The sequence below is a fragment of the Cryobacterium shii genome (assembly GCF_004402595.1).
Lineage (GTDB): Bacteria > Actinomycetota > Actinomycetes > Actinomycetales > Microbacteriaceae > Cryobacterium > Cryobacterium shii.
Genome location: NZ_SOFY01000021.1, coordinates 57,672 through 115,342, shown reverse-complemented (window position 1 = coordinate 115,342; position 57,671 = coordinate 57,672). Strand labels below are relative to the sequence as shown.

Here is a 57,671-nt window from a genome sequence, read left to right as displayed (position 1 = left end):
AAACCGTCCCGCACGACGACCACAGAGGGGGAGGTCGGCGCTGCCCCCGGTTGGCCGCCGGGGCCTGTGCCGGGGCCTGTGCCGGGGCCTGTGCCGGATTCGGCGTCAGATCCGCTGTCTGATCCGGCGTCGCCGCCGGCTCCGTTCGCGCTGCCGGATTGATCTCCCCCGCCGCCGCTGTCATAACCGGCAGACAGGTCGACCCCGCCGTCGTTGATGGCGCCCGTTGCATCAGGTACCGAGCAAAGCCCCGCTCTGAGTTCGCCTTGGGAACACTGCGCGCTCTCCGCAATCGCAGAACCGTTAGGGCCGACGGAGAACGCCATGACCAGAAGGAGCACCAGGCCGAGACGCACCCCTAGCAGAAGTCTGTTCCGGCCCATATCTCACTCGATGCAACTAGCAATTGACTCGAATGTGCTCGAGAATTCCGAAAGGTGATCTCCAGTGGGAATCTGGCGCCTCGATCAACAGGGACGACCGATACGCCAGCCTCGTCCACCACATCCACTGCTGAAATGTCAGAGCATAGGTACGCAGTGACGGTCGCAGAACCTTGACCGTCGTCATCCAAGGATTGAATCTGAACAGAATCGAATTGCGAAGAGCCAATCGATCTGTACTTTCGCTCGGCGTACATGCCGGCAGTATTTATCTCGGCCGTCAAAGCATCGCCGACTGCAACAGCAGCAAGCTGAGCGGCATCACCGCCCCCCGCCGAAAGTACAGCGTCCGTTACGCCGAGATAGGCCGCATAGGCCTCCGTTGCCGCGGCGAGAGCGTCGGCGTCGGAGGCGAAGACGGGGGCATCCGTTGTGGCGGTTGCGGATGGTTTCGGGGTGGGCGTCGGCGCGCAACCGGCGAGCGCCGGGCCTCCGAGGAGCACCAGGGCGCTGAGGGTGAGCAGTGCGCGCGTCACGGTCCGCATGCGGCCACGTTAGGGCACCGAGCGCGTTCCCGCTCGAACTGTCCACAGGGAGCGCGGGGCATGTCGTAGCTTGTAGGGATGCAGGTGACACGATGACGATTACCGGCGCCTGGCGGCGAACCGCCGACGGAGCGGGGCTGCTCGGCGCGGACGGTACCGTCGCGGCCAGTATCTTCGCGGAGATGAGCGCGCTCGCGATGCGCACGGGTGCGATCAACCTGGGCCAGGGGTTCCCCGACGAGGATGGCCCGCCCGAGGTACTCGAGGCGGCACGCCAGGCGATTTCCGACGGCGTCAACCAGTACCCGCCGGGAAGGGGACTGCCCGTGCTCCGCGAGGCCATCTCGCGCCACCAACAGCGCTTCTACGGCCTGTCGGCCGATCCGGAGACCGAGGTCCTCGTGACCGCGGGCGCCACCGAAGCCCTCGCCGCCACGATCCTCGCCCTGATCGAGCCCGGCGACGAGGTCGTCACCCTGGAGCCTTTCTATGACGCATACGGTGGCCTGATCGCCCTGGGCGGCGGCGTCCATCGCACCGTGCGGCTGCGCTCCCCCGAGTTCCAGCCCGACCTGGACGAGCTCCGCGCCGCGATCACCGACAAGACGCGACTGATCATCGTCAACAACCCGCACAACCCCACCGGAACCGTACTTCCTATCGAAACGCTGGCGCTCATCGTCGAGCTGGCGCACCGGCACGACGCGCTCATCGTGACCGACGAGGTCTACGAGCACCTCACGTTCGGGGTCGCGCACGTTCCGATCGCGACACTGCCCGGAGCGAGCGAACGCACCATCACGATATCCTCCGGGGGTAAGACGTTCAACACGACCGGCTGGAAGATCGGCTGGCTGAGCGCACCGGCGCCTCTGGTGACCGCGATCCTCGCCGTGAAACAGTTCCTCACCTACGTCAACGGGGCGCCGTTCCAGCCGGCGATCGCGCGGGGCCTGGACCTGCCCGACAGCTTCTTCACCGGCATCGCCGCCGACCTCGAAGCCAAGCGGGACGTGCTCGAGGTCGGGCTGACGACCGCCGGCTTCACCGTCAGCCGCCCGCAGGGCTCGTATTTCATCGTGGCGGATGCCGCACCGCTCGGCTACCCGGACGGCGCCGAGTTCTGCCGGATCCTGCCGGCGCTCGCCGGCGTCGTCGCGGTGCCGATCGCCGCCTTCTGTTCACCCGCGAACCGGGCAGATTACGCCTCCCTGGTGCGGTTCGCTTACTGCAAGAAGGTGGACGTGCTCGAGCGCGCGGCCGGCCGGCTGGCGGGCATCAGCAGCCGGTAGCGAACGGGTCGCGGGCAGATGCCTCGCCCGGCCCTTGCATAACTCCTGCAGATCGTGAGGGCGCAGCATCCGCCGCCCCGGGAATCCGGGGCTGGACGGCGAGCGTCTCAGAAATTGCAGGAGTTATGCGCGACTGGGCCGCGACAGTGGACCCGAATGTTGTGGCCGCGGGGACACCCCCCGGCCCATTGCCCGCCACCCCTCGTGGCCAACTCAGGAAAAACCCGAGCTCCGGGCACCCGTCGCCCCGCGTTTCCGGGGGCGTGCCCGGCATCCGACCCGAATCTCCTGAGTTAACCACCGCGGCGGCACGATTCACAACCGGGGAGGCCGGTGCCGGGAGGGGCAGGTGGCATAACTCCTGCAGATCGTGGGGGCGCAGCATCCGCCGCCCCGGGAATCCGGGGCTGGACGGCGAGCGTCTCAGAAATTGCAGGAGTTATGCACGATCAGACCCGGGGTGGGGGAAGCACCGGGCAGCACCGGGCAGCACCGGGCGGGGAAGCACCGGGCAGCACCGGGCGGGGAAGCACCGGGCGGGGAAGGCTAGTGCTGGAGGGCTAGTGATGGAGGGCCGGGTAGTCCGTGTAGCCGGCGGCGCCCGCACCGTAGAAGGTGAGCGGGTCCGGGGCGTTCAGGGGCAGGTCGTTCAGCCAACGCCGCACCAGATCCGGGTTGGCGATGACGGCGCGGCCGACGACGACGGCATCCGCCTGGTCATCCGCGATGACCGCCATGGCCTCCTCGCGGGTGGTGATTCCGCCGAAGCCGCTGTTGACGAGGAGCGGTCCGCCGAAGCGGGTGCGAAGTTCCCGCACCAGCTGGCCGGCCGGCTCCTTGTGCAGCACGCTCAGGTAGGCGAGGTTCAGCGGCGCGAGGCCGTCGACCAGTGCGCCGTAGGTGGCCAGGACATCCGCCGGGTCGGTTTCGAGGGCATCCTGGATGTTGTGCTCCGGGGACACGCGGATGCCCACCCGACCCGCTCCGATCGCTTCGGCAACCGCGGTGACGACCTCGATCACGAAGCGGACCCGGTTGGCCGGGGAGCCGCCGTAGACGTCGTCGCGCTGGTTCGAGGCCGTCGACAGGAATTCGTGCAGCAGGTAGCCGTTGGCGGAGTGGATCTCGACGCCGTCGAGGCCGGCGGCGATCGCGTTCCGGGAGGCCTGGACGAAGTCGGCGACCACGCCGGCGAGCTCGTCGGCGGTCAGGGCGTGCGGCACGGGATACGGGTGCTTGCCGTCGTAGGTGCGCGTCTCCCCCTCGATCGCGATCGCGCTGGGGGCGACGACCTCGCGGCCGCCGTTGGTGCCCTCATGGGTGACCCGCCCGGCGTGCATGACCTGGGCGACCAGGCGGCCGCCGGCGGAATGCACCGCGTCGGCCACGTTCTTCCAGCCCTCGATCTGCTCCGGGGTGACCAGGCCGGGCTGACCGGGGAAACCCTGGCCGGCATGGCTGGGGTAGGTGCCCTCGGTCACGATCAGGCCGAGGGTCGCGCGCTGCCGGTAGTGCTCCACGACGAGCGGGCCGGGCACGCCCTCGATGCCCGAACGCACCCGGGTCAGGGGCGCCATGACGAGGCGGTTGGGCAGTTCCAGGTCACCGAGGGTGAGCGGGGAGAAAAGATTCACGTGAATAGCTCTTTCTGTCGGACAAGTGCCGTCGGGCGGCGCGTGCGCGGCCGTGGACATCGGGAAGCAGGTTCCCTCTTCGCGCAACGGCACGCACCGACGGGGTATTCCGGCGAGGACGGATGGTCTGTCAATACACAGCCTCGGATCGGGCCAGCCCACGGCGGGAGAGCGCCCAATCCGCCGGCCCGGTCCGCACCGAACCACCGTCATGAGCCTCCTGGAGCGGTCCGCGCCGACATCCACCGCACCTGCCCGGCACAGCCCGGACGGATACTTCCCGTTCCCCCTCAGCCGGGACGCACGCGCATTCGGGCTGACGACGAGCGCGATGCGGCTGGGATCGGGAACGGTGTCGGTCAGGCACGGACGCCGCACCGACAGCGACACGGCCACCATCCTGCTGCACGGCGCGGCGGGTTCCTGGACCACCTGGACGCCGCTCCTGGCCGCAGCGGATTCGGCGAATCCGGCACATCCGGCGAGCGCCGCTCTGACGGACCTGATCATCCCCGACCTGCCCGGCTGGGGCGACTCAGCACTGCCGGCCGGCGTGTCCGCCACCGGTGAGTCCGCCACCATCGAGTCGACCGCGGCCGCGGTCGCCGAGGTCGCCCGGGCGCTCGGCTACCGGTCCTGGACCGTGATCGGCCACTCCCTGGGTGGATTCGTCGCCCTCGAACTCGCGGCGAGCGAGCCGCGCTCGACGAGTTTTGTCGGCCTGGTCTCCCCGGCGTCCTTCTCCGTCATCGACACCGTTCGGCATCCGGTGAGCTCGGCCGCGGTGCTGCCCGGATTCGGAGCGCTGCTCCCGGTCATGCGCGGGCTCGCCCGGCTCGGCCGGGCCGGGTCAGATCCGGTCGGCGCTCTGCACCGCCGGGGCCTGCTCCGCCCGCTCGCGGCGCCCCTGTTCCGTCACCCGGGGCGTGTGCCCGAGAGCGTCATCGACGCCCTCGCGACGGAACTGCGCCCGAACGCCTTCGCGGCGGCATCCGCTCGGGCCGGCCGCTACGACGCCTCGATCTGGTCCCGGATCGAGTGCCCCGTGCGCGCCAGCCAGGGTGACGCCGATGTGTTCGTGGGTGAGACGGATGCCGACCGGCTGCGGGCCGTCATCCGTGACTTCAGCCTCTGCACGGAGCCCGACACCGGCCATTTCGGGCACATGGAGCGTCCGTTCCAGACCCTTGCCCACGTGTTCCCCTCGCACCGCGACTGATGGGAGCGCGACTGAACCGAGCGCGACTGAACCGTTCTCGTTCAGGCGTGTTCTCGAAGAGACTTCTCGACCGCCGCCAGCCGGGCGTCGATGGAGTCCAGCCGGTCCAGGACCTGCCGGTTGAGGGCCGCGTTCTCGAGCCCGGCCGTGCCCTCCTCACCACCATGCTTGTTCTTGAGATAAATCGCGTACATGGCCACGGTGATCCCGCCGATTATCGCAATCAGCGGGATGGAGTAGACCCAGTTGAACGTGTCCATTGCGTTTTCCGCCTTCCCTGACTCGGTGCAGATCACTGCCGGTCAGGACGGTACGACGGACCAGCGCGCCTGTCCCTGGCATTGTGCGGCGAAACGGGCAGAAGGAACATGTCCCACCGGAGTCGAGGACGGCCCCCGTTTCGACCCCACCGGCAATTCTCTTGTCAAGAGGAGGCAAAGCGGCCAAACTGAAGTCACTACCCGGGGCTGCGAAACGGATCCTTCACGCTCCAGGGTCCGGGGCAAGCGCAACCGATTGAGAGCGAAATCCATGGGCTCCTTGACGTATGACAGAGTCACGGTCGAATTCGACGACCGGATTTTGGCGCATCTCCAAATCGTGATCGTGCAGAAGCTCCGCCGCGGTGAGAGCTTCCTGCTCTCCTGGCGGAACGCCGCCGAGGCGGGAGACGGGCGAAGCTCCGCGTGGCTGCACCCCGCCATCCCCCTGTATTTCAAGTTCTCGGGTGGCCAGCCGCCCAGCATCAACCCGCTCTGGCTCGCCCAGCTCACCCGGTCAGCGAACAGCTCGCAGGGACTCGTCGCCACCGGCGAGGAGAGGGCCATGGCCGACCCGGAGCGACCAGACCGCCCCGAACGCACCCACCGCCCGGATCAGAAATTCACCGTGCGGGCCGCTCCGGCCTCCCAGGACACGATCGCCACCGAAAGCTAACGCGGCACCACCGCGAAGCGGCGCAGCTCGACCGCGGGGTTGAGGGCGCGAACGGCCCGAACCCGCCCCGGCGCCGCCCAGGCGACCGCGACATCCGTCGTCTCGCCGATCGTGACCAGTTCCACTCCCATGGGATCCACGACCATGCTGTTGCCGGCCCCCACCGGCGGCGCGTGGTCGGCCGCAGCCACGTAGACCGTGTTTTCCAGGGCGCGCGCGGTGACCAGGGTGCGCCAGTGCGCCTCCTTGAGCGGCCCCCGCACCCACTCGGCCGGCACCAGCACCAGGTCGGCCCCGGCGTCCACCAGGCGCCGGGTGACCTCAGGGAAACGGATGTCGTAACACGTCTGCAGTCCCGCGCGGAGCCCGCCCACGTCGAAGGTTTCGGGCTCCTCCACCGTGCCGGGCAGCACCCAGCGCGATTCCTGGTCGCCGAACGCATCGTAGAGGTGGAGCTTGCGGTACTTAGCGACCAGGGCACCGGCCGGATCCAGGGCCACGATGGTGTTGGAGAAACGACTGGTGTCGGTGGTCGATTCCAGCATCCCGGCCACGACATGAATGCCGAGCTCCCGGGCGATCCCGGCCAGTTGCATCACGAACGGCCCGTCCAGCGGCTGGGCTGCCGCCACGAACGAGGGCCCCATGACGGGTTCGAAGAACGCGGAGTATTCGGGGAACACGATCAGGCGGGCACCGCGGGCGACCGCCGTCCTCGCCAGCTCACGCATCGCGGCGACGTTGATGCCCGAGTCGGGGCCGGGGGCGAACTGGGCGACGGCCACACCGAAAGCGGCACCGCTCGACACGTCAGGATCGATCATGGCGCCAGCCTAGCGGTCAGGCTCCGCCGCATCACGTCTGTCCGGGGGTCTGCACAGTCGGGGAGTCGGCACAGTCTGGGAGTCAGCACAGACCGGCGTGCCCCGACTGGTGAGGTCGAAAAAGCTGGCCTAACGTGAACGCGTGTCCTTCCTGTCTGTTGTCCCCCGGCTGCTTCGCCCAAACCAATCAGCCCTGGCACTGCGGCGAACCCGGAGTCCTTGGCTGAGATACGGCTTGCCCGCGCTGCTCGGGACGCTCGGTTTCCTCGTGCCCTTCGCCGGATCCTGGCGACCTTCGTACTGGGGTGACGAAGCGGCCAGCGTGATGTCGGCCGAGCGATCGATCCCGAAACTGGTGGCGATGCTGGGCAACGTCGACGCCGTGCACGGCGCCTACTACCTGGGCCTGCATTTCTGGATCGAGCTGTTCGGGGCATCCGAGCTGTCCACCCGGCTACCCAGCGCCATCGCCGTCGGCGTTGCGACCGCCGGAACCTTCGTTCTGGCGCGTCGCCTCGTCTCCACCTCGGTCGCGACGGTTTCGGCTCTGGTCTTCCTGATGCTCCCCCGCGTGACGAACATGGGTGCCGAGGCCCGATCCGCGGCCATCGCCACGGCCGTTGTGGTCTGGCTGGCGGTCCTGCTGCTGCACATCCTGCGCACGAGCAGAACCAGCACCACGGCCACGCGCATCGGGCTGTGGGCCGGCTACTCCGCGCTGCTCGCCCTGGGGATCTACCTGTTCCTCTACGTCCTGCTCCTGATCCCGGTGTTCGCCCTCTTCGTCTGGCTGTGGACGCCCTGGCGGCCGGACCGCCGGGCGCGCATCAGGTCCTGGGCGCTGGCCAGCACCGCCGGCGTCGCCCTGGCCACCCCCGTGATCATCGAGGCGCTGAACCAGCGGGAGCAGATCGCCTTCATCGGCCGCCGGCCGCCGACCTCGGTGCTGACGGCGGCGGTGAACCAGTGGTTCGGCAATCCGTCGCTGGCGATCGCCGCGTGGGCTCTGGTCCTGCTGGCGGTCGTTCTGGTGTACGCCGGTCGCGGGCGGCTGGCCGCCACTGCGCAAGACCGCGCCGCCCTCTCGGTGGCCCTGGCCTGGATGCTCGTTCCGAGCGCCACCCTGCTCATCGGCACGCAACTGATCTCCCCGATGTACTCGATGCGCTACCTGTCGATCTGCACGCCGGCCGTCGCGATCGCCGTGGGTCTCGGCATCGCACGGCTCCGGCCCTTCTGGGCTCAGACCGGGGTGCTGATGCTGATCGCACTGCTCATGGCGCCGACCTATGTCGCCCAGCGCGGCCCGTTCGGCAAGAACGAGGGCAGCGACTGGCGCCAGGCCGCCGCCGTCGTGCAGGCGGGCGCCCTGCCCGGAGACGCGGTCGTGTTCGACGAGAGCGTGCGGCCCTCCCGCAAGCCCCGCCTGGCCCTGCACCTCTACCCCGCAGCCTTCCAGGGCCTGCGCGACATCACCCTGTCCCGCCCGTTCGACGCGACTCCGGGGCTCTGGGACCTGACGGTGCCGCTGGACTGGGTCACCGAAAGACTCACCGGCACCGACCGGGTCTGGGTGCTGCAGTACCTGGGCAGCGGCCAGAACACGTCGGGGACCGACATCCGCACCCTGCAGAGTCTTGGCTTCACGGTCATGGCGACCACGACCGTCAACCGCACCCTCATCATCGAACTGGCAAGGTAGCAACATGCCCCACACCCTGGTCGTCATCCCGACCTACAACGAACGCGACAACATCCTCTCGATCGTCGGCCGCGTTCGAGCGAGCGTTCCCGACGCGGACGTGCTCGTCGTCGACGATGCGTCGCCGGACGGGACCGGACAGCTGGCCGATTCCCTGGCCGTCGGCGACATCCAGGTGCACGTGTTGCACCGATCCAGCAAGGACGGTCTGGGCGCCGCGTATCTGGAGGCTTTCACCTGGGGGCTGTCCCGCGGCTATGACCAGCTGGTGCAGCTCGACGCGGACGGATCGCACCTGCCCGAACAACTGCCCGCACTGCTTGAGGCCGCGAAGTCGGCCGACGTGGTGATGGGCTCCCGCTGGATTCCCGGCGGGAAGGTTCAGAACTGGCCCTGGCACCGGCGGCTGCTGTCCCGCGGAGGGTCCGTCTATTCGCGGATCCTGCTGCGGCTGAAGCAGAGTGACGTGACCGGCGGATATCGCGTCTACAGCGCCCGCGCACTCGAACGGATGAAGCTCTCGAGCGTGGAGAGCCTGGGGTACTGCTTCCAGATCGACATGCTGTTGCACGCCGTCCGGGCCCGGTTGAAGGTGACGGAGGTTCCCATCACTTTTGTCGAACGCACTCTCGGCGCATCGAAAATGAGCGGCCCTATCGTGATCGAAGCGATGTTCCGGGTCACCATCTGGGGTTTCACCGGCAAGAGCGCCGGGCACCTTACGGCTCCGGCGACGTCCGCCCCGCACCTCGGCGGCGGCCCCACTGGGTAAAGGTTGTGAGTTCTGGTCAGGATGACTATAAGATGGTCCCACCAGTTAGAGTCAGATTGACTTTTACTGAGGGGAAGACGCGATGACCGGACAGCTTCAGGCGGCACTTGCCGTGTCAACGGTCATCTTCACGCTCAGGCCGGATCCCGCGTCCGACCTTTCGACGCTGTGGCTTCCTCTGGTGCGTCGCACCCGCGAGCCGCACCTCGGCCAGTGGGCACTGCCCGGCGGGGACCTTCCGGCCGACGAGGAACTGGCCGCCGCCGCCGCCCGAACCCTGCGCGAGACCACGGGACTGACTCCCAAGTACCTGGAGCAGCTGTACACCTTCGGCGACCCGGGTCGCTCCCCCGGAGGCCGGGTCGTCTCGGTCGTCTATTGGGCGCTGGTGGAGACCGGCGAGGCCGCCCTTGCGGTCGTGGACGAGAACGTGCAGTGGTTCCCGGCCGACCGGCTCCCGCCCCTCGCGTTCGACCACAACCGCATCGTGGAATATGCCCTCTGGCGCCTCCGCACCAAAGTCGAGTACTCCCGGATCGCGCACGCCTTCCTCGGCGAGACCTTCACCCTGGCGCAGCTGCGCGATGTGCACGAAGCCGTGCTGCAGAAGGCCCTCGACCCGGCCAACTTCCGCCGCACCATCGAGTCGTCCGGCACCGTCGTCGACACCGGCCAGCGTGTGGCGGGAGTGCCGCACCGCCCGCCGCGGCTCTACCGCTACAACGATTCCGTCAACGCGACCGACCTGGGGCCGTTCGGGCCCGCGATCGGCTGAACCGTGACCCCTGCCGAGTTTTGTTTTTCCGAGTACCGCTTTTCTGAACACCGAGGAGTAACAGCATGACCATTGCATCGGTTGACCGCACCATCCGGCTCATCAAAACGGGGGCGGCCGCCGGCAGCACCTGCAGCCCCGACCTCGCCGCCGGCCCGTGGGAGTTCGATTCCGGAACGCCGGGCTACGGTCCGGGGTCATCCATGGGTGACGTGCTTCCGACCGGGTCACCGCGCCAGGGTGCCCTGCCGGAGCGGTACCGACTCGCGACGACCGAGGAACTGGGCGAGCGCATCCGTGCCGCCAAGGAGACGCTCGGCGACCGGGTCGTCGTGCTCGGGCACTTCTATCAGCGGGACGAGGTGCTCCAGCACGCCGACTTCGTGGGCGACTCCTTCCAGCTGGCCCAGGCCACGAAGAGCCGGCCGGACGCCGAGGCGATCATCTTCTGCGGCGTTCACTTCATGGCGGAGACCGCCGACCTGCTCTCCACGCCCGATCAGGCCGTCATCCTGCCCAACCTCGCCGCCGGCTGCTCGATGGCCGACATGGCTGACATCGACTCCGTCACGGACTGCTGGGAACAGCTCGAGGACCTGTACGGCACCGAGCCGGATGCCGACGGCCGGGTGCCGGTGATCCCGGTCACCTACATGAATTCCTCCGCCGCGCTCAAGGCCTTCTGCGGTGAGCACGGCGGCATCGTCTGCACCTCCTCCAACGCGGAGACCGTGCTGGAGTGGGCGTTCGCGCGAGGCCGCCGCGTCTTGTTCTTCCCCGACCAGCACCTCGGCCGGAACACCGCCAAAGCGATGGGCATCCCTCTCGAGCACATGCCGATGTGGAATCCGCGCAAGCCCCTCGGCGGCAGCACCGCCGACGAACTGGGCGACGCGGAGGTCATCCTGTGGCACGGTTTCTGCAGCGTGCACAAACGCTTCACGGTTGACCAGATCACCGCCGCACGGCTGGAGCACCCCGACGTGCGCGTGATCGTGCATCCGGAGTGCCCGATGGCCGTCGTCGACGCAGCGGACGAATACGGCTCCACCGACTACATCAAGAAGGCCATCGAGGCCGCCCCGGCCGGCTCGACCTTCGCCATCGGCACCGAGATCAACCTGGTGCAGCGCCTGGCCGCAGAGCACCCCGAGCACACGATCTTCTGCCTCGACCCGGTGATCTGCCCCTGCTCCACGATGTACCGCATCCACTCCGGCTACCTCGCCTGGGTGCTCGAGGCTCTCGTCGGCACCGCGGAGCAGCCGGCGGAGGTGGTCAACCGCATCACGGTCGACCAGAAGGTCGCCGGCCACGCCCGTGTGGCACTCGAACGGATGCTCGCGGCCAGGCCGCCCGCCGCTCTCCCCGCCGGCTCGACCAGCTCCACCGGCACAGGCGCCTGACATGACCCGCGTGCTCGTGGTCGGCAGCGGACTGGCAGGGCTGATCGCCGCGGTCCGGGCGACGGATGCCGGCCACCGGGTGACACTCGTCACCAAGGCCGGGCTGCCCGAGAGCAACACCCGCTACGCCCAGGGCGGGATCGCCGCCGCCATGTTCTCCGACGACTCCGTCGACTCGCACTACCTCGACACGATCAGGGCCGGGGCCGGCCTGTGCGACCCGGTCGCCGTGCGCGTGCTCTGCTCGGAGGGACCGGCCCGCGTGCGCGACCTGATCAGGTTCGGGGTGGACTTCGACCGCGACGAGTCCGGCGTCACGCGCGGGCTGGAGGCGGCCCACTCGCGGTCCCGCGTGCTGCATGCCGGCGGAGACGCCACCGGCGCCGCCATCCAGGCCGCCCTCGTGGCGACCGTGCACGAGCGCGCGGCTCGGACCCGCTCCCTCCGGGAGTCCGGCGCCGCGACACAGGGCGGCCTGAGCATCCGGGAACACACCATGCTCACCGACCTGACGGTGCAGGACGGCCGGGTCACCGGAGCCGTGCTGCTCGGACCGGACGGGGACCTGCGCACCACGCGGGCCGACAACGTGATCCTGGCCACCGGCGGCGCCGGCGCGCTGTATCCGCACACCACCAACCCGTCCGTGGCCACCGGCGACGGCGTGGCGGCAGCCTGGCGGGCCGGAGCCGTCGTCGCCGACCTGGAGTTCTACCAGTTCCATCCCACGGCTCTGGCCGTGCCGGGCACTCCCCTGGTCTCCGAGGCGGTTCGGGGCGAGGGCGCCGTGCTGCGCAACATCCACGGCCACCGATTCATGCAGGGCGTCCACCCCGGCGCCGAACTGGCCCCACGCGACATCGTGGCCCGCGGCATCGCCCGTGAAATGGCGCGCCAGAACGGCGCACCCGTGCTGCTGGACGCCACCGCCCTCGGCCGTGACCTGCTTGAACGGCGCTTCCCGACCATCACCGCGGCGTGCCGCGACGCCGGCCTGGACTGGGCCGCCCTGCCGATCCCGGTCGCCCCGGCAGCGCACTACTGGATGGGTGGCGTGCACACCGACATCTGGGGACGCAGCTCCCTGCCCGGACTCTTCGCCGTCGGCGAGGTCGCCCGCACCGGGGCCCATGGTGCCAATCGTCTGGCCTCGAATTCGCTGCTGGAGGCGGCCGTGTTCGCCGACCGCGCCGTGCGCGCCCTGCGGCTTCCCTCGGACGGGCCGGTCCACTCGGGGTGGACGGACTCACCCGGGAGGGTCCTGGCCGCCTCAACCATCACCACGAGCGCGACACCCGCGAACGCCACCGCTGTCGACCGGTCCGACGTGCAGCGCCTGATGTGGGAGAGCGCCGGAGTCCTCCGCAGCGGAGAGGGCCTCGCCGCCGCATCCGTGGCCCTGGCCGGGTGGAGAATGAAGCCCGAGCAGCCCGCCGACGTCAATATGCACGTTCGGGCATACGAGGATGCGAACCTGCTCGACCTGGCCAGGGCGACCGTGGCCGCCGCCCTCGCCCGCGAGGAATCGCGTGGCGCGCACCACCGTTCCGACTTCCCCGACAGCCGCCCCGAACTGGCGCGGACCGTGCTCTGGCGCCGAGGCGGCGGCGACCCCGGCACCGGAATGCACGCCGGGCTGCACGATGCAGGCGCGATGCAGAGCACCACGAACCTGGACCACCCCACCGAGGCCGAGGAGGCCATTGCATGCTGACCGTGAACGCCATCGAAACCGTCGTGCGGGCCGCGCTCGAGGAGGACGCCCCGTGGGGGGACCTGACTTCTCAGGTGCTCATCCCGGCCGAGGCGGACGGGGCCGCCCAGCTCGTCGCCCGGGAATCCGGGGTCTTCAGCGGCGGTGCCGTCTTCGCGGCGGCCTTCCGGCTCACCGACCCGCGCATCGTGGTGCGGCTGCTGGTCGCCGACGGCGCCGCCTTCGCTGCCGGGGACGCGCTCGCGGAGGTGTCCGGGTCCGCCCGGGCCATCCTTCAGGCCGAACGCATCGGCCTTAACTTCGTGCAGCGGATGAGCGGAATCGCCACCCTGACGGCACTCTATGTGGCCGAGACCACCGGTACCCGGGCCCGCATCGTCGACACACGCAAGACGACCCCCGGACTGCGTGCCCTGGAGCGCCACGCCGTGCGGGACGGCGGCGGCCACAACCACCGATTCAGCCTCTCCGACGCCGTCATGGCCAAGGACAACCACCTCGCCGTGCTCACCTCCGGCGGCCTCAACCTGACCGAAGCGCTCCTGCGCGTGCGCGACCGCATCTCCCACACCACGCACCTGGAGGTGGAAGTGGACCGGATCGACCAGATCGAGCCGGTTCTGGCCGCCAACGTGGACACGATCATGCTCGACAACTTCTCACCCGACGACCTTCGCGAGGGCGTGCGCATCACGGCCGGCCGCGCCCTGGTCGAGGCCAGCGGCGGCGTCAACCTGGACACCGTGCGCGGCATCGCCGAGACCGGGGTCGACATCATCTCGGTCGGCGCCATCACCCACAGCGTGCGCTCGCTCGACCTCGGCCTCGACGTCGTGATCCTGACCGAGGGCTGACCGGGACCGACGTGATCTACCTCGACAACGCCGCGACGACCCCCGTGCGCCGGGAGGTGCTCGAGGTGCTCTGGCAGCAGCTCGCGGGCAGTTTCGGCAATCCGTCGAGCCACCACCAGGTCGGCGAGGCCGCCGCAGCCGCGCTGGCCGATGCCCGTGCCCAGATCGCGAGCGTGCTCGGCTGTCGCCCGGCCGAGATCGTGTTCACGACCGGCGGCACGGAGTCGGACAACCTCGCGGTGAAGGGAATCGCCCTCGGCGCGCCGCGCGGCCGCCACATCGTCACGTCGGCCGTCGAGCACGAGGCGGTGCTCGAGTCCTGCGATTTCCTGAAGCGGGTGCACGGCTTCGAGATCACACTGGTGGCCCCGGATGCCGCCGGTCGCATCGATCCGGCCCAGCTCCACGCCGCGATCCGCGCCGACACCACCCTGGTGTCGATCCAGTACGCGAACAACGAAGTCGGCACCGTCCAGCACGTCGCCGCCCTCGCGGCCATAGCCCGGGCGGCAGGCGTGCCCTTCCACACCGACGCCGTGCAGGCGGCCGGATGGCTGGACCTCGGCGTGCGGACACTCGGAGTCGACGCACTGAGCCTCTCCGGTCACAAAATCGGCGCCCCTCCCGGAGTCGGGGCGCTCTTCCTGCGCCGAGGCCTCCCGATCGAACCCGTGCTCCACGGCGGCGGACAGGAACGCGGCCGCCGCAGCGGCACCGAGAACGTGGCCGGTGCCCTCGGCCTGGCGACGGCGCTGCGTCTGGCCGACCGGGAACGGGCGGAGGCCGCGCCGCGGGTCGCCGCCTTGCGCGACGCCTTCATCGCCACGGTGCTCACCGGCACCCCGTCCGCCCGGCTGACCGGGCACCCCACCGAGCGCCTCCCCGGGACCGCGTCCTTCGTGTTCCCGGGCACCAGCGGCGAGGCGGTGCTGCTCGAGCTCGAGCAGCGCGGGATCGTCTGTTCGAGCGGCTCGGCCTGCGCGGCGGGAAGCGACGAGGCGTCCCACGTCCTGACCGCGATGGGCCTGCCCGAGGACAAAGCCCGGACCGCCGTGCGCTTCACCCTCGCGGCCACGACCACAGCCGATGACGCACGGCGCGCCGCCGCATCCGTTCAGCCCGCCGTGGACGCAGTTCGGGACCTCGGGCGCCGCTGAGCGCGCCCGGCATCGCCCCGACCCTCTACTGCGCGTGCGTACGCGCGCGTAATGTCCTTAGCGAGGCTAAATAAACAGGATTTGCTGTTGCCCCGCAAAAAAGGCCGCGACCAGCCAAAATGATTCGGCGGCCCCGGCGGCGCAGGTCAGAATCGGCATCTCCAGCATGCGACGCAGCGTGCGGAGTCGTAGAGTTGTGTCAAGAGGCGATAAGCCCAAGTTGGGCCGCCCGAAAAGGGACACCATGACGATAACTGACAAGCCAGTAACCGAGTCGCTCGCAACTCAAATTGATTCACTGGTTAAAGCCGCACAGGTCGCGCTTTTGGATTACGCGAATTTCACGCAAGAACAAATCGATCACATCGTTAAGAAAGCATCCGTAGCAGCCCTCAGCAAGCACGCTGAGCTGGCAGTTCACGCAGTCGAAGAGACTGGACGCGGCGTCTTCGAAGACAAGGCCGTGAAGAACCTCTTCGCTTGTGAGCACGTTACGAACTCCATGCAGAACCTTAAAACAGTCGGCGTTATCAGCCACGACGAAATTAGCGGCATCACCGAAATCGCCGAGCCGGTCGGTGTTATCTGCGGGATCACCCCCGTCACCAACTGCACCTCGACCGCGATCTTCAAATCGCTGATCGCGCTTAAGACCCGCAACCCGATCATCTTCGGCTTCCACCCGGCAGCACAGCAGTCCTCCGCGGCCGCTGCGCGCGTCGTGCGTGACGCCGCGATCGCAGCCGGCGCACCCGCGAACTGTATCCAGTGGATCGAAGTTCCCTCCCTCGAGGCCAGCACCCTGCTGATGAACCACCCGGGCGTGGCAACCATCCTCGCGACCGGTGGTAACGCCATGGTCCGCGCGGCCTACTCCTGTGGCAAGCCCGCCCTCGGCGTCGGTGCCGGCAACGTCCCGGCCTTCATCGAGAAGACGGCCAAGCTCAAGCGCGCCGTGAACGACGTCGTGCTCTCCAAGGCCTTCGACTACGGCATGATCTGCGCTTCGGAGCAGGCCGTCATCATCGAAGAGCCCCTCTACAACGAGGCCATGGTGGAATTCAAGCGCCTCCACGCCTACCTCGTGACCCCCGCCGAGAAGCTGCTCCTCGAAGACTTCATCTTCGGCGTCCAGGCCAACTCGACCAACTGCGGCGAGGCCAAGTTGAACGCCGCAGTCGTCGGCAAGTCGCCGGTCTGGATTGCCCAGCAGGCCGGATTCACGGTTCCCGAAGACACCTCGATCATCATGGTCGAGGTCAGCGGAGTCGGACCGCACGAGCCGATGACCCGCGAAAAGCTCGCGCCGGTTCTCGCCGTGCTGCACGCCAAGGACGCGGAAGAGGGCATCTCGCTCTCCGAGCAGATGGTTGAATTCGACGGCCTCGGCCACTCGGGCTCAATCCACAGCGAGGACCCGGCGATCATCGAGCAGTTCGGAATCCGCGTCAAGGCGGTCCGGATCATCACGAACGCACCGAGCTCGCTCGGTGGCATCGGCGACATCTACAACGCCTTCATCCCGTCGCTCACGCTCGGCTGTGGTTCGTACGGGCACAACTCCGTCTCGAACAACGTCTCGGCGATCAACCTCATCAACGTCAAGCGCATCGGCAGAAGGAACAACAACTTGCAGTGGTTCAAGGTTCCCGCGAAGACCTACTTCGAGCCGAACGCCATCCGTTACCTGTCGGACATGCGCAACGTGGAGCGCGTCACCATCGTGACCGACGCCACCATGACCAAGCTCGGCTTCGTCGACAAGATCCTTGACGTGCTCAACCGTCGCGAGAACCGCGTCTCCCTGCAGATCATCGACAACGTGCTCCCGGAGCCGACCGTCGCCGCCGTCACCAAGGGCGCAGAGGAAATGCGCGCCTTCAAGCCGGACACGATCATCGCCCTCGGCGGAGGTTCGCCGATGGACGCCGCCAAGGTGATGTGGCTGCTGTACGAACACCCCGAAATCGAATTCTCGGACATGAAGGAAAAGTTCTTCGACGTGCGCAAGCGCGCGTTCAAGTTCCCCGACCTGGGCGAACTGGCCAAGCTCGTCTGCATCCCGACTACCTCGGGTACCGGTTCTGAAATGACCCCCTTCGCCGTGATCACGGACGAGGTCAGCGGAGTGAAGTACCCGCTCGCCGACTACGCGCTCCTGCCGACCGTCGCCATCATCGACCCGTCGCTCACCGCAGCGATGCCGTCGTTCCTGGTCGCCGACTCGGGCTTCGACGCTCTGACGCACGCGACCGAGGCTTACGTCTCCGTCTACGCGAACGACTTCACCGACGGCCTGTGCCTGCACGCGATCAAGCTCATCTTCGAGAACATCGTCACGAGCGCCACCGGCACCTCGAACAGCACGGATGCCGCCGTGATCAAGTCGCGCGAGAAGATGCACAACGCCTCCTCGATCGCCGGTATGGCGTTCGGTAACGCGTTCCTGGGTATTTGCCACGCGATGGCTCACGTCACCGGTGCGCAGCTCCACCTCATCCACGGTCGGGTGAACGCAACGTACCTGCCGCACGTGATCCGTTACAACGGTCTCATCCCGACGAAGCTGACCAGCTGGCCCAAGTACGAGAGCTACATTGCTCCCGAGCGTTTCCAGCAGATCGCCAAGCACCTCGGCCTCCCGGCCTCGACGCCTGAAGAGGGCATCGAGTCCTACGCCCAGGCCGTCGAGAAGCTGCGCGACCAGGTCGGCATCAAGCCCTCCTTCCAGGCTCAGGGCGTCGATGAGCAGGACTTCATCGGTCGCCTCGATGCCCTCGCGATGGGCGCCTACGGCGACCAGTGTGCACCCGCCAACCCGCGGATGCCCATGCTCGCGGACATGAAGACGATCATGGAAGCCGCGTACTACGGCACCTCGTTCAACGAGGTCCGCGCCAACCGCGCGGCCGTCGCCGCCGCACCGGAGGAATCGAAGAAGCCGGCCCGCAAGGCAGGCAAGTAGTCTTCACCGCCTGATCGCACCACAAAGAACGGCCCCGCACCTGAACAGGTGCGGGGCCGTTCTTTAGGTGGCGTGTGCCGCCAGAGGATCAGTGCCAGCGGATCAGAGCTGGCGGATCAGAGCTGGCGGATCAGAGCTGGCGGATCGAGCCAGCGGGCCGCGATCGGGGTCTCCCCCGTGCTCGAGGTGACTCCGGCCGACCCTCGACCGGAGGCCCAGGCCGTCAGGTCGACCAGGGTGCCCGACACGATTTCGGGAGCGGCGGCATCCGTCGGGCCCATGCCTGTCGGGAGCATATCCGCCGGGCCTACCGACGAGTCCGGGGCATCGGTCACGACCAGGCGCCGGTTCGCGTCCTCGCCCCGGCCGGCCCACGTGCGCTGGATGTCGCCGAGCAGGCGGTTGAGGACGGCTGCGGGCACATCACGGAACGAGCCTCCCTCGTTCAGGTCGACCGCGTGCACCCACAATTCGCGGGTGCGCATCCAGACCGTGTCCGAGACCAGGATCATGGCCCCCTGGCCGTTACGCACCGGGTACATCCGGCGATCCTTCGGCAGATCCCGCCAGGCCCGCTCGAGGAGGCCCGCCGACTCGCTGAAGGAGACACAGAGTTCATCGGGGCGGAGCTTGCTGTCCTTCTCAATCTCATCGTTCCGCACGTCTGCGGACGCGTACATCACGGTCTCGACGCCGGTCTCGGCCCAGAGCAGTAATCGGGTCATGGCGCGGGCGTTGGATGCCAGGTGCGCGACGACATGGCGCCTCGACCAGCCCGGAAGCAGCGAGTCGCCATCGAGTTCTGCGTCGGTGAGCCGGCCCAGTATGCGGGCTACGGCGGCCGTGCCGTGCCCGGCGAGCTGCAACTGCGCCCCCCAGCCGGAGATCTCGGCCGAATCGTGTACTGCGCCCATGGGACTCCCATCGGTGGTGCGATGCTGTGCTATCCACGATAAGCGAGCCCGCATCGGCACCCAAGTCGTGTTCGGCCAGGTCGAGGTTCCCCAACGACCAGGCCAGACGAACGCATATCTCAGGCCGCGGCACCACGCCTCCCCGCGGGACGGCGAACCAATTCGACGGAGATTTTTTCGAAAGAGCCTGATTTTCGTCTATTTCAGTGTTTATATGCCCGATTCGGTGAAAATCTCCGTCGAATTGGTTAGGGGCGCGGGCGCTCCAGCTCGTGCGCCAGCGCCTCGAGTTCGGCGCCGCCGGCCATCAGCGCGGTCATCTCCTCGATCGTGATCTCGCTCTTCAGGAACGCGCCCAGGCTCGTGCCGCGGTTCAGCAGCAGGAAACGGTCCCCCACGGGGTACGCATGGTGCGGGTTGTGGGTGATGAAGACAACGCCGAGGCCGCGGTCCCTGGCCCGGGCGATATAGGTGAGAACGACGCCGGCCTGTTTCACGCCCAGGGCGGAGGTGGGCTCGTCCAGGATCACGACTTTCGCCCCGAAATACACGGCACGCGCGATCGCCACGGACTGCCGCTCACCGCCGGAGAGGGTGCCGATCGGCTGGTCGACGTCGCGCAGCTCGATCCCCATCCGGGCCAGTTCGAGCCTGGTGACCTCACGCATCCGCGCTGCGTCGAGACGCCGGAACGGGCCACGTCCGCGCGTCAGCTCCGACCCGAGGAAGAAATTGCGCCACACCGGCATCAGGGGCACCACGCCGAGATCCTGGTACACGGTCGCGATGCCGAGGTCGAGTGCCTCACGGGGGTTGCGGAACGTGCGGGCCTCACCGTAGGCGAGCAGGGTGCCCTCCGAGTGCGGGTGGGCACCGGACAGGATCTTGATCAGCGTCGATTTTCCCGCGCCGTTGTCGCCCAGCACGCACAAGACCTCCCCGGCGCCGACCGACGCCGAGACGCCCTGCAGGGCCTGCACCGTTCCGTAGGACTTGCCGATGTCCTTCACCTCGAGGAGCGCGCTCACGAGCGGACTCCGGTCTGCTTGCGAACGTACAGGTTCACCAGCACGGCGAGCAGCAGCATCCCGCCGAGGAATGCCTTGAGCCAGTTGTTGTCCCACTGGGCGAACACGATGCCCTGCAGTGTCATGCCGTAGATCAGGGCGCCCAGGGCCGCCCCGATGGCCGACCCGTAGCCGCCGGTGAGCAGGCAGCCGCCGACGACGGCGCAGATGATGTAGATGAACTCCTGGCCGATCCCGGTCGTGGCCTGAACGGTCGACACGTCGAAGAGCTGCAGCATGCCCACCAGCCAGGCGGCGCCGGCGGTGGTCATGAAGAGCCCCAGCTTGACCTTGAGCACCGGCACGCCGGCCTGGCGCGAACTCGTGGCCTGGCCGCCGACGGCGAAGATCCAGTTGCCGCCCCTCGTGCGCAGCAGGACCCAGGTCGCCAGCAGTGTTAGGGCCATCCACCAGACGATCGAAATCTTGACGTCCATGCCCAGGAAGGCGAAGGACGACCCGAAGAAGACCCTGACCTGGTCGAAACCGGGGACCGAGCCCATGCCCTGGATCGCGACGGTGCCCGTCACGAGCTTCGTCACGGCAAGGTTGCACCCCTGCAGGATGAAGAACGTGGCCAGGGTCACGATGAAGCTCGGCAGGCCGGTCTTCATGACGATGAAGGCGTTTGCGGCACCGATCAGGAGCGCCACCGCCAGGGCCAGGGCCATCGCCAGCCAGATGTTGACGCCCCACTCGGTGGTGAGCACGCCGACGATCAGACCGGCGGTCCCCGTCATCGCACCGGCGGACAGGTCGAACTCGCCGCCGATCATCAGCAGTGCCACGGCTACGGCCATGATGCCGAACAGCGACGCGGAGTACAGCCAGGTCGAGATGCCGGCCGGCGACAGAAAAGTCGGCGTCGATACCGAGAAGAAGGTGAAGACCGCGAGGGCCGCCACTGCGGCACCGACTTCGGGCCGGCGCAGCAGCGTCACGAGCGGATGCTGCCGCTTTCGCCGTTCGTTCGTCGCCGCGACTGCGGTGAGGGTCATCTGGTGCCGTTCTTCGCGAACCTGGCCACCTGCGCCGCGTTCTCCTTCGTGACGAAGCCCGGGCCGGAATACACGGGCAGGCCGCCGCCGACGACGTCACCGTTGCGCTTCTGCAGGGTGAGGAACATCACGGGCAGGTAGCCCTGCGAATAGGGCTGCTGGTCGACCGCGAACAGCATCTTGTCGTCGAGGATCAGCCGGGTGACATCGGCGGACACGTCGAATGTGGCCAGCGCGGCGGTGCTCTTGGCTTCGTCGATCGCCTGGCTCGCGGCCACGGCCACCCCGGTCTGCAGGGTCAGGACACCGTCGATCGTTGGGTCGGCCAGGAGTTTGCTCTTGATGGTGTTCTGGGCATCCGCGAGGTTCGCGATGTCGACCTGCACGTTGCTGACGGTTCCGCCGAGCGTGTCAGCCGCGCCCCGGCAGCGCTCTTCGAGCCCCGAGTTGCCGGCCTCGTGGATGACGCAGATCACGTTCTTGAGATCGGCCTTCTTCAGCTGTTCGCCGGCGCCCTGGCCCGCGATGAACTCGCTCTGGCCGACGTGGGTCTGCGCCCCGAACTCCAGGGACCTCTCCAGGCCGGAGTTGATGGTGATCACCGGGATCCCGGCGGCAACGGCCTTCTCGACGGCGCTCTTCACGCCGTCCGGGTTGGCCATGGAGACGATCAGCCCGTCGGGCTTGGCCGCGATGGCCGCCTCGATCAGCTGGCTCTGCTTGACCGGGTCACCGTCGCCTTGATAGGTGACGGTCGCTCCGAGGTCTGTGCCGGCCTGCTCCGCACCGCTCTTCACGACGTCCCAGAAAGAGTCACCCGGGGTCCCGTGGGTGACCACGGCGATGGTGGTCTTCTCCCCCGACGCCGATCCCGCGTCGTTCGGGGCTGTGCCCGTGACGGAACATCCCGCGAGTGCCAGCGGCACGACACACAGAGCGGCGAACAGGGTGATCTTGAGCTTCATGTCTGAAATTTCCCGACTGTCGAGCGGTGGCCTGAAACAGGCGGAGGTTCGCCGTCGACCTGGTGCATTACGAACTTACTGGACGATGAAAGCAGAAAAGCCCCCGGAACCGTGAGGTTCCGGGGGCTGGTGGTTGCGGGGGCAGGATTTGAACCTACGACCTCTGGGTTATGAGCCCAGCGAGCTACCGAACTGCTCCACCCCGCGTTACAAGATCTAACTTACCACAGCCTCGGGCAGGTCCGGTTCCTCGTCTCAGCCGTGGTGCCGGCGTTCGAGCGCAGCGCCCTCCACATCGACGTTCGGCATGATTCGGTCGAGCCAGCGCGGGAGCCACCACGCCGACCGGCCCAGCAGGTGCATCAGGGCCGGCATCAGCAGCATCCGCACCAGGAAAGCGTCGATGAGCACTCCCAGCTCCAGCCCGAAACCGATCGAGCGGATCATCGTCGACTCGGAGAAGACGAAGCCGCCGAAGACCGAGTCCATGATGAGCCCGGCAGCCGTGACCACCGAACGGCCGGCACGGAAGCCCCGGGCGACCGCGAGGCGGGCCGACGCACCGTGCACGTAGGCCTCGCGCATTCCGGGGGCCAGGAACAGCTGGTAGTCCATCGCCAGGCCGAAGAGAACACCGACGAGGATCACCGGCAGGAAGCTCAGGATCGGACCGGTGTGGACGCCGAGAACGTCCGAGAACCAGCCCCACTGGAAGACCGCGACTGTCGCGCCGTAGGTGGCGAACAACGACAGGATGAACCCGCCCGTCGCGATCACAGGCACCAGGATCGAGCGGAACACGAGGATCATGATCAGCAGGGACAGACCGACGACCACCGCGAGGTAGGTCGGAAGCACATCCGCGAGGTTCTCGGAGATGTCGATGTTGATGGCCGCCTGCCCCGCGACGCCGAGCGTGATGTCGCCGTCGACGGGCGGCATCGAGCGGATGTCCCGCACGAGCTGCTCGGTCGACACACTGTTCGGTCCCGCGGCGGGCACGACCTGGAAGGCCGCGAGCCTTTTGTCCTTTGAAACGACGATCGGAGCGACCCCGACCACGTCGTTCTGCTCGGCGAGCGTGCGCGCGACGGTGACCTGGGCCTCGAGCTCCCGCGCGTCGTCGAGTCCCTCCGGCAGCGTGGCCGTGACGAGCAGCGGGCCGGTGGCTCCGGCCCCGAAGCTTTCCTCGGTGGCCATGAATGCCCGGTACGAGGCCGAGTCGACCGGCTCGGCCGAGCCGTCGGGCAGGCCGACCCGCATCGAGAGGGAGGGGATTGCGACGATCAGCAGGACCGCGCACGTTGCCAGCACGGTGACGACGGCGCGCCAGGTCCGCATCGGCTTCGCCCTGATGTCTTCGTGGTGCTCTTCACCGATGCGGGCGCGAGCGCGGCGGCCGAGCACGCGCTCACCGAGCAGTCCGAGGATCGCGGGGGTGAGGCTGATCGCGATGATCACGGCGACGGCCACGGCCACGGCGCCGACGGTGCCCATCAGGCCGAGGAAGGGAACGCCGGTGACGTTCAGGGCGAGCAGTGCCACGATGACCGTGGTCCCCGCGAAGACCACCGCATTACCGGCGGTGCCGTTCGCCAGTCCGATCGATTCACGCGGCTCGGCGCCCTGCAGCAGCTGCTTGCGGTGCCGGTTGATCACGAAGAGGGAATAGTCGATGCCGACCGCGAGCCCGAGCATGACTCCGAGGAACGGGGTGACCGAGGCCATCGGCACGACCCCGGAGAACGCGAGCGCGCCGAGGGAGGCGATCGCGACGCCCACCAGCGCCGTGACGAGCGGCAGGGCTGCGGCGACCACCGAGCCGAGCATGACGAGCAGGATGATCCCCGCGAACTCGACGCCCACGATTTCACCGACGCCGATGAGCTGGGGAACGCTCTGCGCGATATCGGAGGAGAACGAGACCCGGGTGCCGTCGATCGGTTCGGAGTCGAAGTAGTCGATGACGGCCTGCTTGGACGTCTCCTCCAGCTTCAGGCGGGGTTCGGAGAACGCGACGTTCACGAGGGCGGCCGCGCCGTCCGCCGAAACCACGCGGATGCCCTCGGAGAGGTCAAGCAGCACGGCGCCGCGTTCGAGCTTCTCCGTCTGAAGTTGGAGCTCCGCGCGCGAGGCATCGAGTGTGGCCTGCTGATCGTCCAGCTGCGGCACCCCGGCGCCGAGCTGCGCCTGCTGTGTCTCCAACGCGGACAGCTGTTCGGCGGGCAGGTTCGGCTGCTTCAAGGCCTGGTCAAGCTGGGTCTGCGCCGCGGCGAGCTGAGCGCGGGCAGCATCGAGCTGGGCCTGCCCTGCATCGAGCTGGGCGCGCCCGGCGCCGAGCTGGCTGCGCCCGTCGGCGATTTGCTGCACCCGGTCGGCCCGCTGCTGCTCGGCCTCGAACGGGTCGATGACGTCGGCGACGTCCGGCAGGTCGCCGCCGCCGGCGACGAGGGCGCTGATCTGCTCACGTTGCTCGCTGCTGAGCGCCGAGCCGTCCGTCGTCTCGAAGACCACGGTGCCGGACGCGCCGGCGAACTCGGGAAGCTGCTTCTCGAGCGCATCGATCACGGCGCCGGACGCGGTGCCGGGGACAAAAAAACCGGCCCAGCATTTCTGCTGGACCGGCATTTTTCTTGCGCTGGTTGCGGGGGCAGGATTTGAACCTACGACCTCTGGGTTATGAGCCCAGCGAGCTACCGAACTGCTCCACCCCGCGCTACAAGATCCAGTTTACCACAGCCTCGCAAGCGGTCGGACCACACCAGGGGTTCCAACGGATGCGCCGAGCGGGTGGTGCGCCGTTCCGCTCGTGGCAGGCCACGAGCGGAACGGCGCACCACCCGCTCTCGTACTACTGGCCGAGCAGCGTCAGCATCTGGCCGATCGCGTCGTTCAGCTTCTTGTCCGCCACCCCGTAGGCCGTGAAGTCACCGACGGCCAGCGCCGCCTGCTTGTCGGTCATGGCCAGCTTGGCCTCCGCGAGGAGGGACCGGAGCCGGGCATCCTTCACCGGGTCTCCGGTCGAGGTCGACGGGGTGGTGCCGGTCGTCGGGGTCTCACCCGTCGTCGGCGGCACCGAGGTGTCGCCGGCGTTCGCGCCGGACTCGCCACCGAACAGCACGTTCAGGGCCTTGTCGAGCGTGTCCTCGAACGCGATCTGGTCTCCGAACGCGACGAGCACCTTCTGCAACAGCGGGTAGCTGGTCTCACCCGTCGACTGCACGTAGACGGGCTGCACGTAGAGCAGACCTCCACCGACGGGCAGGGTGAGCAGGTTTCCGTTGAGCACCTTCGACTGGCCCTGCTTCAGCAGGTTCAGTTGGGTGGAGACGGTCGGGTCGGCGTTGAACTTGGCCTGAACCTGACCCGGGCCCGGCACGGTGACGTCCTTCGGCAGCGTGAGCAGCCTCATCTTGCCGTAGCCGTCCGCTCGCTGACCGTCCTTGGCCCCGGCATCCGCATCGACTGCCAGATAGCCGGTGAGCACGTTTCGGCTGGTCGCACCGCTCGCGTCGGGAATGAACGTCGAGTAGAGCGAGAACGACGGCGCATCAGAGCCCGGGACCTGCATGGTGAGGTAGTACGGCGGCTGAAGGGTCGTGTTCGTCGACGGGGACACCGGGTCGTTCGGGGTGGTCCATGCGTCGTCGACCGAGTAGAAGGACCCGGGGTCGGTGACGTGGTACTTGCCCAGGACCTTGCGCTGCACCTTGAACATGTCAGCCGGGTAGCGCACGTGGCTCATCAGTTCGCCGCTCATCTGGCTCATCGGCTTGATCGTGGCCGGGAAGATCTTCTGCCACGTCTTCAGAAGCGGATCTTCTTTGTCCCAGGCGTACAGGGTGACCGAGCCGTCGTAAGCGTCGACCGTGGCCTTGACCGAGTTGCGCATGTAGTTGATCTTGTCCAGGGCGAACGGCTGGGGCGGTGTTTCCGTGTCCGCGATCGCGTCGCTCAGACCCACCGAGGTGGAGTACGGGTAGCTGGCCGAGGTCGTGTAGCCGTCGACGATCCACTTGACCTTGCCGTCGACGATCGACGGGTAGGCGTCGGAGTCGAGGGTGAGGTACGGGGCGACTTTCTGCACCCGCGTGACCGGGTCGCGGTCGTAGAGGATCTGCGACTTCTCGTTCACGTCGTTGGCGAGGAAGATCTGCTCCGACTGGAACTTGAGAGCGTAGATCAGTTTGTTGAACGCGTTGTCGAGCTTCGGCCCGCCGTCACCGGTGAAGGTCGTGTAGGTCTGTTGGGCGCCCTCCGTGCCCGACGGGTAGTCCAGCTCGACCGGCTTGCTGCCCTCGGGCGCTCCGACGATGGAATAGGGAGCGGACGTCTCACCGAAGTAGATCCGCGGTTCATACTCGGGCAGTGAACCCTTGGTGGGGATGCCTGACTCGAGGAAGACCGGCTGGCCGTCGGCCGAACGCTGGTTGCCGTAGGCCGCGACGACCCCGTAGCCGTGCGTGTACACGACGGTGGAGTTGACCCAGGTGTTGCCGGCGTTCAGCCCGGACAATTTGAGGTCACGCACGGTGACCACGGTGTCCTGGGATTTCCCGTCGATCGTGTAGCGGTCCACGTCGAGGTTCTGCGGGAACTGGTAGTACTGCTTGAACTGCTCCAGCTGGGAGAACGCGTCGCTGACCAGGGCCGGGTCGAGGATGCGGATGTTCGCGGTCGTCTCCGCGTCGGAGCGGAGGGCGCCCGGCTCGGCCGTCGTGGTCGCGTTGTAGGGCACCTCCTTCACATCGGCCAGATCGTACGCATCCCGGGTGAGGTCGATGTTGCGCTGGATGTACTCACGCTCGAGCGTCTTGGCGCTCGGGTCGACCTGGAAGCGCTGCACGACCCACGGGTACAGGGAGCCGAGCAGAAGGCTGCTCACGATCAGCAGCGCGGTTCCGATCACCGGCAGACGCCAGCGGCCGATGACGGCCGTGACGAGGAACAGGATGGCGACGACGGCCGCGATGCCGGCCAGGATGGCCCGCCCGGGGATGGTGGCGTTGACGTCCGTGTAGCCGGCGCCGGTGATCAGGTCGTTCGTGTTGGTGAGCGTGGAGTACTGGTCCAGCCAGATACTCGCGGCCTGCAGCAGGAGGTAGACGCTGGCCGTGACCGCGATCTGGATGCGGGCAGCCTTGGAGACGAGCACATCGCGCCCGCTCACCCGGATCGAACCGTACAGGTAACTCGTGGCCGCCGCGACCAGGGTCGCGATGAGAACCACGGCCGAGGCGAAGCCGAGAACGGCCTGGAAGAAGGGCAGGTCGAACATGTAGAAGGAGACGTCGAATTTGAACTGGGGGTCGACCCGGCCGGTATCCGTGCGGTTCAGCCACATCAGCACGACCTGCCAGCGGGTCGCGGCGGCGACGCCGGCGAAGAGGCCGAGTAGGGCGGGGATGCCGTACATGGCCAGTCGGCGCAGCGGCTCGATGACCTGCTGGTAGCGGTCGAGCTGCGAGTTGAGCTTCGCGTACACGGGTCGGAACCGGTAGGCGATCTGGATGCTCACCCACACCGGCACGGCCATCGCCACGAAGCCGACGAGGAACAAAACGGCCCCGGCGATCCACTGCGTGGTCAGAACGCTGAGGAACCCGAGCTGGTCGAACCAGAGGACGTCGGCGTAGAACCCGGCGAACACGAAAAAGGCGATCACCAGCCCCGCGATGATCGCTGCCGTGATGGCAAGCGGAGCGCGACTCCGCTGGGGACTGCGTCCGGATGATTGTGACGTCACGAATTGGCCTCTTGATCTCGAAATCGGCGGTCAACCTTCATCTTAGACAGGCCCGCCGAACGAATACCCCACGTTCGCTGGGGGCTCACTCAACGTTCGCTGCTGCTAGGCGGCCGGGCACTGCGGCAGGGCTCCGGCGCCCTTTCCCGTGCGGATGGCGTCCAGCGCGGCCAGTGCGTCGTCGAGGGCGTCGACCGAGAAGACCGTCAGGCCGTCCGGAACATGCCCGGTGACCTCGTCGCAGTTGTCCTTGGGCGCCAGGAACCATTCCGCACCGGCCTCGCGCGCGCCGGTGAGCTTCTGCCGGATGCCGCCGATCGGCCCGACCTCACCGGCCTGATTGATCGTTCCGGTGCCCGCGACATCCGCCCCGCCCTGGATGGCGCCGGGGGTGAGCTTGTCGATGATGCCGAGAGCGAACATCATGCCCGCGCTGGGCCCGCCGACCTGGTCGAGCTGGATCTTCACGTCGAACGGGAACTCGTACTTGCTGGTCACGTTGATGCCGACCACCACGGCGTCGCCCGAGGCGATCGGGGTGACCCGCACGGTCAGGGTCTTGCCGTCGCGGAGGACGCCGATGGCGGCCGGGGCGTCCACCCCGTTGGCGGCCAGCGCGGAACGCAGCGCCGTGATGTCGGCCACGGCGGCGCCGTTCACCGAGACGACCTGGTCGCCGGTCATGATCAGGCCCGCGGCCGGGGAGTCTTTGGGCAACGACGCGACCTGGAGGATCGTCGGATAGTCGTAGCCGAGGTTGGTCAGCGCCGCGGCGATCGCATCCTGCTGCGAGTTCACCATCAGCGCCTGGTTCTCGTCTTCGCGTTCCTTTGTGGAGACGTCGGCCGGGAATGCGGCGTCGATCGGGATGACGGCCTGGGTCGGGTCCAGCCACGCCGCCGCGACCGTCAGCCAGCTCGGCCGGTTTTCGGGGTTGCCAACCAGCGAAACCGTCAGCAGGTCGAGTTGGCCCTCCGTCGGGTACACGGTCTCGTCCGGGATCGTGATCAGCGGAACGTCTTTGCCATTCTGCTCGGCCGTTCCGATGGTGTTGTAGACCGGGCCGGGCTTCTCGATCACGTACGGGGACGGCGTGATGGCCAGGATCAGGCCGATGGCCAGCGCAACGGAGATCGCCACCCAGCCCACCTTTCCGGCACGGTGAGACCGACCGGCCGGCAGCGACGAGTCTTCGGTGAAGAGGGCCACCGGGCTCCTTCCAGATCTGCGCTCGATGTTTGCGCTCGATGTTCGCGACAGGCGCACACCGGTTTTCCAGCGTAGGACATTTCCCAGTCCCCGCCATGAATCTCCGGCTAGCGTAGAGGCACGTGACTGAGAGGTGCCTGAAGTGGCTGACGACGACTCACGACCCGACGAGGGTCACAATCCTGAAGATGAGTTTCGGGACATGCTTCGCGACATCCTGTCCGGGAAGTCGTCCATCGACCCGAGCCAGCTGGCCGGGGCCGCCGGCCTTCCCAGCGACCCGGTGAGTATCGCGGCGCTGATGAACCAGCTCCAGGGCGCCCTGCGCAACTCCGGGGACGGTGCCATGAACTGGGACGCCGCACTCAGCCAGGGCCAGGAGCGCGCCGCCAACGGGCAACTCGCCGTCACCGATGAGCAGCGCACCGCCCTCGACCAGGCCTTCCACATCGCCGCGCTATGGCTGGACGAGGTGATCTCGGTCGCCGAGCTCACCACTCCCCCGAAGTTGATGACCCGCAAGGAGTGGGTCACCGCGACGATGCCGCTCTGGACCCAGCTCGCCGAACCGGTGGCCACCAGCATCTCCGATTCGCTGACCCGGGTTCTGACTGAGCAGGCTCCCGAGGAACTCAAGGGCATGATGGCCGGCGCGAGCCAGGTCATGCGCAGCATCGGCGGCACCCTGTTCGCCATGCAGCTCGGTCAGGTCGTCGGGCAGCTCTCCAGCGAGGTCGTCTCCGGCGGCGACGTCGGCATCCCGCTGCTCAGTGACCAGCAGGCCGCCCTGCTGCCCCAGAACGTCGCCATTTTCGGCGAGGGACTTGACGTTCCGGACGACCAGGTACAGATCTACCTGGCCGTGCGCGAGCTCGCCCACGCCCGGCTGTTCCGGCACTCGCGGTGGCTGCGCCTGCACCTGATCAGCTCAATCACCGACTTCGCCCGCGGAATCCACATCGACTCCGGCCGGCTCGAGGAACTCGCCGACGGCTTCGACCCCTCCAATCCGGAGGAACTGCGCGAAGCCATGGTCAACGGTTCGCTGATCCCGCCGAAGAGCGAGTCCCAGCTGGCCGCGCTGGCCCGGCTGGAGACGATGCTCGCCCTGATCGAGGGCTGGGTCGACGTCGTCACGCTCGAGGCCACCAGCCGCCTCCCCCGGGCCGATGCCATCGCCGAGACCGTGAAGCGCCGCCGTGCATCCGGCGGGCCGGCCGAGTCCGCGTTCGCCACCCTGGTCGGGCTGGAGCTGCGCCCGCGCCGTCTGCGCGAGGCCGCCGCCATGTGGCAGGCCGTGACGGATGCCGTGGGCAACGACAAGCGCGACGAGCTGTGGGCGCACCCCGACCTGCTGCCCACGTCGGCCGACCTGGACGCCCCTCAGGCCCTCGTGGCCCGGCTGACCAGCTCGGCGGCCGGCGCCGAACCGGTGCTGGACGAAGTGGACCAGGCCCTCGAGGACCTGCTGCGCGACGACGGCACCGAGCGCCCGCACGAGGAATAGTCGCGCGCTGCCGGGCCCGCACGGAACAACCCACGCTGCCCCCACGGGCGACACTCGCGCGGCCCTGACGAATTCGACGGAGATTTTAGGGTTTTGACGCCCTGCAGGCGCTTTTTTGGCCTTTTAGGCCAAAGTCTCCGTCGAATTCGTTAGGCGGGCCAGAGCTGGGGCCGGCCCGATCAGGGGCGGCTAGATCAGGCCCTTGGTGTGCCAGATCGTCTTCGTCTCCGTGAACGCCACGATGCGGTCGAGCGAGGGGCTCGCGGCATCCGGACCATTCTCGGGCTGCAGCACCCGGGTGAGCGTCTCGGCCGCGTCGATCTGGAGGTTGATCCAGTCGAGGTCACCGGCCCCGACGAGGTCGATGGCATTGACGTCCGCGTGGCTGGCCAGCCACGGGGCCATCTCGGCGGGTGAACCGGTCAGGATGTTGACCACGCCGCCGGGAACGTCGCTGGTGGCGAGCACCTCGCCCAGGCTGATGGCCGACAGCGGCATCCGTTCGTTGGCCACCACGACGACCGTGTTGCCCGACACCAGGGCCGGGGCCACGGCGCTGACGAGGCCGAGGAGGGACCCGCCGGTCTGCGGGGCGATGATCGCGACGACACCGGTGGGCTCCGGCACGGAGATGTTGAAGTAGGGACCGGAGACCGGGTTCGCGTTGCCGGCGACCTGCACGTACTTGTCCGCCCAGCCCGCGTACCAGACCCACCGGTCGATGGCCTCGTCGACCTGGGCGGACGCGGCGGCCGCCGAGACGCCCTCCGACTTCACGATCTCGTCGATGAACTGGGCGCGGCGCCCTTCGAGCAGTTCGGCGATCCGGTAAAGCACCTGGCCGCGGTTGTACGCTGTGGCGCCGGCCCAGCCGCCGAGGGCGGAACGGGCGGCGACGACCGCGTCACGGGCATCCTTGCGGCTGGCCTGCGCGGCGTTGGCGAGGAACACCCCGTCGTGCGAGCGAACCTCGTAGACCCGGCCGGACTCGCTGCGCGGGAACTTGCCGCCGACGTAGAGCTTGTAGGTCTTGGGAACGGCGAGGCGGGTCACTTTGCGGCCTTCTTTCGTGAAACGGGGGTCTTCGGGTCTGATTCCGTGGCGGCGATGCGAGCGGCCGGAGCGGCATTCACCGTGCGGGCGGCGGCGCGGCTCGCGGCCGGCTTGAGGTACGAGGCGAGGCCGTGGCGACCACCCTCGCGCCCGTAACCGGACTCCTTGTAGCCGCCGAAGGGGCTGGCCGGGTCAAAGCGGTTGAACGTGTTGGCCCAGATCACCCCGGCGCGCAGCTTGTCGGCGACGGCGAGCATGCGGCTGCCCTTCTCGGTCCAGATACCGGCGGAGAGGCCGAAGGGCGTGTTGTTCGCCTTCGCGATCGCCTCGGCCGGGGTGCGGAAGGTGAGCACGGACAGCACCGGGCCGAAGACCTCATCGCGGGCGATGCGGTGGCTGGTGGACACGTTCGTGAAGATGGTCGGCTTGAACCAGAAGCCGTTGTCCGGGAGCACGCAGTCCGGGCTCCAGCGCTCGGCGCCTTCCTGCTCACCGATGTCGGTGAGTTCACGGATGCGCTTCAGCTGCTCGGCGCTGTTGATCGCACCGATATCGGTGTTCTTGTCGAGTGGGTCGCCGAGGCGCAGGGTCGAGAGCCTCGCCTTGAGGCGGTCGATGACGTCGTCGTGAATGCTCTCCTGCACGAGCAGACGGCTGCCGGCGCAGCAGACGTGGCCCTGGTTGAAGAAGATCCCGTTGACGATGCCCTCGATGGCCTGGTCGATCGGCGCGTCGTCGAAGACGATGTTGGCCGCCTTGCCGCCGAGTTCGAGGATGACCTTCTTGTCGGTTCCGGCGACCGAGCGCGCGATGGCCCGGCCGGCTCCGGTAGACCCGGTGAACGCGACCAGGTTCACGTCGGGGTGCCCGACGAGGGCCTGACCGGTCTCCCGGCCGCCGGTGACGATGTTGACCACGCCGGCGGGAAGGTCCGCCTGCTGCAGGATCTCCGCGAACAGGAGCGCGGTCAGGGAGGTCGTCTCGGCCGGCTTGATCACGACGGTGTTGCCGGCAGCGAGGGCCGGCGCGATCTTCCAGGCGAGCATCAGGAGGGGGAAGTTCCAAGGGATGACCTGCGCGGCGACGCCCCGGGACGAGGGGGTGGGGCCGACTCCCGCGTGGTCGAGCTTGTCGGCCCAGCCCGCGTAGTAGAAGAACCAGGCCGCGACCAAGGGAACGTCGACGTCGCGGCTTTCCTTGATCGGTTTGCCGTTGTCGAGCGTCTCGGCCACGGCGAGCTCGCGGGCCCGTTCCTGCACGAGGCGCGCGATGCGGAACAGGTACTTGCCGCGATCGCTGCCGGAGAGCTTGGACCAGGTATGGGCGTAGGCGCGGCGGGCGGCGGCCACGGCGGTGTCGACGTCCGCAGAGTTGGCGTGGGCGATCATCGCGATCTGTTTCTCGGTGGCCGGGTTGATGGTCTGGAACGGCTCACCGCGACCGGCGACGAATTCGCCGTCGATGAAAAGGCCGTAGTCCGAACGCAGGTTCAGCAGGGCCTGGGACTCCGGGGCCGGAGCGTAGTCAAGAAAGCTCATGGGGTGATCCTTTAGTCAATCGTCACGTAGTCGGGTCCGGAGTAGTGTCCGGTGGTCATCTTCTGGCGCTGCATGAGCACGTCGTTGAGCAGGCTGGAGGCCCCGAACCGGAACAGGTGCGGCGTGAGCCACTCCTCGCCCACGGTTTCGGCCACGGTCACGATGTATTTGATGGCGTCCTTGGAGGTGCGGATGCCGCCGGCCGGCTTCACGCCGACTTTGTCGCCGGTGAGGCGGTGCCAGTCGCGCACGACCTCGAGCATGGACAGGGTCACGGGCAGCGTGGCCGCGACGGGGACCTTGCCGGTGGAGGTCTTGATGAAGTCTCCCCCGGCCAGGATGGCCAGCCAGGACGCGCGGCGCACGTTGTCGTACGTGTTGAGCTCCCCGGTTTCGAGGATCACCTTGAGGTGGGCGTAGCTGCCGTCGGCCCGGCGGCAGGTCTCCTTGACGGCGACGATCTCGTCGTAGACCTGGCCGAAGCGTCCGGAGAGGAAGGCGCCGCGGTCGATGACCATGTCGATCTCGTCGGCACCGGCGAGGACCGCGTCGCGCACGTCGGCGAGCTTGATCGCCAGGGACGCGCGACCGCTCGGGAAGGCGGTGGCGACGGCGGCGACGTTCACGCCGGCATCCGTGCCCGCGGAGTGCGCCGACCCGAGGGCCGCCACGGCGTGGGGAACCATGTCGCCGTAGACGCAGACCGCGGCGACGCGGGGGCAGGTCGGGTCGCCGGCGTCGGGGGTGAGCGCCTTGCCGACCAGGGAGCGCACCTTGCCGGGGGTGTCGGCTCCTTCGAGGGTGGTGAGGTCGATCAGGCTGATGATCTTGTCGATCGCCCACTTCTTGGAGCTGGTCTTGATCGAGCGGCTGCCGAGGTCGGCGGCCCGCTGCTCGAGTCCGACGGCGTCGATCCCGGGGATGCCATGCAGGTACCGGCGCAGGTTCGCGTCGGTGGCCTCGCCGCCGATGAGCGCCAGGGCTCGTTGCCCGGTGTTCAGCTGGGCCATAGCCGATGGGCTACTAGTCATGAGTTGTCCTTGCGGTTGGTGTGGTCCGGATGGTCTGGTCTGGTTCGGATGGTCTGGTCGTTCGGGCTCACGCGTGCTCGCCGAGGATGGCGAGGGCGGTGTCTTCGTCGGTGACCAGCACGGTGCACAGCCCGCTGCCGACGACGGCGCGCGCGATGGCGTGCTTGGAGCTGCCGGCGATCACGGCGATCGCCGTTTTCGCGTTGCGCAGCTGTTCGAGCGGGATGCCGACCGTGCGCTCGTCGAGTTCCGGGTCGACGATGTTGCCGTTGCTGTCGATGTAGCGGCCGACGATGTCGCCGACGGCTCCCTTGCGCACGAGTTCGGCCACCTGCTCTTCGGTTAGGTAGCCGCTATCGACCAGGGCCGAGTTCTGGTCTGCCTGGCCGGCGCTGAACAGGTAGGCGGATGCCGACGCCCCCAGCTTGAGGACGGCGCCGACGGAGCGGTCCGCTTCGATCGCCCGTTTGGTCTCCAGGCGTTCGAGGATGGCGGGACTGGGCAGCAGGGTCGCCGCGCCGGACGCTTTGTGCGCCATCGTGACGGCGGTGGCCGCCGCGGTGCCGGCGCGCCGGTTGAGGCTGACGCCGCCGTTGATCTGCACGACGTTGACGCCGTTGGCCCAGCCCTGCTTGAGGTGGAGTGACACCTCGTGCAGGGTGCGGCCCCAGCTGATGCCGAGGGTGCGCGGGACCGGACGCAGACCGGTGAGGTAGTCGGCGGCGGCCTGCGCGGTGCGGGACTGGAGTTCCTCGTCGCCGGAGACGCCCGCGGAGGAGACCACGATCGCATCCGTCAACCCGGTGGCCTCGCGGAGGCGGCGTTCCACGGACAGGCGACGGGCCCGCGGGTGCACGATCTCGATCCGGATGAAGCCGCTGGCCTTGGCCTGGGCGAGCAGCCGGCCCACCTTCCAGCGGGTCAGCCGGAGCACTGTGCCGATCTCGTCTTGCGTCTTGTTCTCTTCGTAGTACAGCTCGGCCGCACGAATTGACAGCAGTTCGTCAGTGTCCGTCACCCTGGTGCTCCATCCGATTTGTCACCAGCCTAAGACTCCCGCAGCCGGTGATCAACACGTGTAGGCAATCTTGCTCATCTGAGCAGGCACGGTGCCGGGGCGCACGCGGCGAGCGATCTAGGCTGGGGCGCATGGCAGATCTCTCGAAGTACCTCCCGCTAAGCCAACGGCCGGTCGGTGACGAATCCAGGGTCTCCTCTGACTGGGGCCCGCAGATCGCCGCCACCCTCCTCGCCACCGCCGATCTGCTGGACGGACTCAGCCCCGAGCAGTGGGAGGCGCCGAGCCTCTGCGCGGACTGGCGCGTGCGCGATGTCGCCGGTCACCTCGTCTGGCGGTTGGGAAGCTCAAACCGCGAGCTGCTGCGGAGCGCCGGCCGGGCCTGGCTGGCGGGCCGTTTCCTCAACCCGAACCGGGCGATCGACGCCGTCAGCCGTGCCGCCGCCCTGACCGAACCCTCCGAGCTGATCGCGAGCCTGCGCCGGATCGCGGCAGACCGCACGGCCGGGATCGGCCGGCAGGGAGTCACCGAGCTCACCGAGGCCGTCGTGCACGGCTTCGATCTGGCGCACCCTCTCGGCCTCGCCCTGACGGTCGACCCGACCGCGGCCGGAGCGGTCGCCCTCGGCCGCGCCCAGCGTGCCTCCACCCCGGTCAAGGCGGTCCTGCGCCGCCGCACCCTGGTGGCGTCGGATGCGCTCTGGCGCGTCGGCCGAGGCCCGGATTACCGGAGCACGGCCGAAGACATCGTGCTCTTCCTGTTCGGCCGCGCCGGGCTCACACCGGCGCCTCCGGCGGCTCCGACCGTTCCCGAAGACCTCACCGACCCGGTCTGAGCCTTCTCGGACCCGGTGCGGGCTGCGTCAGACGAGGATTCCGCGTGCCCGTTCCACGTCGTCGCGCATCTGCACGATCAGCGGGTCAACGCCGGTGAAGGCGACCATGCCGCGAATGCGGTCCACGAACGACACCTCCACCACATGGCCGTACAGATCGATGTCGCGGTCGAGCACGTGGGCTTCGACCTGCTTCTGGGGCACACCGTCGAAGGTCGGGTTGTTGCCCACCGAGATCGCGGCCGGGTAACGGATGCCGGCATCCGTCAGCCAGCCCGCGTAGACGCCGTCCGCGGGGATGAGCCCCTCAGAGTGCGGTGACAGGTTGGCGGTCGGGAAGCCGAGTTCGCGCCCCCGCTTCGCACCGTGCACGACCTCACCGCGAACGGTCGGCACGTGCCCGAGCAGAACGGACGCCGCTCGGACGTCGCCCTGCGCGAGCAGTTCCCGGATCCAGGTCGAGGACACCCGGCGGCTTCGGTCGGGCATCACGTCCTCGATCAGGCGCACGGCGAAACCGAACCTGTCCCCCAGCTGCTGCAACAGGGCCACGTCGCCGACGCCGCCGGCGCCGAAGCGGAAGTCCCGGCCGACGAGCACCGAGCGCGCGTGGAGTCCGCGCACGAGGATGCGCTCGATGAAATCCTCCGGCGGCAGGCCGGCCAGCGCCTGGTTGAACTCGAGCACGAGGGAGGCGTCGACCCCGGTTTCGGCCAGCAGGGCGAGTTTCTGTTCGGTGCTGATCAGGGCCTGCGGACAGGCATCCGGCTTGAGCAGGGACAACGGATGCCGGTCGAACGTGACCACGACGGAAGCCAGGCCCGCCTGCTCGGCCGCTGACTTCAGCTCGGCGACGACCGCGCGATGTCCGGCGTGCACGCCGTCGAATTTGCCGATGCTGACGGCGGAGGCCGGCCAGTCCTCGGGGATGGCGGCGACGCCGCGCATGATCTTCATGAGCGGACTTTGCCGCGTCGGGCGAGCCACCACATGCCCAGGATCGGAAGCACGAGCGGCACGAATCCGTAGCCGCGACCGAAGAACGACCACACCGTCTTGTGCGCGAACAGCTCCGGATCGACCACGCTGAGGGTGCCGACCACGAGCACTCCGACGAGCTCGAAGCCGATCGTGATCCACGCCACGCGTCGCCAGGGCCCGTCGCTCTTGATCAGGGCGATCGTGGCGACGATGTAGACGACCGCGGCCAGGGCCGAGAGGGAGTACGCCAGCGGGGCCGGGCCGAACTCCTCGGGGTCGAAGATCTGCACGAACGAGCGCCCGGTGGCCGCCAGCGCGAGCAGGCCGTAGACGGCGATCAGCACCCGGCCGATGCCGGTCACCCGGGTCGGTCGAACGGGCTCGGCGGTCGTCGCTGCGTCGTTGCTCTGTGGGGCGGTCATGGCGTTTTCATTATCGCAGCATCCGTTGGAACCGAGATCACAGCCCCTGCACCGTCCAGATCTGCCACATCCGGTAGACCATCACTGCGACGGCCAGGCAGGATGCGCCGACGATGACCGTGCTCCAGCGGCTGCGTTCGATCAGCGCCCAGACCACGGCGGCGACGGGCACCAGGATGGCGCTGATCAGGTAGGTGTAGAACTCGAGCACGCTGCCGCTGGCGTTGTTCCCCGTAAAGGGGGCGACGATGGCCACCACCAGCTGGGCGATCAGCAGCAGTTCCACCAGCGCCGTGGCGCCCAGCGAGAGGTCGCTGGGCTTTCGGTCGGCGAGGCCCAACCCGATACCGAGCAGGCCGGCGACTGTGGCGACGCCGAGTTGCAGCCAGGTGAACCACTCGATCATGATGCGTCTCCGTGGTCTCCGGCGCCGGCGGCTCCAGGCTCGGTTGCTGCGGTCGCGACTGCCGGGGCGGCGATCTCGTCGGGCGGGAAGTTGATCAGCGATTTGGCGTGGTCGCCGCGGTACTCGACCAGGCCGACCAGCCGTCCGTCCGGCGCGACGGCAGCGACCGGGCCGTCGACGTGGTCGGCCGGGTCCACCTGGATCTGCTTGCCGTGGCCGAGGTCGATCGCCTGCTGCTCGGTCAGGTCGAGGCGGCCCAGCACCCGGGTGGCGGCATCGGCGGGACCGATCAGAGCCGCCGGGACGTCCAGTTCCTCCAGCGGCTGGGCCGCGTCGATCCGGAAGGGGCCGATGCGGGTGCGGCGGAGGCTCGTGAGGTGGCCGCCGACGCCCAGGCCTGCGCCGAGGTCGCGGGCGAGCGCCCGGATGTAGGTGCCGGAGGAGCATTCCACCCGCACGGTCAGGTCGAGGTGGCCGTCGGCCGCCGCCGTGTCGATCAGTTCGAAGGCGCTGACGGTGACGGGACGGGACGGGAGGTCCACCTCTTCGCCGGCGCGCACCCGGGCGTAAGCGCGCTTGCCGTCGACCTTGATGGCGCTGACGGCGCTGGGCTGCTGCGAAATGGCTCCGGTGAGCTTCGCGATCCCGGCCGCAACGGCCTCCGGGGTGAGGGCGGTCACTGCGTCGACGGATGCCCGGCCGAGCTCTTCGCCCTCCGCGTCATCCGTTGTCGTGGAGGAGCCGAGCCGGATGGTGGCCAGGTATTCCTTGTCGAGGCCGACGATGTAGGTGAGCAGCCGGGTCGAGCTGTTGATGCCCAGGATGAGCAGCCCGGTCGCCATCGGGTCCAGCGTTCCGGCGTGGCCGACCTTGCGGGTTCCGGCCAGGCGGCGGGTGCGGGCGACGGCGTCGTGACTGGTCCAGCCCTGGGGCTTGTCGATCAGGACCAGGCCGCTGGCGGTGCCGCGGACGCGCGGTGCGCGCGGGGCGCGCGCCGGTTCAGCGGGGATTCGCCCGGACGTCGGTTCGCTGGCTGGTCCGTCGGATTCTTCGCTCACTCATGACATGCTATCCGGCCACCGGGCACCGGCCGCCCGCGGGCACTCTCCCCCGCACCCGTGCCCGCGGTGCCGACTCCCCCGACCTAGGCTGGGGGCATGAAGATAGCCGTGATCGGAGCGGGCGCCCTCGGCGGCACATTCGCGACGCTGCTGGCCCGGGCGGGTCACGAGGTTACCGTGACGGCCCGTGGGCTGGCGCTGGCGGTGATCCGGGCCGAGGGGATTTCGCTGACCGGCGGGTTCGGCCGGGCGCGGCAGCATCCGCTCGCGCTGGAACGGCTCGTGGAGACGCCCGACCTCGCCCTGATCTGCACCAAGGCGCAGGATGCCGCCGCAGCCATCGCGGAGAACGCCGCGGTGCTCGACGGCGCGGCTGTGATCGTCGTGCAGAACGGTCTCGACGGCGTGAACACGGCGCGGAGCCTGCTGCCACACTCGGAGTGCTTCGGCGCCCTGTCGATCATCGCCGCGAACTACTCGGCGCCCGGCCGGGTGACGATCACGACCGCCGCGCCCACCTACCTGGGCCGCGGGGACGGCGCCGCCGACGCGGCGACCAACGCGTGGCGGGACGTGCTCGCCGGCGCGGTTCCGACGGTGGGCATCGACAACTTCGTCGGCGCCCAGTGGACCAAACTCGTGGTCAATATGCTTAACGCCCTGCCCGCCATCACCGGGCTCAGCGTGCAGGAAGTGGTCGACGATGCGGGCCTCCGCCGGGTGATGACGTCCAGCATGCGGGAGACCGTTCGGGTGGGGATGCGGCGCGGTGTGCGCTTCGGTTCGCTGCAGGGCCTCGGCGACCGGCAGCTGCGCGCGTTCTCGCGGCTTCCATTGGCGCTCGGGCAGGTACTGCCGCTGCGGATGCGGAGGAGGATGGGCGACGTTCCGAACCTGGGCTCGACCCTGCAGAGCCTGAAACGGGGGCAAATCACCGAGATCGACTTCCTCAACGGCGCCGTGGTGCGGGAGGCCGGGCTGGCCGGCGTGCGGGCGCCCGTGAACGCCCTGTTGACCGCGCTCGTGCACGAGGTGGAGACGCGTGGAGTGCCACTGGCGCCGGTCGACGTTCTCGAGCGATTCGCGGCGCTCGCCCGCTGACCGCCGGCGCCCGGTCGCTCGCGCCAGGTCGCTCGCGCCTGGTCGGCATCCGTTCCTCCGCCATCCGTGCCTGCGCCCGTCGGCGAACGTCTCTCGCGGCGCACCCTCGCGACGCGGGCGCAGGTTGGAGGCTGCGCCCGCGGCCACAACCTGCGCCGCGAACGGAAGGGCTCGCTCAGCAGCTGTCGAGGATCACCCGGCGGGGTTCGTGCGGGTTGCTCAGGTCGATCACGGCGGTGGCCCGGCTGCGTGGCGTCGCCTCGTTTCGGTAGAGGCGGTCGGCCACATGGTGCTCGTTCGCGTCGTCCGTGGCCCCGGCATCCGTCGTCTCGGCTTCGGACTCGGCATCCGTTTCGACCAGTGCGCTGTACGACCAGAGGTCGCGCAGCTCCTTCCGGTTCAGGAATTCGCCGTCGACGATGAGGATGGCGTCGGCCGGCCCGGTCTGCCAGGTGGGCTCGATCCAGGTGTCCCGGTCCGGGTCGAACGCGCGGGTCACGAACCCGGTGCTGCCGCCCAGCCGGAAGGGTTCGAGCAGCACCCGCCGCAGCAGAGAGAAATCGTAGAGGTAGCGCAGCAGCCGCTCGGGAGATTCCGGACCGAACCGCCCCTGCTCGGCGCGAGAATGCCGGAATTGCCGCAGCGACGCACGGAAGACCGGGTGGCCCTGCTCGTCGAACACGGCGGCCAGGTCGTCGGCGAAGGCGGCGCGGGCCTCGGCATCCGCACCGTCGATGGCGATGACATGGCGGCCCAGGCCGTAGATGCCGAGGATCTCGCCCGCGAGGTCCCGCAGGAACTCGATCCGGGGTGTGGAGACAAGCTTCATGGATCGAGCCTAGGTTAGAACGGTGAACGTCACAGTCACCGGCAGCCCGGCAGCCAGCCCGGCACTCGGCCCCGCACTCAGCCCAGACCTCAGCCCCGGCATCAACGCCTGGTTCCATCTGAACGCCCGCGACCTGCCTTGGCGCCGGGACGGCTTCGGCGCCTGGGGCGTGCTGGTGAGTGAGTTCATGCTGCAGCAGACCCCGGTCAGCCGCGTGATTCCACGCCTGGAGGAGTGGCTCGAGCGCTGGCCCACCCCGGCGCACCTCGCGGCCGTGCCGCCAGGCGAGGCGGTGCGGGCCTGGGCGACGCTCGGCTACCCGCGCCGCGCGCTCTGGCTGCACGCAGCCGCGGTGGAGATCACCGAACGCCACGGCGGCCTTGTCCCGGAGGACGTCGACGCCCTGCTCGGTCTCACCGGGATTGGCGATTACACCGCCCGGGCGGTCGCCGCATTCGCCTACGGCCACCGGCATCCGGTCGTCGACACCAACACGAGAAGGGTCATCGCCCGCGCCGTGGCCGGCCAGGCCGAACCCGCCCCGCCGAGCCGCGGCCGCGACCTCGACGCCATGTCCGCGCTGCTGCCCGCCGGCCGCGACGAGGCCGCCCGATTCAACGCCGGCATCATGGAGCTCGGCGCGGTCGTCTGCACCGCGAAGTCCCCACGCTGCGACGGGTGCCCGATCCGCGACCTGTGCCGCTGGCGCGCCGCCGGCTATCCCGCCTACAGCGGCCCGCGAAAGGCAGTGCAAAAGAAGTTCGAGGGCAGCGACCGGCAGGTGCGCGGCCTGATCATGGCCGAGCTGCGCGCGACCCGGCACCCGGTGACGGATGCCGAGATCAGCGGGTTGTGGCCCGAGGCCGTCCAGCGCGAGCGCGCCCTGACCGGCCTGCTGGCCGACGGGCTCGCGGTGTCGGCCGGGGCCGGGCTCTACGTGCTGCCGCACGAGTGAGCATCGGAACCCGGGCAAAAAAGAAGCGGCGCGGACCGGCCTGAGCCGCACCGCACCGCACCGCACCGCACCGCGTTAGCGAACGCGATCCCTGAGGATCCCGCCCTACAGGCGCGACTTACTGGCGGGATTCCTCATCGAGGGGCGCTTCGGCGTGCTGGGCGGCCGGGGCCACCACGACATCCTCGTCGTCTTCTTCATCATCGTCTTCGTCAGCCTCGTCGTACTCACGCGGCTTGACGTACGGGTCCTCCTCACCGGCGTACTTCGCCGTGCGGGCCTGCTCCTCGACCTGGGTGTCGCGCTCGCGCGCCTCACGCAGGAGATCGTCGATGAGCGCGGCGTTCTCCGGGATCGCGTCGGCGATGAATTCGAGCGACGGGGTGAGCCGGGCCGTGATGTTCTTGCCCACCTCACTGCGCAGCATCCCGGTCGCCGCCTTGAGCGCGGCGGCGCTGTCGGCGCGTTCCTCGGCATTGCCGTAGACGGTGTAGAACACCGAGGCATGCTGAAGGTCGCCGGTCACCTTGACGTCCGTGATGGTCACGAAACCGAGCCGTGGGTCCCGCAGGCCGCGCTCGATCCGCTTGGCCACGATGACCTTGATGCGGTCGGCCATTTTCCTGGCGCGTGCCGGATCTGCCATGGTCTTACTCCTATTTTCGAAAAACTACCGAAGTGCGGGTCCCGTCCTCACCCTCGTTCAGGGACGCGAACGAAACCCGCACCATCATCCGGAGGTGGTTAGACCCGCGGCTTTTCCTTCATTTCGATCGTCTCGATCTCGTCACCGATCTGGATGTCGTTGAACTTGCCCAGGCCGATACCACACTCGAAGTCCGTGCGGACCTCGGTGACGTCGTCCTTGAACCGGCGCAGCGACTCGATGCCCAGGTTGTCTCCCACGACGATGCCGTTGCGGATGACCCGCGCCTTGGCGTTCCTGGTGATGACACCCGAACGAACGATGACACCGGCGACGTTTCCGAACTTGGAGGAGCTGAACACCTCGCGGATCTCGGCGACACCACTCTGCACCTCTTCGAACTCGGGCTTGAGCATTCCCTTGAGGGAGTTCTCAATGTCCTCGAGTGCGTTGTAGATGACGGAGTAGAAGCGCACGTCCACGCCTTCACGGGCGGCGCGTTCGCGTGCCTTCGTGTCGGGGCGAACGTTGAAGCCGATGATGATGGCGTTGTCGACGGTGGCGAGGTTGACGTCGCTCTCCGTGACCGCACCCACTCCGCGGTGGATGATGCGCAGCTGAACCGAATCGTCGACCTCGATCTTGAGGAGCGACTCTTCCAGTGCCTCGACGGCACCGGACACGTCGCCCTTGATGATGAGGTTGAGCGATTCGACCTTGCCCTCTTCGAGTGCACGAGTGAAGTCCTCGAGGCTGATGCGCTTGCGGGCCTTGGCCAGCAAAGCGTTCCGCTCGGCGGCTTCGCGCTTCTCGGCGATCTGACGTGCCGTGCGGTCTTCCTCGATCACGAGGAAGGTGTCACCGGCGCGCGGAACACTGGAGAGGCCCTGAACCTGGACGGCCCTGGACGGGGTGGCGGCGAGCACGGGGACGCCGTTCTCGTCTGCCATCGCACGAACACGGCCGTAGGCCGTTCCCGCCACGATGGAGTCTCCGACGTGCAGGGTTCCGGACTGGATGAGCACGGTTGCAACGGCGCCGCGGCCCTTGTCGAGGCGAGCCTCGATGGCCACGCCGCGAGCGTCCTTGTCGGGGTTGGCACGCAGGTCGAGTCCGGCGTCCGCGGTGAGCAGCACGGCGTTCAGGATTTCCTGGATGCCGATTCCCTGCTTGGCCGACACGTCGACGAACATGACGTCTCCGCCGTATTCCTCCGCGACGAGTCCGAATTCGGTGAGCTGCTGGCGCACCTTCTGCGGGTTCGCGCCTTCCTTGTCGATCTTGTTCACTGCGACCACGATCGGCACGTTGGCGGCCTGGGCGTGGTTGAGCGCCTCAATCGTCTGCGGCATGATGCCGTCGTCCGCCGCGACCACGAGGATCGCGATGTCCGTCACCTGCGCACCACGTGCACGCATGGCGGTGAACGCCTCGTGGCCCGGTGTGTCAATGAAGGTGATGGCGCGTTCGATGCCCTCGTGCTCGGTGACGACCTGGTACGCACCGATGTGCTGGGTGATCCCGCCGGCTTCGCCCGCGGCCACCTTGGCGTTACGGATGGCGTCGAGGAGAGCCGTCTTACCGTGGTCAACGTGGCCCATGACCGTGACGACGGGAGGCCGGGCGAAGAGTTCTTCGTCGGTCTCGTCTTCGAGTTCCTGGTCGATGTCGATGTCGAAGGCAAGCAGGAGCTCGCGGTCTTCGTCGTCGGGCGAGACCATCTGGATCTTGTAGCCGAGCTCGCTGCCGAGCACGTCGAAGGTGGCCTCGTCGAGGGACTCGGTCGCCGTTGCCATCTCACCGAGGTGGAACAGAACGGTGACCAGGTTTCCGGGGCTCGCGTCGATCTTGTCGGCGAAGTCCGTGATCGAGGCACCGCGGCGCAGACGCACAACGGTTCCGCCGTCGCCGCGGGGGACGCTGACGCCACCCAGCGACGGGGCCTCGCGCAGCTCGAACTCTGCCCTCTTCGTGCGCTTGGACTTGCGGGCCTTGTTCTTGCCGCCACCGCGACCGAAGGCACCAGCGGTTCCGCCGCCGGGGCCGCGACCGCGACCACCGGCGCCACCGCCACCAGCGGGGCGGGGCGGACCGAAGCCGGGGGCTCCAGCCGGAGCGCCACCGGGGCGCTGGAAGCCGGGGCGTGCGCCGCCGGCGCCGCCCGGAGCGCCACCGGGACGCTGGAAGGCACCCGGGCGCTGACCGAAACCGGTCGGGCGCGGAGCCTGGCCGGGTCCGCCCGGACGCGGCGCGCCGGGGCGCGGAGCAGCGGGGCGGGGAATGTTGCTGGGGGAAGACGTGGACGGCGGGCGCTGGCCCATGCCCTGTGCACTGGCGAACGGGTTGTTGCCCGGACGCGGGCTAGGGGTCTTGCCCATGCCCTGGTTGCTGGCGAACGGGTTGTTGCCCGGACGCGCAGCCGGCGGCTTCGGAACGGAGCCACCGGGCTTGGCAGCGGATGCCACCGCGCCCTCGGTCTTGGCGGCCGGAACATCCGTCGCGGCGGCCGGCTCGGCGGCTGCGGCAGCGGCCTTCTCGGCGGCGGCGGACTTCTCAGCCGCTGCGGCCTTCTCGGCTGCCTGCGCCTGACGCTCGGCAACGGTCAGCGGGGCCGTCGGCATCGGCGGGGCGTCCGCGGCGGGGACCGCTGCGGGAACCTCGGCGACAGGACGTGCGCCCGGCTTGACGGCGAGCTTGGCCGGTGACGGACGGGCGGCACCCGGCTTGGCCGGTGCTGCTGCCGCGGCGGGGGTCGCCCCGGCGGGAACTGCCGCAGACGTGCTCGATGCCGCACCGGACTCGGCCTGGAGGGCGGCGCGCAGACGGCGCGCTACCGGGGGTTCAACACTACTGGACGGTCCCTTGACGAACTCGCCCATTTCCTTCAATTTGGCAAGGGCTACCTTGCTGTCGACTCCGAGCTCGCTGGCGATCTCGTGTACGCGTGGTTTTGCAGCCACAATTCTCCTGTTCCGGGCCTGCACCCGGAAAGGGGCAGACCGTTAGTAACGGACGGGTCTCATTTCGAGCCGCTCATTAGTTATCCATAAGCCTGTTCAGCCTGTTCTCTAGTTGTTTCGCGTCCAAAGAACTGGTCACGCGAAGGGCACGCCCGAAAGCGTGTCGCCGCTGTGCATCCTGGAAGCACGCGGTAGTGGGATGCAGCCACGCGCCTCGCCCAGACAGAGTGGCGGTTTCATCCACCACGAGTTCCGATTCTCGGGCTACAACCCTCAATAATGAGGACTGCGGAGCGCGCGAACGGCATCCAATGCACGTTCTAACGGGTTCCATCGTACCCCCTATTCGGCATCCTCCAGAATGCTGTCCGGCTGGATGTCGATTTTGGCACCCGTAAGCTTCGCCGCGAGGCGCGCATTCTGGCCTTCCTTGCCGATCGCCAGCGACAGCTGGTAGTCGGGCACGAGGGCGCGGACGGCCTTGATGGACTCATCGATCACATAGGCGCTGGTCACCTTCGCGGGCGACAGCGCGCTGGCCACGAAAGTGGCGAGGTCGGGCGAGTAGTCGACGATGTCGATCTTCTCGTTGTTGAGCTCCACGGTGACGGCTCGCACGCGCTGGCCGAGTTCGCCGATGCAGGCGCCCTTGGCGTTGACGCCGGGCTCGGTGGCGCGAACGGCCATCTTGGTGCGGTGGCCTGCTTCGCGGGCCAGCGACACGATCTCGACGACGCCGCTGGCGATCTCCGGGACCTCGAGGGCGAACAGGCGCCGCACCAGGGACGGGTGTGTGCGCGACACGGTGATCTGCGGGCCCTTCAGACCCTTGCCGACGGCCGTGACGTAGACGCGGATGCGCTGCCCGTGCACGTAGCTCTCGCTCGGCACCTGCTCCTCGGGCGGCAGGATCGCTTCGATCGTGCCCAGGTCGACGTGGATCATGCGCGGGTTCGGTCCCTGCTGGATGATCCCGGCGACGATCTCGCCCTCACGGCCCTTGAACTCGCCGAGCACGGCGTCGTCGGCCAGATCGCGCAGACGCTGGTTGATGACCTGCTTGGCCGCGAAGGCCGCGATGCGGCCGAAGTCGGTGGGGTTGTCGACGGCTTCGCCGACGACGTTGCCCTCTTCATCGTTTTCGGGCACAAAAATGTCGACGTGGCCGGTCTTGCGGTCGAGTACGACGCGCGCTTCCGGCTCTTCCTCGACGGCCTGCTTCGGAGCGTCACCCTGGTGGGTGTGCTTCTGATAGGCCGTCAGAATTGCTTGCTCAATAATCTGCACGAGTTCCTCGAAGGGAATCTCTTTCTCGCGCTCCATCTGCCGCAACACGCTGAGGTCGATGTCCATGGCCGGCCTCCTCTATTCAGATCTTGCCGCCGCGAAACTGCGCAGCGGGCTCTCCTATACGGTACCCGACTCCTCGGGTCCCCGTCACCCGGACCGGGGACGCCAGGCACGGAAACTGACCCTGCCCCGGCAATAGACTCGACGCTACGCTGGCCGGATGACACCCGAATCCGTTTCTGACAATGCCCAGGATGCAGCCCGAACCGTCGAAGGCAGCCGAACGTTCCAGCTGCTGGCCCGCGCCGGCTACGCGGTGAACGGCCTGCTGCACGTGATGATCGGCTCGATCGCGATCAGCGTGGCGACCGGCGCGGGCGCGGGCGGCGGTTCGGCAGACCAGTCGGGCGCGCTCGGTCAGCTCGCACGCACCCCGGGCGGCGTGTTCCTGCTGTGGACGGTGGTGATCGGCCTGGCCGCGCTCGGTCTCTGGTATCTGGTTCAGGCCTTCGTCGAACCCGCGCGCGACCCCAAGCGCAAGTGGGCCAAACGCGCCGTCCTGATCGGCAAGGGCGCCGTCTTCCTCCTGATCGCGGCCACGGCGCTCACGTTCGCGCGCGGCGCCTCGGCGAGTTCGTCCGAAACCGCCCGGGATTCCACGGCGACCCTGCTCGGGCTCCCGGGCGGGGTCATCCTGCTGTTCATCGGCGGTCTGGTCGTGCTCGGCATCGGGGCCGTCTTCGTCGTGCGCGGCGCCAGCCACAAGTTCACCGAGAGCATCACGGTGCCCCGCGGGGCGGCCGGCACGGCGGTGGTGGCACTCGGCACCGTGGGCTACAGCGCTGAGGGCATCGCGCTCGGCACCGTCGGCGTCCTCTTCGCGGTCGCGGCGTTCACGCACAACCCCGACAAGGCCACCGGCATGGACGGCGCGCTGAAGGCACTCGTCGCCCTGCCGTTCGGGGTCGCGATCCTGGTGGTGGTCGGCGCGGGCCTGATCGCCTACGGCTTGTACTGCTTCGCCCGGTCCCGGCTCGCCCGCCTCTGACGCACATCGAACGACAACGCACCTCGAACGACGGACATCACCGTCCGGGAAAGAGGCCGGCCGTGAACCAATTCGACGGAGATTCACCGCTAATTGCGGTTTTCCAGGGCGTTTTAGGCCAATGCGGCCAAAATCTCCGTCGAATTCGTTGGGGGCGTGAGAGGCTGCAGCGCCTCAGCTGAAGCTGGCGGTGACGTCGTCGACGGCCACCTGGGTGCGGTCCCCCGTGCGGCGGTCCCAGAGTTCGACGATGCCGTCGGCTGCCCCGCGGCCGACGATGACGATCTGCGGGATGCCGATCAGCTCGGCGTCGCCGAACTTGACCCCGGGCGACACCTTGCGGCGATCGTCGTAGAGAACCTCACGGCCGGTGGCCTCGATCGCAGCGACGACGGTCTGCGAGGTCTCGAAGACGACCTCGTCCCGGCCGGTGGCGATCACGTGAACGTCGAAGGGCGCCACGGTCGCGGGCCAGATCAGGCCCTTGGGATCGTTGTTCAGCTCGGCGATGGTCGCGAGAATGCGGGTGACGCCGATGCCGTAGGAGCCCATCGTGACCGTGACCAGCTTGCCGTTCTCGTCCAGAACCTTGAGTCCGAGCGCCTCCGCGTACTTGCGGCCGAGCTGGAAGACGTGCCCGATCTCCATGCCGCGGGCGAGTTCCACCGGGCCGGAGCCGTCGGGTGCGGGGTCTCCGGCGCGCACCTCTGCGGCCTCGATCGTGCCGTCGACGGCGAAGTCCCGTCCGGCGACGAGCCCGAAGACGTGGCGCCCGGCCTCGTTGGCGCCGGTGATCCACTCGGTGCCCTCGACGACGCGGGGGTCGACCACGAAACGGATACCGGTGGCCGACTTCTCGCCGAGCACCGCCCCGTTCGCGGACCAGGGTCCGATGTAGCCCTTGACCAGCCCGGGGAACTTGGCGAAGTCGGTTTCGTTCGCGGCCTCCACCTCGGCGGGGGCGACGGCGACCTCGACGCGCTTGAGGTCCACCTCACGGTCTCCGGGGAGACCGATCACGAGGAGCTCACGGCAGCCGTCGGGCTGAATCAGCGCGAGGACGACGTTCTTGAGGGTGTCCGCGCCGGTCCAGGCGCGGCCGTCGGGACGGGGGTGATCATCATTGGCGCGGTCGACCAGGGTCTGGATGGTGGGGGTGTCCGGGGTGTCGAACACCTCGGCGGCCGGGAAGCCGGCCCAGTCGATGGCGGGCGGAACGACCGTCTTGAACGCCTCGATGTTGGCCGCGTAGCCGCCGGCGGAACGCACGAAGGTGTCCTCGCCGACCGGCGTCGGGTGCAGGAATTCCTCGCTCTTGGAGCCTCCCATCGCGCCGGCGTCCGCCTGCACGATGACGTACTCAAGGCCCAGCCGGGTGAAGATGCGCTCGTAGGCGTCGCGCTGGGCCTGGTAGCTGGTGTCGAGGCCGGCATCCGTGTAGTCGAAGGAATAGGCATCCTTCATGGTGAATTCGCGCCCGCGCAGCAGACCGCCGCGGGACCGGGCCTCGTCGCGGTACTTGTCCTGGATCTGGAAGATCGACAGGGGCAGGTCCTTGTAGGAGCTGTACAGGTCTTTCACGAGCAGGGTGAAGACCTCTTCGTGGGTGGGCGCGAGGAGCATGTCGCTGCCCTTGCGATCCTGGAGCCGGAACAGGCCGTCGCCGTACTCGTCCCAGCGGCCCGTGATCTCGTAGGGCTCGCGCGGCAGCAGAGCCGGGAAATGCACCTCGAAGGCGCCGGCGGCGGCCATCTCCTCGCGCACGATCGTCTCGATCTTCGCCTTGACGCGCAGGCCGATCGGCAGCCATGCGAAGATTCCCGGGGCCTGACGGCGGATGTAACCGGCACGCACGAGCAGGCGGTGGCTGGCGACCTCGGCATCCGACGGGTCTTCGCGGAGGGTACGGAGGAAGTAGTTGGACATACGAATAGGCACGCACCTACTTTACGGCGCGCTGGCCGGCCCGACCGACGGGCGGCGGGCGGGCTGGCTGACTGGCCGGCATCGGGCCGGCGGGCGGATCCAAACATCGAGGGCGACGGATGCCCGTGGTGGACCCGGTGACGACTGAGCCAGCGTCCCTGCAGCAGTTCCGTCCCGAACGAATTCGACGGAGATTCTGCCGAAATCGGCCCTGAACCCTGCGAAACAGCAGTTTTACCGCAAAATCTCCGTCGAATTGGTTCGCCGCCGGCACGGTGCTGCGCTGATGAGCTCGGCTAGTTGGCGCCGACCGTCACGACCGGAGCGCCGAGGGAGTCCTCGCTCGGCGGCATCTCGGCGGCCATCCGATTGGCCTCCTCGATCAGGGTCGCCACGATCTCGGACTCCGGCACGGTCTTGATGACCTCGCCGCGCACGAAGATCTGGCCCTTGCCGTTGCCGGACGCGACACCGAGGTCGGCGTCCCGAGCCTCGCCCGGTCCGTTCACGACACAGCCCATCACCGCGACGCGCAGGGGCACGGTCATGCCCTCCAGACCATCGGTGACGTCGTTGGCAAGCTTGTACACGTCGACCTGGGCGCGGCCGCAGCTCGGGCAGGACACGATCTCAAGCTTGCGCTCACGCAGGTTCAGTGACTGCAGGATCTGCAGGCCCACCTTGATCTCCTCGGCCGGAGGCGCGCTCAGCGACACCCGGATGGTGTCTCCGATGCCCTCTCCGAGCAGGATCCCGAACGCCGTGGCGCTCTTGATGGTGCCCTGGAACGACGGTCCGGCCTCGGTGACGCCGAGGTGCAGGGGCCAGTCGCCGCGTTCCGCGAGCAGTCGGTAGGCCTTGACCATGATCACCGGGTCGTTGTGCTTGACGGAGATCTTGAAGTCGTGGAAGTCGTGCTCCTCGAACAGGCTCGCTTCCCAGACCGCGCTCTCGACGAGAGCCTCCGGGGTGGCCTTGCCGTACTTCTGCAGCAGGCTCGGCTCGAGCGAGCCCGCGTTGACGCCGATCCGGAGGGAAACGCCGGCGGCTTTGGCCGCGGCGGCGATCTTGCCCACCTGGTCGTCGAACTTGCGGATGTTGCCGGGGTTGACCCGCACGGCGGCGCAGCCGGCGTCGATCGCCGCGAACACGTAGCTCGGCTGGAAATGAATGTCGGCGATCACCGGGATCTGGCTCTTCTTGGCGATGATCGGCAGGGCCTCGGCATCGTCCCGGCTCGGCACCGCGACGCGCACGATGTCGCATCCTGATGCCGTCAATTCGGCGATCTGCTGGAGGGTGCCGTTGATGTCGGTCGTCGGCGTCGTCGTCATCGACTGCACGCTGACGCGGGCGTCACCGCCGACGAGCACCTTGCCGACCTTGATCTGACGCGACTTGCGACGCGGAGCGAGTACTTCAGGTACTTTGGGCATTCCCAGGTTGATTGCAGCCACGGCAACATTCTAGATGAGCCGGCTGGTTCTTTCCGGGGCTGAGGATTTCTCCCCTCTGACCAGCGTCGTCCGTGCCCGCGCCATGTCCCGGCCGGGTCCCGCCCCTCGCCCGAACGTCGGCGATACTGTCAGGAGAGACGACGAACACCAGGCCGGCGGCAAGCCGGAACACGATCAGAGAACACGAAGACAAAGGAGTCATCATGAGCGACATCGAAGTGGTCATCCTCGCGGGCTCGCGCACGCCCCAGGGCCGCGTCAACGGCCAGCTGTCCGCCCTGACCGCCGTGCAGCTGGGGACCGCCGCCATCGTCGGAGCCCTCGCGCGCGCCGGCGTGGCCGCCGACGAGGTCGACGCCGTACTGATGGGCCAGGTGCTCCAGGCTGGCTGCGGCCAGAACCCGGCCAGGCAGAGTTCCATCGGTGCCGGCATCCCCTGGAACGTGCCGGCGATGACGGTGAACAAGGTCTGCCTCTCCGGGCTGGCGGCGATCATCGACGCGGCCCGGCTCATCCGTCTGAACGAAGCGGATGTCGTCGTGGCCGGCGGGCAGGAATCCATGTCTCGGGCCCCGCACCTGCTGCCCGGCTCGCGCCAGGGCTGGCCGTTCGGCAGCGTCACCGTGCTGGACCACGCCGCGCACGACGGGCTCACGGATGCCTTCGACGGTTTGTCGATGGGGCTCTCCACCGAACACGTCAACACCACCCTCGGCATCGGGCGCGCCGACCAGGACGCCATCGCGGCCGCCTCACACCAACGCGCAGCCGCGGCCGCCGAGGCCGGCCTGCTCGACGGCGAGATCACGCCGATCAGCGTTCCGCAGCGCAAGGGTGAGCCGCTTCTGGTCTCCACCGACGAGGGCGTGCGGGGCAACAGCACTCCGGAGTCGCTGGGGCGCCTGCGCCCGGTCTTCGCCGCGGACGGCACCGTCACCGCCGGCAACTCGTCGCCGCTCAGTGACGGGGCGAGCGCCGTGGTGCTGAGCAGCCGCCGCTGGGCTGAGGACCACGGGCTGAGCTGGCTGGCCGTCGTGGAGGCATCCGGTCAGGTCGCCGGGCCGGACAACTCGCTGCACTCGCAGCCCGCGAATGCGATCATGCACGCACTCGACCGGCAGGGCTGGGCGGCCGGGGACCTCGACCTGGTCGAGATCAACGAGGCATTCGCCGCGGTGGCGCTCGAGTCCACCCGGGAGCTCGGTATCTCAGCCGACCGCGTCAACATCCACGGCGGCGCCATCGCGATCGGCCACCCGATCGGGGCGTCGGGGGGCCGGCTGGCCCTGCACGCGGCACTCGAACTCGCCCGTCGCGGCAGCGGCAAGGCGGCCGTCGCGCTCTGTGGCGGCGGCGGCCAGGGCGACGCGCTGCTGCTGTCCCGCTAGCGCCCCTTCTGCCGGTCGGCGGGCCTGCGCGTCGGCTCGTCTGCTCGTCGGCTCGTCTGCTGGTTTGCTGGTTTGCTGGCGCGGCTCCCGCGAACGCATTCGACGGAGATTCTGCCGAAATCGGGCCAAAACGGCCCGAAATTCTGTTTTTAGAGCAGTATCTCCGTCGAATTGGTTCAACGCCGGGCCCGCACGACGCCGGGCCCCAGCCCAGCAGGCGCCCTGGCGCGAGACGGTAACTCAGAGTGCCCGTTCCGGTCGAGAGTTCCCGGCGGAACGGGCACTCTCGACCGGAAAGTTAACCCTCGGCGATCTGCGCGGGCGGGGACCGTGGGGCGGGGCTACTGGGGCGGAGCGACCGGGGCGTCCGGGCGGTTGGCCCGGAGCACCTCGAGGCGCGCCCGGTACTCGACCTCGTCGATGTCACCCTGCGCGAACCGTTCGGCCAGGGTCTTCTCGGCGCTGCTGGTGTCGCCGGCGACCGGCCAGCCAGGACGGGCGCCGTAGCCGGAACCGGCGGGGCTGGCCATTCCCCGGCGCCAGCGACGTCCGAACAGGGCGAACAGGAGCCCCAGCAGGAGGAGCCCGAACAGCGGAAGCAGGACGAGCAACCAGATCATCCCGCCGCCGTGGCCGGGACCCCCGCCGTAGCCGGGCTGGGCGGCAAGCGCGGTGAGCACTGCAGTGGAGAGCATGAGGAGTCCATTCTGTGGCGATTCGGTTCTGTGGCGATTCGGTGGCGGTCCGCCGGGAGTCCGACGAGACCGATACCCCAGTGTCGCCGTGGCCGGGCTGACGCGAATCCGCCGGGCGGAGGCACTTCGCGTCCACCCGGGGGTGTGCGCATCCGTTGACCGGCCCGCCGGAACCGCCTACTGACCCGAGCCCACCAGCCCCGCCTCGTACGCGATGATCACGAGCTGCACCCGGTCGCGGGCCGCGAGTTTGCTCATGATGCGCGACACGTGCGTCTTCGCGGTGAGCGGGCTGAGGAAGAGCCGCGGCCCGATCTCGGTGTTGGTCAGGCCGCGGCCGACCAGCCCGAGCACCTCTCGTTCGCGACCGGTCAGCCTCGCGAGCAGCGTCTCGTCGTGCGGGTCGCGGAGGTCCGGCCCCAGGCGTTCCAGCAGCCGGCGGGTCACGCCGGGCGAGAGCAGCGCGTCCCCGGCCGCGGCGACACGCACAGCGCGGATCAGCTCGGTCGGCTCGGTGTCCTTGACCAGGAAGCCGCTGGCCCCGGCGCGGATGGCCTGGGCCACGTACTCGTCCAGCTCGAAGGTGGTGACGATCACGATGTGCGTGGCGGCGAGAGCAGGGTTCTCGGTGATGCGTTCGGTGGCCCACAGGCCGTCACCGCCGGGCATCCGGATGTCCATCAGCACCACGTCGGGCCGGTGCCGGGTGACCTGCTCGACCGCCTCGGGACCGGTCGCCGCCTCGGCCACCACCTCGAGGTCGGGTTCGGACTCGAGCAGGGCCCGGAATCCCGCCCGGATCAACTGCTGGTCGTCGGCGATGACGACCCGGATCACCGGGTCCTCCCCAGCGGCAGGCGCGCCTCGACCTCGAACCCATCGCCCGAGGGCGAGACCCGCAGGGTGCCGCCGAGCAGTTCGGCGCGCTCGCGCATTCCGAGCAGGCCGCCGCCGGGGGTGATCGGGGCGTCGGCCTGCCCGAGGCCGTCGCCATCCGTCACCGTCAGCACGGCGTCGCCGCCGTCCACGGCCAGGCGCACGGCCGCGGAGCGCGTCGGCGCGTGCCGCAACACATTTGTGAGCGCCTCCTGGCAGATCCGGTACAGGGCCAGCTGGGTGGCCGCGCCGGCCGCCTCGGCGACGGGGCCGAGCTCGCCGGCCAGCTCCACGCGCATCCCCTGGTTGCGGAAGGACTCGATCAGCGCGGGCAACCGGTCGAGGTCCGGTTCGGGAGCAAGGGGCGCGGAGTTCTCCTCCGAGACGTCGGACCGAAGGATGCCGAGCACCGTGCGCACCTCGTCGAGGGCGTTCTTGCTCGTGGCCTTGATGCTGGCCAGCGACTCGGCGGCCCGGTCCGGCTGGCTGTCGAGCAGGTGCAGGGCGACCCCGGCCTGCACGTTGATCTGGGAGAGCGAGTGCGCGAGCACGTCGTGCAGTTCCCGGGCGATCCGAACCCGCTCGCGCTGCTCGGCCGTTTGCCGCCGCGCGACCGCGGTGCGGCGCAGGGTGCTGATCCGGTCGCGGCGGGAGCGCAGCCACTCACCCAATCCCATCAGCGCGGCCAGCACGAGCGTCGTGAACGCGATCCGGGCCGGCTGCAGCGGGAAATCGAGAATCCCGGCGAGCCCGATGGTGGCCACCCAGACGGCGGCGACCGAGGAGTACACCCAGACCCGGGCGCCGCGAAGGATGCCGAGCACGACCGCGAAGGCCAGCGCCACGTAGGGCAGCCCGATGTCAGGACGCACCAACACCAGCGCTCCTCCGGCCGCGGCGGCGACGGCCGCGACCGGGCCGGGAAAACGGCGGGCGCCGATCAGGGCCAGTGGGCCGATCAGCGCGAGGCCCACGGCAAGGAACCAGTCGTCCGGGAGGTGGGGCTCCGCGCCGGGGAAACGCCGCCCGGGGTGTCCGGGCTCTGACGCCGACCCGCGGAGAGCGAGGATGGCGACCGTGGGCACCTGCACCAGGAAGGAGATGACGACAGGGATCCACACCCTGCCGATGATCGGAACCCGGGTTTCGTCGCCGCCGGCGCGACCCCGATCGTCGTCGTACCACGGAGCGTCGGAATCCCAGTGCTGCATCTTCCGATCGTAGTTCCGGAGCGCCCCTGCTTCGTCCGCCGACGGGCCCGGCCGGCGTACTCCGCCGGGAGTAGGCCGCTATAGCGTCCGGGGCCCTGCGGCCCGCTGCTCGCGCCCTGCTCTCTGCGCCCCCGCGCCCCTAACCAATTCGACGGAGATATTGCCCGAAACGGCCCGAAAACGCCGAAATACCGCTTTTAGGGCAAAATCTCCGTCGAATTGGTTCACCGCACCTCGGAGCGAGCGGGTCAGGCGGGTCAGCCGAAGAGGTTGATGGGCTTGACGATGTCGGCGTAGATGAGGAGCAGGCTCATGCCGCCGAGCACGATCACGACCGCGAACGTCAGCGGCATCAGCCGGGCAGTGTCGACGGGGCCCGGGTCGGGGCGCTTGAACAGCCGGGCGACCCAGCGACGCAGGCCCTCCCAGAGCGCGCCGGCCACGTGCCCACCGTCCAGCGGCATCAGCGGGATCAGGTTGAACACGAACAGGGCCACGTTGAGGGAGGCCAGAAGACCCAGCAGGCTGGCGATCTTGCTGGCCACCGGGATCGTGTCGATGCTGGCGATCTCGCCGGCGACGCGGCCGACGCCGACCACGCTGATCGGGCCGTTGGGGTCGCGCTCCCCCGGTCCGAAGGCGGCGTTTGCGATATCGACCATGCGCTGGGGCAGGTTGGCGATCATGTGCACGACGGCGCCGATGTTGTCGCCCACCGCCGGCAGCACGGCGGTCGCCGGCTGCTGCACGAGTTCGCCGGCGGGGCCGATCCCGACGAAGCCGACCTCCTGGGTGACCGCCTTGCCGGCGGAATCCTTCTCGACCTTGCCGGCGGCATCCGTCACGTACCGCTCGGTGAGTTTCGGGGTGATGGTGAGGTTCAGCGGGGAACCGTCTCGCTCGACGATGACGGTGAGGGGGGTGCCGGGCGACTCACGGATGATCGCGGTCGACTGGTCCCAGCTCGTGATGGCGGCGCCGTCGATGCTGACGAGCCGGTCGCCGGGCTGGAGGCCGGCCGCGGCGCCGGGGGCCTTCTCGTCGGTCGGTTCGCAGGCCTGGCGGGTGCTCGTGGCCGGCAGCACGCACTGGGACACGCTGCCGACGGTGGTGCTCGCCTGCGCCGTGCCGAAGCCCATGAGCAGGATCGCGAACAGCACGACCGCGATCAGCAGGTTCATCGTGGGGCCGCCGAGCATGATGATGACGCGTTTGAAGACGGGCAGGCGGTAGAACGCGCGGTGGTCCTCGCCCTCGCCGATGGTATCGGCGCTGGACTGGCGGGCATCGTCGACCATGGTCGACAGGGCGCTCTGCTTCTTCTCGGGCGCGCCCTCCTGGACCAGCTGTTTGAAGAAGCCGGTGCTGGATGCCTGCACCTTGCCGCCCTTTTTGGCCGGCGGGAACATGCCGATCATCGCTATGTACCCGCCGAGCGGCACGGCTTTCACCCCGTATTCGGTCTCGCCCTTGCGGCGGGACCAGAGCGTGGGACCGAAGCCGATCATGTATTGGGTGACCTTGACCCCGAAGGCTTTGGCCGGGAGCAGGTGGCCGATCTCGTGCAGGCCGATGGACAGGGCAAGGCCGATCACGACGACGACGACGCCCAATATGTACAGCAGCACGGTTTCCACAGTCGTAGATTACCCACACCATCCTGCGAGGGCGCTGGCCGTTCCCCCTGAGAGGTGTGGTTTGCTTGACCCAACGGATCCCTCTCACTGCGCGGATCCACCGGGAGGTCCCCTCTGTCCACGCAACACACCGTCGGTCCCATTGGCGTCAGCCTGGCCGACCGCTTTCGCATCGACGCCCTCCTCGGCACCGGGGGGATGGCGGCCGTCTACCGCGCCACCGACCTGTACTTGGGACGCACCGTGGCCGTGAAGCTGTTCCGGCTGGACGCGGCCGACGACGCCGGTCCCGAACGCCAGAGCGGCGAGGTCACCGTGCTCGCGAGCCTCAACCACTTCGCGCTGGTGACCCTCTTCGATGCCGGCACGGCCGTGATCGACGGCGTCTCACGCACGTTCATCGTGATGGAACTCGTCGACGGCACCGATCTGCGCAGCCGGATCGCCTCCGGGCCCCTGCACCCGGACGAGGTCGCCGCGATGGGCGCCGACCTGGCCGAGGCGCTGCACTACGTGCATGCGCGCGGAATCATCCACCGTGACATCAAACCGGCGAACGTGCTGCTGGCGCCCTCGGGGTTCCCCGGCCGGGCCATGCACGCCAAACTCGCCGACTTCGGCATCGCCCGCCTCTTCGACGCGACCCGGCTCACGGCGACCGGGTCGCTGCTGGGTACCGCCGGCTACCTCAGCCCCGAGCAGGCGCTCGGAACGACGATCGG

At 68.5% G+C, this 57,671-nt stretch carries 49 protein-coding genes and 2 tRNA genes (2 of these 51 cut by a window edge); 18 read left to right on the top strand and 33 right to left on the bottom strand.

Annotated features, from left to right (window positions below):
- Window positions 1-23, bottom strand: partial view of a PKD domain-containing protein gene (locus E3O49_RS05410; protein WP_134366030.1) — the 5' portion only. 526 nt of this gene lie to the left of the window's left edge; the window shows 23 of its 549 coding nt (coding positions 1-23); the start codon lies at window positions 21-23; its stop codon lies off the left edge, out of view.
- A gap of 335 nt (window positions 24-358) precedes the next feature.
- Entirely contained in the window at window positions 359-919 is a 561-nt protein-coding gene (locus E3O49_RS16755; RefSeq protein ID WP_179954734.1) for a hypothetical protein, read from the bottom strand.
- Between the two features lie 101 nt (window positions 920-1,020).
- Between E3O49_RS16755 and E3O49_RS05400 the strand changes: the two genes are divergently transcribed.
- Window positions 1,021-2,220, top strand: coding sequence for a pyridoxal phosphate-dependent aminotransferase (locus tag E3O49_RS05400; RefSeq protein ID WP_134404463.1), 1,200 nt, complete (start codon window positions 1,021-1,023; stop codon window positions 2,218-2,220).
- A 560-nt stretch (window positions 2,221-2,780) separates the two neighbouring features.
- On the opposite strand, the gene E3O49_RS05395 is transcribed toward E3O49_RS05400, so the two are convergent.
- Window positions 2,781-3,854 carry an alkene reductase gene (locus E3O49_RS05395; protein ID WP_134409798.1) on the bottom strand — a complete coding sequence of 358 codons (1,074 nt, stop codon included), beginning with the start codon at window positions 3,852-3,854 and terminating at the stop codon, window positions 2,781-2,783.
- A gap of 211 nt (window positions 3,855-4,065) precedes the next feature.
- On the opposite strand from E3O49_RS05395, the gene E3O49_RS05390 reads away from it, so the two are divergent.
- Window positions 4,066-5,073, top strand: a complete 1,008-nt coding sequence (locus E3O49_RS05390) for an alpha/beta fold hydrolase (RefSeq protein ID WP_134409796.1) — start codon at window positions 4,066-4,068, stop codon at window positions 5,071-5,073.
- A 41-nt stretch (window positions 5,074-5,114) separates the two neighbouring features.
- Here the strand turns inward: E3O49_RS05390 and E3O49_RS05385 are convergent, their stop codons facing one another.
- The gene (locus E3O49_RS05385; RefSeq protein ID WP_134366034.1) at window positions 5,115-5,333 is read right to left on the bottom strand and encodes a hypothetical protein; all 219 of its coding nucleotides are present in this window, start codon (window positions 5,331-5,333) and stop codon (window positions 5,115-5,117) included.
- A gap of 271 nt (window positions 5,334-5,604) precedes the next feature.
- Between E3O49_RS05385 and E3O49_RS05380 the strand changes: the two genes are divergently transcribed.
- Window positions 5,605-6,009: a DUF7882 family protein gene (locus E3O49_RS05380; protein ID WP_241975895.1), complete on the top strand. Its 405-nt coding sequence runs from the start codon at window positions 5,605-5,607 to the stop codon at window positions 6,007-6,009.
- Here the strand turns inward: E3O49_RS05380 and E3O49_RS05375 are convergent.
- Window positions 6,006-6,833 carry a carbon-nitrogen hydrolase family protein gene (locus E3O49_RS05375; protein ID WP_134366035.1) on the bottom strand — a complete coding sequence of 276 codons (828 nt, stop codon included), beginning with the start codon at window positions 6,831-6,833 and terminating at the stop codon, window positions 6,006-6,008. The two genes, E3O49_RS05380 and E3O49_RS05375, sit on opposite strands and share 4 nt — an antisense overlap.
- A 235-nt stretch (window positions 6,834-7,068) precedes the next feature.
- Between E3O49_RS05375 and E3O49_RS05370 the strand changes: the two genes are divergently transcribed.
- From E3O49_RS05370 to adhE, 8 genes are all read left to right on the top strand, one after another.
- Window positions 7,069-8,535, top strand: a complete 1,467-nt coding sequence (locus E3O49_RS05370; RefSeq protein WP_134366036.1) for a glycosyltransferase family 39 protein — start codon at window positions 7,069-7,071, stop codon at window positions 8,533-8,535.
- Window positions 8,536-8,539: 4 nt separating this feature from the next.
- Complete coding sequence (locus E3O49_RS05365; protein WP_134366037.1) at window positions 8,540-9,307, top strand: polyprenol monophosphomannose synthase; 768 nt, start codon at window positions 8,540-8,542, stop codon at window positions 9,305-9,307.
- An 82-nt stretch (window positions 9,308-9,389) separates the two neighbouring features.
- Window positions 9,390-10,082: an NUDIX hydrolase gene (locus E3O49_RS05360; protein ID WP_134402697.1), complete on the top strand. Its 693-nt coding sequence runs from the start codon at window positions 9,390-9,392 to the stop codon at window positions 10,080-10,082.
- Window positions 10,083-10,147: 65 nt separating this feature from the next.
- A complete protein-coding gene (gene nadA / locus E3O49_RS05355; RefSeq protein WP_134366039.1) occupies window positions 10,148-11,488 on the top strand; it encodes a quinolinate synthase NadA in 1,341 nt (446 codons plus the stop codon).
- A 1-nt stretch (window position 11,489) separates the two neighbouring features.
- Entirely contained in the window at window positions 11,490-13,202 is a 1,713-nt protein-coding gene (nadB, locus tag E3O49_RS05350) for an L-aspartate oxidase (protein WP_134366040.1), read from the top strand.
- Window positions 13,196-14,056, top strand: coding sequence for a carboxylating nicotinate-nucleotide diphosphorylase (nadC, locus tag E3O49_RS05345; protein ID WP_134366041.1), 861 nt, complete (start codon window positions 13,196-13,198; stop codon window positions 14,054-14,056). Before nadB ends, nadC begins: the two co-directional genes overlap by 7 nt.
- Before the next feature lie 11 nt (window positions 14,057-14,067).
- Complete coding sequence (locus E3O49_RS05340) at window positions 14,068-15,213, top strand: cysteine desulfurase family protein (protein ID WP_134366042.1); 1,146 nt, start codon at window positions 14,068-14,070, stop codon at window positions 15,211-15,213.
- 244 nt (window positions 15,214-15,457) lie between these two features.
- Window positions 15,458-18,178 (top strand): bifunctional acetaldehyde-CoA/alcohol dehydrogenase, encoded by a 2,721-nt coding sequence (adhE, locus tag E3O49_RS05335; protein ID WP_134366043.1) that lies wholly within the window; start codon window positions 15,458-15,460, stop codon window positions 18,176-18,178.
- A gap of 116 nt (window positions 18,179-18,294) precedes the next feature.
- On the opposite strand, the gene E3O49_RS05330 is transcribed toward adhE, so the two are convergent.
- From E3O49_RS05330 to E3O49_RS05290, 9 genes are all read right to left on the bottom strand, one after another.
- Window positions 18,295-19,092: a maleylpyruvate isomerase family mycothiol-dependent enzyme gene (locus tag E3O49_RS05330; RefSeq protein WP_134366044.1), complete on the bottom strand. Its 798-nt coding sequence runs from the start codon at window positions 19,090-19,092 to the stop codon at window positions 18,295-18,297.
- A 248-nt stretch (window positions 19,093-19,340) separates the two neighbouring features.
- Window positions 19,341-20,120: an ATP-binding cassette domain-containing protein gene (locus tag E3O49_RS05325; RefSeq protein ID WP_134366045.1), complete on the bottom strand. Its 780-nt coding sequence runs from the start codon at window positions 20,118-20,120 to the stop codon at window positions 19,341-19,343.
- A complete protein-coding gene (locus tag E3O49_RS05320; protein WP_134366046.1) occupies window positions 20,117-21,157 on the bottom strand; it encodes an ABC transporter permease in 1,041 nt (346 codons plus the stop codon). The genes E3O49_RS05325 and E3O49_RS05320 overlap by 4 nt, the downstream gene beginning before the upstream one ends.
- The gene (locus tag E3O49_RS05315; protein ID WP_134366047.1) at window positions 21,154-22,122 is read right to left on the bottom strand and encodes a sugar ABC transporter substrate-binding protein; all 969 of its coding nucleotides are present in this window, start codon (window positions 22,120-22,122) and stop codon (window positions 21,154-21,156) included. Before E3O49_RS05315 ends, E3O49_RS05320 begins: the two co-directional genes overlap by 4 nt.
- 130 nt (window positions 22,123-22,252) lie before the next feature.
- A tRNA-Met gene (locus E3O49_RS05310) sits at window positions 22,253-22,329 on the bottom strand.
- A 48-nt stretch (window positions 22,330-22,377) separates the two neighbouring features.
- Window positions 22,378-24,750, bottom strand: coding sequence for an MMPL family transporter (locus E3O49_RS05305; protein ID WP_134404467.1), 2,373 nt, complete (start codon window positions 24,748-24,750; stop codon window positions 22,378-22,380).
- A gap of 11 nt (window positions 24,751-24,761) precedes the next feature.
- A tRNA-Met gene (locus E3O49_RS05300) sits at window positions 24,762-24,838 on the bottom strand.
- Window positions 24,839-24,973: 135 nt separating this feature from the next.
- A complete protein-coding gene (locus tag E3O49_RS05295; protein WP_174235677.1) occupies window positions 24,974-27,868 on the bottom strand; it encodes a UPF0182 family membrane protein in 2,895 nt (964 codons plus the stop codon).
- Between the two features lie 105 nt (window positions 27,869-27,973).
- Window positions 27,974-29,077 carry a YlbL family protein gene (locus tag E3O49_RS05290; RefSeq protein ID WP_134366049.1) on the bottom strand — a complete coding sequence of 368 codons (1,104 nt, stop codon included), beginning with the start codon at window positions 29,075-29,077 and terminating at the stop codon, window positions 27,974-27,976.
- A 202-nt stretch (window positions 29,078-29,279) separates the two neighbouring features.
- On the opposite strand from E3O49_RS05290, the gene E3O49_RS05285 reads away from it, so the two are divergent.
- Window positions 29,280-30,584 (top strand): zinc-dependent metalloprotease, encoded by a 1,305-nt coding sequence (locus E3O49_RS05285; protein WP_134366050.1) that lies wholly within the window; start codon window positions 29,280-29,282, stop codon window positions 30,582-30,584.
- Window positions 30,585-30,773: 189 nt separating this feature from the next.
- Here E3O49_RS05285 and E3O49_RS05280 read toward each other — a convergent pair whose 3' ends face one another.
- The 4 genes from E3O49_RS05280 to E3O49_RS05265 form a co-directional block, all read right to left on the bottom strand.
- Window positions 30,774-31,637, bottom strand: coding sequence for an aldehyde dehydrogenase family protein (locus E3O49_RS05280; protein ID WP_134366051.1), 864 nt, complete (start codon window positions 31,635-31,637; stop codon window positions 30,774-30,776).
- Entirely contained in the window at window positions 31,634-33,175 is a 1,542-nt protein-coding gene (locus E3O49_RS05275) for an aldehyde dehydrogenase family protein (protein WP_134366052.1), read from the bottom strand. The genes E3O49_RS05280 and E3O49_RS05275 overlap by 4 nt, the downstream gene beginning before the upstream one ends.
- Window positions 33,176-33,186: 11 nt before the next feature.
- On the bottom strand, window positions 33,187-34,185 hold the full coding sequence (gene deoC / locus E3O49_RS05270; protein WP_370263618.1) for a deoxyribose-phosphate aldolase: 999 nt from the start codon (window positions 34,183-34,185) through the stop codon (window positions 33,187-33,189).
- A gap of 88 nt (window positions 34,186-34,273) precedes the next feature.
- A complete protein-coding gene (locus tag E3O49_RS05265; protein WP_134366054.1) occupies window positions 34,274-35,224 on the bottom strand; it encodes a sugar-binding transcriptional regulator in 951 nt (316 codons plus the stop codon).
- A gap of 131 nt (window positions 35,225-35,355) precedes the next feature.
- Between E3O49_RS05265 and E3O49_RS05260 the strand changes: the two genes are divergently transcribed.
- A complete protein-coding gene (locus tag E3O49_RS05260; RefSeq protein ID WP_134366055.1) occupies window positions 35,356-36,060 on the top strand; it encodes a maleylpyruvate isomerase family mycothiol-dependent enzyme in 705 nt (234 codons plus the stop codon).
- A 27-nt stretch (window positions 36,061-36,087) separates the two neighbouring features.
- Here E3O49_RS05260 and E3O49_RS05255 read toward each other — a convergent pair whose 3' ends face one another.
- Genes E3O49_RS05255 through truB form a run of 4 tightly spaced genes read right to left on the bottom strand, consistent with a single transcriptional unit; the run spans window position 36,088 to window position 38,879 of the window.
- Window positions 36,088-37,017, bottom strand: coding sequence for a bifunctional riboflavin kinase/FAD synthetase (locus E3O49_RS05255; protein ID WP_134366056.1), 930 nt, complete (start codon window positions 37,015-37,017; stop codon window positions 36,088-36,090).
- A complete protein-coding gene (locus E3O49_RS05250) occupies window positions 37,014-37,463 on the bottom strand; it encodes a hypothetical protein (RefSeq protein WP_134366057.1) in 450 nt (149 codons plus the stop codon). Before E3O49_RS05250 ends, E3O49_RS05255 begins: the two co-directional genes overlap by 4 nt.
- Before the next feature lie 37 nt (window positions 37,464-37,500).
- Window positions 37,501-37,869, bottom strand: a complete 369-nt coding sequence (locus E3O49_RS05245; RefSeq protein WP_134403014.1) for a hypothetical protein — start codon at window positions 37,867-37,869, stop codon at window positions 37,501-37,503.
- Window positions 37,866-38,879, bottom strand: a complete 1,014-nt coding sequence (gene truB, locus E3O49_RS05240) for a tRNA pseudouridine(55) synthase TruB (protein WP_134366071.1) — start codon at window positions 38,877-38,879, stop codon at window positions 37,866-37,868. The genes E3O49_RS05245 and truB overlap by 4 nt, the downstream gene beginning before the upstream one ends.
- A gap of 147 nt (window positions 38,880-39,026) precedes the next feature.
- On the opposite strand from truB, the gene E3O49_RS05235 reads away from it, so the two are divergent.
- Window positions 39,027-40,031 (top strand): ketopantoate reductase family protein, encoded by a 1,005-nt coding sequence (locus E3O49_RS05235; protein ID WP_134366059.1) that lies wholly within the window; start codon window positions 39,027-39,029, stop codon window positions 40,029-40,031.
- A 175-nt stretch (window positions 40,032-40,206) separates the two neighbouring features.
- Here E3O49_RS05235 and E3O49_RS05230 read toward each other — a convergent pair whose 3' ends face one another.
- Entirely contained in the window at window positions 40,207-40,860 is a 654-nt protein-coding gene (locus E3O49_RS05230) for a nucleoside/nucleotide kinase family protein (protein WP_134366060.1), read from the bottom strand.
- Between the two features lie 100 nt (window positions 40,861-40,960).
- Here E3O49_RS05230 and E3O49_RS05225 point away from each other — a divergent pair, with 100 nt between their 5' ends.
- Window positions 40,961-41,815: an A/G-specific adenine glycosylase gene (locus E3O49_RS05225; RefSeq protein ID WP_166787108.1), complete on the top strand. Its 855-nt coding sequence runs from the start codon at window positions 40,961-40,963 to the stop codon at window positions 41,813-41,815.
- Between the two features lie 118 nt (window positions 41,816-41,933).
- On the opposite strand, the gene rbfA is transcribed toward E3O49_RS05225, so the two are convergent.
- The 4 genes from rbfA to nusA all read right to left on the bottom strand — a co-directional run bounded on the left by rbfA (window position 41,934) and on the right by nusA (window position 46,774).
- Window positions 41,934-42,461: a 30S ribosome-binding factor RbfA gene (gene rbfA / locus E3O49_RS05220; protein ID WP_134366061.1), complete on the bottom strand. Its 528-nt coding sequence runs from the start codon at window positions 42,459-42,461 to the stop codon at window positions 41,934-41,936.
- 98 nt (window positions 42,462-42,559) lie between these two features.
- Window positions 42,560-45,421, bottom strand: a complete 2,862-nt coding sequence (infB, locus tag E3O49_RS05215) for a translation initiation factor IF-2 (RefSeq protein WP_134451098.1) — start codon at window positions 45,419-45,421, stop codon at window positions 42,560-42,562.
- A 76-nt stretch (window positions 45,422-45,497) separates the two neighbouring features.
- Window positions 45,498-45,755 (bottom strand): YlxR family protein, encoded by a 258-nt coding sequence (locus tag E3O49_RS05210; protein WP_134365421.1) that lies wholly within the window; start codon window positions 45,753-45,755, stop codon window positions 45,498-45,500.
- An 8-nt stretch (window positions 45,756-45,763) separates the two neighbouring features.
- Window positions 45,764-46,774, bottom strand: coding sequence for a transcription termination factor NusA (gene nusA, locus E3O49_RS05205; RefSeq protein WP_134365420.1), 1,011 nt, complete (start codon window positions 46,772-46,774; stop codon window positions 45,764-45,766).
- Window positions 46,775-46,931: 157 nt separating this feature from the next.
- Here nusA and E3O49_RS05200 point away from each other — a divergent pair, with 157 nt between their 5' ends.
- Window positions 46,932-47,759 carry a DUF1206 domain-containing protein gene (locus E3O49_RS05200; RefSeq protein WP_134365419.1) on the top strand — a complete coding sequence of 276 codons (828 nt, stop codon included), beginning with the start codon at window positions 46,932-46,934 and terminating at the stop codon, window positions 47,757-47,759.
- 174 nt (window positions 47,760-47,933) lie between these two features.
- On the opposite strand, the gene E3O49_RS05195 is transcribed toward E3O49_RS05200, so the two are convergent.
- A complete protein-coding gene (locus E3O49_RS05195) occupies window positions 47,934-49,685 on the bottom strand; it encodes a proline--tRNA ligase (RefSeq protein ID WP_134451105.1) in 1,752 nt (583 codons plus the stop codon).
- A gap of 296 nt (window positions 49,686-49,981) precedes the next feature.
- A complete protein-coding gene (gene ispG / locus E3O49_RS05190) occupies window positions 49,982-51,142 on the bottom strand; it encodes a flavodoxin-dependent (E)-4-hydroxy-3-methylbut-2-enyl-diphosphate synthase (RefSeq protein WP_174235675.1) in 1,161 nt (386 codons plus the stop codon).
- A 203-nt stretch (window positions 51,143-51,345) separates the two neighbouring features.
- Between ispG and E3O49_RS05185 the strand changes: the two genes are divergently transcribed.
- On the top strand, window positions 51,346-52,530 hold the full coding sequence (locus tag E3O49_RS05185; RefSeq protein ID WP_134451096.1) for an acetyl-CoA C-acetyltransferase: 1,185 nt from the start codon (window positions 51,346-51,348) through the stop codon (window positions 52,528-52,530).
- A gap of 341 nt (window positions 52,531-52,871) precedes the next feature.
- On the opposite strand, the gene E3O49_RS16825 is transcribed toward E3O49_RS05185, so the two are convergent.
- From E3O49_RS16825 to E3O49_RS05165, 4 genes are all read right to left on the bottom strand, one after another.
- A complete protein-coding gene (locus E3O49_RS16825; protein WP_198417469.1) occupies window positions 52,872-53,225 on the bottom strand; it encodes an SHOCT domain-containing protein in 354 nt (117 codons plus the stop codon).
- Window positions 53,226-53,402: 177 nt separating this feature from the next.
- Window positions 53,403-54,062 carry a response regulator transcription factor gene (locus tag E3O49_RS05175; RefSeq protein WP_134365417.1) on the bottom strand — a complete coding sequence of 220 codons (660 nt, stop codon included), beginning with the start codon at window positions 54,060-54,062 and terminating at the stop codon, window positions 53,403-53,405.
- Window positions 54,059-55,312, bottom strand: a complete 1,254-nt coding sequence (locus E3O49_RS05170) for a sensor histidine kinase (RefSeq protein ID WP_134365416.1) — start codon at window positions 55,310-55,312, stop codon at window positions 54,059-54,061. The genes E3O49_RS05175 and E3O49_RS05170 overlap by 4 nt, the downstream gene beginning before the upstream one ends.
- Window positions 55,313-55,569: 257 nt before the next feature.
- Complete coding sequence (locus tag E3O49_RS05165) at window positions 55,570-56,949, bottom strand: M50 family metallopeptidase (protein ID WP_198415950.1); 1,380 nt, start codon at window positions 56,947-56,949, stop codon at window positions 55,570-55,572.
- An 87-nt stretch (window positions 56,950-57,036) separates the two neighbouring features.
- Here E3O49_RS05165 and E3O49_RS05160 point away from each other — a divergent pair, with 87 nt between their 5' ends.
- Window positions 57,037-57,671: the 5' portion of a serine/threonine-protein kinase gene (locus E3O49_RS05160; protein ID WP_370261662.1), read on the top strand. 766 nt of this gene lie beyond the right edge of the window; the window shows 635 of its 1,401 coding nt (coding positions 1-635); its start codon is at window positions 57,037-57,039; the stop codon falls past the right edge of the window.

Bases quoted from the DNA above. Each gene is read 5' to 3' on its own strand.
- E3O49_RS05375 (WP_134366035.1), bottom strand. From the start codon at position 6,833: ATGATCGATCCTGACGTGTCGAGCGGTGCCGCTTTCGGTGTGGCCGTC.
- adhE (WP_134366043.1), top strand. From the start codon at position 15,458: ATGACGATAACTGACAAGCCAGTAACCGAGTCGCTCGCAACTCAAATT.
- E3O49_RS05275 (WP_134366052.1), bottom strand. From the start codon at position 33,175: ATGAGCTTTCTTGACTACGCTCCGGCCCCGGAGTCCCAGGCCCTGCTG.
- E3O49_RS05260 (WP_134366055.1), top strand. From the start codon at position 35,356: ATGGCAGATCTCTCGAAGTACCTCCCGCTAAGCCAACGGCCGGTCGGT.
- E3O49_RS05385 (WP_134366034.1), bottom strand. From the start codon at position 5,333: ATGGACACGTTCAACTGGGTCTACTCCATCCCGCTGATTGCGATAATC.
- nadC (WP_134366041.1), top strand. From the start codon at position 13,196: ATGCTGACCGTGAACGCCATCGAAACCGTCGTGCGGGCCGCGCTCGAG.
- E3O49_RS05250 (WP_134366057.1), bottom strand. From the start codon at position 37,463: ATGACCGCCCCACAGAGCAACGACGCAGCGACGACCGCCGAGCCCGTT.
- E3O49_RS05255 (WP_134366056.1), bottom strand. From the start codon at position 37,017: ATGAAGATCATGCGCGGCGTCGCCGCCATCCCCGAGGACTGGCCGGCC.
- E3O49_RS05185 (WP_134451096.1), top strand. From the start codon at position 51,346: ATGAGCGACATCGAAGTGGTCATCCTCGCGGGCTCGCGCACGCCCCAG.
- E3O49_RS05200 (WP_134365419.1), top strand. From the start codon at position 46,932: ATGACACCCGAATCCGTTTCTGACAATGCCCAGGATGCAGCCCGAACC.
- E3O49_RS05380 (WP_241975895.1), top strand. From the start codon at position 5,605: ATGGGCTCCTTGACGTATGACAGAGTCACGGTCGAATTCGACGACCGG.
- E3O49_RS05210 (WP_134365421.1), bottom strand. From the start codon at position 45,755: ATGGAACCCGTTAGAACGTGCATTGGATGCCGTTCGCGCGCTCCGCAG.
- E3O49_RS05365 (WP_134366037.1), top strand. From the start codon at position 8,540: ATGCCCCACACCCTGGTCGTCATCCCGACCTACAACGAACGCGACAAC.
- E3O49_RS05390 (WP_134409796.1), top strand. From the start codon at position 4,066: ATGAGCCTCCTGGAGCGGTCCGCGCCGACATCCACCGCACCTGCCCGG.
- E3O49_RS05315 (WP_134366047.1), bottom strand. From the start codon at position 22,122: ATGAAGCTCAAGATCACCCTGTTCGCCGCTCTGTGTGTCGTGCCGCTG.
- nusA (WP_134365420.1), bottom strand. From the start codon at position 46,774: ATGGACATCGACCTCAGCGTGTTGCGGCAGATGGAGCGCGAGAAAGAG.
- E3O49_RS16825 (WP_198417469.1), bottom strand. From the start codon at position 53,225: ATGCTCTCCACTGCAGTGCTCACCGCGCTTGCCGCCCAGCCCGGCTAC.
- E3O49_RS05235 (WP_134366059.1), top strand. From the start codon at position 39,027: ATGAAGATAGCCGTGATCGGAGCGGGCGCCCTCGGCGGCACATTCGCG.
- E3O49_RS05170 (WP_134365416.1), bottom strand. From the start codon at position 55,312: ATGCAGCACTGGGATTCCGACGCTCCGTGGTACGACGACGATCGGGGT.
- deoC (WP_370263618.1), bottom strand. From the start codon at position 34,185: ATGGCCCAGCTGAACACCGGGCAACGAGCCCTGGCGCTCATCGGCGGC.
- nadB (WP_134366040.1), top strand. From the start codon at position 11,490: ATGACCCGCGTGCTCGTGGTCGGCAGCGGACTGGCAGGGCTGATCGCC.
- E3O49_RS05230 (WP_134366060.1), bottom strand. From the start codon at position 40,860: ATGAAGCTTGTCTCCACACCCCGGATCGAGTTCCTGCGGGACCTCGCG.
- nadA (WP_134366039.1), top strand. From the start codon at position 10,148: ATGACCATTGCATCGGTTGACCGCACCATCCGGCTCATCAAAACGGGG.
- rbfA (WP_134366061.1), bottom strand. From the start codon at position 42,461: ATGGCAGATCCGGCACGCGCCAGGAAAATGGCCGACCGCATCAAGGTC.
- E3O49_RS05320 (WP_134366046.1), bottom strand. From the start codon at position 21,157: ATGACCCTCACCGCAGTCGCGGCGACGAACGAACGGCGAAAGCGGCAG.
- E3O49_RS05330 (WP_134366044.1), bottom strand. From the start codon at position 19,092: ATGGGCGCAGTACACGATTCGGCCGAGATCTCCGGCTGGGGGGCGCAG.
- E3O49_RS05360 (WP_134402697.1), top strand. From the start codon at position 9,390: ATGACCGGACAGCTTCAGGCGGCACTTGCCGTGTCAACGGTCATCTTC.
- E3O49_RS05400 (WP_134404463.1), top strand. From the start codon at position 1,021: ATGACGATTACCGGCGCCTGGCGGCGAACCGCCGACGGAGCGGGGCTG.
- E3O49_RS05285 (WP_134366050.1), top strand. From the start codon at position 29,280: ATGCTTCGCGACATCCTGTCCGGGAAGTCGTCCATCGACCCGAGCCAG.
- E3O49_RS05305 (WP_134404467.1), bottom strand. From the start codon at position 24,750: ATGCCGGTCCAGCAGAAATGCTGGGCCGGTTTTTTTGTCCCCGGCACC.
- E3O49_RS05195 (WP_134451105.1), bottom strand. From the start codon at position 49,685: ATGTCCAACTACTTCCTCCGTACCCTCCGCGAAGACCCGTCGGATGCC.
- E3O49_RS05245 (WP_134403014.1), bottom strand. From the start codon at position 37,869: ATGATCGAGTGGTTCACCTGGCTGCAACTCGGCGTCGCCACAGTCGCC.